Source organism: Amycolatopsis circi, from assembly GCF_003385235.1.
GTDB lineage: Bacteria > Actinomycetota > Actinomycetes > Mycobacteriales > Pseudonocardiaceae > Amycolatopsis > Amycolatopsis circi.
Window position 1 is genome coordinate 1 of the sequence record NZ_PQIA01000041.1, and the last position, 56,041, is coordinate 56,041.

The following is a 56,041-nucleotide window of genomic DNA, read 5'->3' on the forward strand; positions in this document are numbered from 1 at the left end:
TCCCGGATCGGGGTGGCCCTAGGGCCACCCCGATCCGGGAGCTGCGGCCAGGGACGGCGAGGACCGGGGCGGCGAGACTGGGGCGCGAAAGGGGGTGGACATGACGTCGGTGCGGCGCGCGTGGGCACTCGCCGGTCTCGCGGTGGTGAGCTGGGTCGACGTCCTGCTCGAACTGATCGCGTTCGCGCTGTTGTGCGTCGGTCTCGTCCTCTTCTTCTCCCCGGCGGTCGAACTCGCGCGCGTCCGGTCTCGGCGCACCCGGGAGCTGGTCGGCCGGTGGACCGGTCGGGAGATTCCGAGCCCGTACCGGCCTGCTCCGCCGGAGCCGGAACGCGAGCGCGACGGCTGGTATCGCGACGGCACCCAGCTCTACCGGCGCGCGTGGTGGATCCGCTGGAACCGACGTTTCACGTGGATCATGGAGGATCCGGCGACCGCCCGGGAGTTCGGCTGGCAGCTGCTGAACCCGCCGGTCGCGCTGGCTTTCGCGGTGTTTTCGCTGGTCGGTGGACCGGTCGCGCTGCGCGGGTACTCCCGGTGGACCGGGTACTGGCTTGGTCCACACGCACCGTGGGGGAAGAGCTGGCTTCGTCGCCGGTACGAGACGCTCGGTGGTCAGCTCGGGATGTGGGCGATCTCCGTGGCGCAGCTGGGCCTGACGGTCGCCCAGCTCATCGTGCTGACCGGCGCGGTGCCGGTGTTCCCGACTGTCACGCGGGCCAGCCGCGCGGTCGCCGACACTTTCCGTCGCGAGGCGGAGCGCTGGACCGGGGTGCGGATCGCCCAGCCGTACCTGCCGCCGCCCGCGCTGCCGGTGCCGCGCGGCGACGGCCTGTACCAATTCGGCAAGCAGCTCTACGAGGAACCGTGGTGGCCGATGCTGCGTGCCCGGATCCACTGGGTGCTCCACGACCGCGCGACCTGGCGGGATATGGCGGCGGCGGTGGTGCTGCCGGTGGTGACGCTGGTGCTGTGGGTGCCGTCGGCGGCGCTGGTCTTCTGGGGGACGTACGGCCTGGTCGCACTGTGGATCACCGGCCAGCACGGCTGGTTCGAGATGGTCGGGCTGCCCTCGGTGACCAGCACTGGCGGCGCGTTCGCGATGACGCCGGTGGCGCTGGCGGCGGTGTTCGTCGGACTGCTGCCGACGCCGTGGCTCGCCAGGTGGCAGGCGAAGCTCGGGCGCTGGCTGCTCGGTCCGACCGAGGCGTCCCGGCTCGCGCAGCGCGTGCACCGGCTGGACCAGACCCGCGTCGAAGTCAACGTCGCGCAAGCCGCTGAGCTGCGGCGGATCGAGCGCGACCTGCACGACGGCATCCAGTCGCGGCTGGTCGCGATGGGGATGAAGCTCGGCGCGGTGGAAGCGTTGATCGACCACGATCCGGACAAGGCGAAGCAACTGGCCGCGGAATTGCGGGAAGCGTCGTCGGAGGCGCTCACCGAGCTGCGGTCGCTCGTGCGCGGCATCCATCCGCCGGTGTTGTCGGAGCGTGGACTGGTCGACGCGGTGCGTGCGGCGGCGTTGGACAGTCCGTTGAAAGTCGAGGTCACGGCGACGGTGCCGGGGCGGCTCGAACAGCCGGCGGAGGCTTGCGCGTACTTCGCGGTGTGCGAATTGCTTGGCAACGCGGCAAAACACGGCGAGGCCCGGCGGGCGACGGTGGTGCTGGAGTACCTCGACGGGCTGCTGCGCGCGACCGTCACCGACGACGGCAAGGGCGGCGCCGACGCCGCGCGCGGCACGGGTTTGCGCGGGATCGAGCGGAGGCTGTCCGGATTCGCCGGTAGGTTGGCGCTGACCAGCCCGCCGGGCGGCCCGACGGAGGCGATCGTGGAGGTGCCGTGCCAGCTCGACCCCGGACCGTCGTCGCCGAAGACCAGTATCTCCTCCGAGACGGCCTGACCCATCTGCTCGCCGCGCACGGTTTCGACGTCGTCGTGGCTGTCGGCTCCGGGCCCGAACTCGCCGCCGCACTTCGCGAACACCGGCCCGACGTGTCCATTGTGGACGTAAGGATGCCGCCGACCAACACCGACGAGGGCCTGCAGGTCGCCCTCGCCGCTCGCCGGGAGACGCCCGGGCTGCCGATTCTCGTGCTGTCGCAACACGTCGAGCAGTTGTACGCGCGCGAACTCCTGGCGGACGGCACCGGCGCGGTCGGCTATCTGTTGAAGGACCGGGTATTCAACGCGGAACAATTCATCGACGCGGTCCGCCGGGTCGCCGCGGGCGGAACCGCGATGGATCCGGAAGTGATCGCGAAACTGGTGGCGGGCAACGCTTCCGACCCGCTGGCGGCCTTGACTCCGCGAGAGCGCGAGGTGCTCGGTTTGATGGCGGAAGGCTGTTCGAACGCCGCGATCGCTAGCCGGTTGTACTTCAGCGAAGGCGCGGTCGGCAAGCACACCGCGAATATCTTCGCCAAGCTCGGGATTTCCGCCTCGGACGACACGAATCGCCGCGTACTGGCCGTGCTGAAGTTCCTCGGTTCTAGCTGAGCGGCACTCGCACGGCAGGCGGAAGCGGCTCGGCCGCCGGGTGCGCCCGGAACGACTGGACCAGGTATGCCGTGAACCGCCGCACCGCTGCGACGCGCGCGGAAGCTGGTTCCAACTGGATGCCTTCGTTGGCGACCAACGCCAGCACGAGGTCTTCCAGCACGAAATCCGGCCGCAGGTCGCCGCTGTCCTTGGCCCGGCGGATGAGATCGAGCAGCAACCGCAGTGTTCGGGCGCGGTCGGCGGCGAAGTCGAGCCGTCGCGGGAGTTGCGCGACGAACGCGCGAAACCCCTGCTCACGCGCGTGCACCTCGGTGAGTTTCTCCACCACCAGGACAAAGCCCTGCCACGGATCAGCCGCAGCAAGCCCCTCTTCGACGATCGACGAGCACAACGCCAACTCCTCGGCGAACGCTTCGGCGATCAGCGCGTCTTTGGTCGGAAAATGCCGATAGACCGTCGCGACGCTCACCTCCGCCTGCCGCGCGATCTCCCGCATCGGCACGCGGTACCCGCGGACCGTGAAAGCCACCCGGGCAGTAGCGAGAATGCGCACGCGGTTGTGCGCGGCGTCGGTCCGTCTCACTTCGACCGCCACCTCTCTCACTTCCGCCTGAACCGCTGACCTGCCGGAATACCGTCGGACGGATGAAAGCTGTCCAGTTTTCCCAGTATGGCCCGCCCAGCGTCGTGCACGTCGCCGATGTCGCCGAACCGCACGCCGGGCCCGGGGAGATTCGCATCTCCGTTCGCGCTTCCGGCTTTTCCGCGGGCGAAACCACCATCCGGTCCGGTGCGCGCAAAGGCCAGGTGACGTTCCCCTTCCGGACTGGGTACGACGCCGCCGGAGTGGTGGACGAGGTCGGCGACGGCGTCGATGGGATCGAACTTGGTGCGCACGTCTTCGGCATGACGGCCGCGGATCGTCGCGGGGCCAACGCCGAGTACGCCGTTCTCGTTCACTGGGCCGCCAAACCGGCCGTATGGAGCTGGGCCGAGGCGGGCGGTGCCGCGGGCGCGATCGAAACCGCCACCCGAGTGTTGGATCAGCTGCCCGGCGAAACGATCCTGGTGCACGGCGCAGCGGGCGGGGTCGGCACGGTCGCGGTCCAATTGGCGGTCGCGCGCGGTGCCACTGTTATCGGCACCGCAAGCCCGCACAACCACGATTTCCTGCGCTCACTTGGGGCGGTGCCGACGACTTACGGACCCGGGCTGGTCGACCGAGTCCGCAGCGTCGATGCCGTCTTCGACTGCGCTGGGGGAGCATTGCCGGACCTGATCGAGATCGCCGGAGACCCCGCCCGGGTCGTGACGATCACCGACGCCAATGCACCCCAGCACGGCGTGCATTTCTCGCACAGTGCTGCGATCCCCGGTGCGGATCCGTTGGCGGTACACGGCCTTGCCGCCGCGGTAAGGCTCGCGGAGGAAGGGCGCTTAAAGATCCCCGTCGCGGCGACCTTCCCGCTGAGCGAGGCCGCAGCTGCGCATGAGCTGAGCGAGAGCAGGCACGCCCGCGGGAAGATCGTCTACGTCTCGTGAGTGTTAATCACGGTTAGAACCGGGACGAACACTCACGAGCGCGAAACCCGCACCATTTCGTCCCGTTCCACGACCTTCACCCGCTCGCGTCCTTCTGCCTCGCCGAGCGACTTCTCGTGCGTGTCGAGCTTGCCCCACCCTTCCCAGGTGGTGAACGAAATCCCGCGCGCGGCGAGGAATTCCAGGATCGCGTCCGGCGACGAATGCCGCGGCGCGGCGAGAGTGTCCGCGTCCGCCAGCAGGTTCGCGACGGTCTCGGCCGCGTCGCCCTTCGTGTGCCCGATCAGGCCGACCGGGCCGCGCTTGATCCAGCCGGTCACGTACACGCCCGGGACCTGGTTCTCGTCCAGGTCCAGCACGCGGCCGCCCTGGTTCGGGATCACGCCCGCGGTGTGGTCGAACGGGATTTCCGGCAGGTGCGACGACAGGTACCCGACCGCGCGGTACACCGCCTGGACGTCCCAATCGTGGAACTCGCCGGTGCCGACAACCTTGCCGTCGCGGTACTCGGTGCGTTCCGTGCGCAGGCCGACGACCTTGCCGTCCTCGCCGAGCACCTCGGTCGGCGCGTGGAAGAAGTGCAGGTGAAGGCGGCGCGGACGGTTGCCTTCGTCGCGAATCGCCCATTCCTGCAGCGTCTTCACGACCATGTCGGTCTGCTTGGAGGACCGCAGTTCGGCGACGCTCGCCTCGTCGAACTCCATGTCCTCGGGGTGCACGATCACCTCGACGTTCGGCGAATGGTCCAGTTCGCGCAGTTCCAGCGGCGAGAACTTCGCCTGCGCCGGACCGCGGCGGCCGAACACGTGCACGTCGGTGACCGGGCTGGCCTTCAAACCCTCGTAGACGTTCGCCGGGATGTCGGTCGGCAGCAGTTCGTCGGCGGTCTTGGCGAGCACGCGCGCCACGTCCAGCGCGACGTTGCCGACGCCGAGCACCGCGACCGACGACGCCGTGAGCGGCCAGGTGCGCGGCACGTCCGGGTGGCCGTCGTACCAGGACACGAAGTCGGCGGCGCCGTGGCTGCCGTCGAGGTCGATGCCGGGGAGGTCGAGCGCGCGGTCGGCCATCGCGCCGGTCGCGAAGATGACCGCGTCGTAGAACTCGCGCAGGTCGTCCAGCTTCAGGTCGGTGCCGTAGTCGACGTTGCCGAGCAGCCGGATGTTCGGCCGGTCGAGCACCTTGTGCAGGGCGTTGACGATGCCCTTGATGCGCGGGTGGTCGGGAGCGACGCCGTAGCGGATCAGCCCGAACGGCGCTGGCATGCGCTCGAACAGGTCGATCTCGACGCTCGCGTCGGACTTGTCCAGCAGGTCGGCGGCGTAGATGCCGGCGGGACCGGCGCCCACTACGGCGACACGAAGGATTCGGCTCACCGGTCCACGGTAAGTTAGGTGATCCTAACAATCACTGTGATCTGGCGTACGGTCCAGCAGGTGGGAGCCGCTAAGCTGGCGGCATGCGCGTTCTCGTCGTCGACAACTACGACAGCTTCGTCTACAACCTCGTCCAGTACCTGGCGCAGCTCGGTGCCGACTGCACGGTGTGGCGCAACGACGTCGTAGACCTCGACCGCGTGCCGGAATTCGACGCGGTGCTCGTCTCTCCAGGCCCGGGAACGCCGGAACGCGCAGGTCAGAGCATTGAAGTGATCGCGAAATGCGCCGAGACGCGCACGCCGATGCTGGGCGTCTGCCTCGGCCACCAGGCGCTGGGCGTGCACTTCGGCGCCACCGTCGACCGGGCGGACGAGCTGCTGCACGGCAAGACCAGCCAGGTGCACCACACCGGCGTAGGCATCCTCGCCGGGCTGCCGGAGGAGTTCACCGCCACCCGCTATCACTCGCTCACCGTGCTGCCGGAGACGATCGATTCGGCGATTTTCGAGGTCACCGGGACCACCGAGAGCGGCATCGTGATGGGCATGCGGCACCGCGAGCTGCCGCTGGAGGGCGTGCAATTCCACCCCGAATCCGTGCTCACCGAAGGCGGGCACCGGATGCTGGCGAACTGGATGGCCTCGGCGGGCCACCCGGTCGAGCCGTCCGTCGTCGACGACCTGGAGCGGGCCACCCGTACCCTGCAGAAGGCCGCGACTGCGTGACCGCGCCGTCCCCGCTGATCCGGCTCAGCGGAGTCGGAAAACGTTATGGCAGCGGCGAACCCGTCCTGACGCACGTCGATTTCGAGGTGCCCGCGGGACGGGTCGTCGGCATCCTCGGCACCAACGGCTCGGGCAAATCGACGCTGCTGCGGATCCTCGCCGGGGTGTCGCGAGCGTCCTATGGCGACATCACCGGGACCCCTGCGGTCGGTTACCTGCCAGACCGGTTCCCCGGCGGCCAGCGGCTGAGCGCGCGGGCGTACCTGCGGCATCTCGCGCGGATCCGCGGACTGGCTGACCTGTCCGGAATCGACCCGCTGCTGAAGCGGCTCGCGCTGGTCGGCAGCCCCGACGCGCAGTTGCGCACGCTGTCGAAAGGCAACGCGCAGAAGGTCGGTCTCGCCCAAGCCGTGCTGGTGCGGCCCGACCTGCTGATCCTCGACGAACCCTGGTCCGGTCTCGACGTCGGCACCCACACGGTGCTCGGCGAACTGGTCGCGGAAACCCGTGCCCGCGGCGCGAGCGTCGTGTTCACCGACCACCGGCCGGACGTCGTGCGCGAACACGCCGACGAGGTGTACCGGCTCGAATCCGGCCGGGTCGCGCCGCTGGAAACGCATCCGGAGCGCAAGCGGATCACGCTGGCGCCGGTGTCGTCCAGCGTCGACAACTGGTCCGCCGAACCAGGCGTGCACGCGGTCGCCGACAAGGTGGACGGCGTGGTCCTGACCGTCGACGCCGAACACGCCGACGCCGTGCTGCTGCGCGCGCTTTCCGGCGGCTGGTCGGTGCGAGAGGTGGCGCCATGCTCGCAGTGAGCCGTTATTACCTGGCGCTGCTGGGACATTCGCAGCGGTATTTGCCAGCTGGCCTCGCGTACCTCGCGTTGTGCTCAATCCTCTACGCAGACCCGAGTTCGCCGGTGATTCCGCTGTTTGGGGTGAGTGGCGCGGGGGTTCTCGTCCTCGCTTGCTGGCTCACGATCGCGTTGCTGGACATCGAAGATCCGGTGCAACGGCTGATCACCCTCAATCACGCTGGCGGAAACCGCAAAACTATCAGCGGTGCGGTGCTCACGGTTTTCGGCTGCACCTTGGTGTGCACGGTGGCGACCGTGGGATGGGCTGGGACGCACCGGAATCAGCTGCATTGGCAGATCCTCAGCACTGGATTGGCGACGCATTTGGCGTGTGCTCTGGTCGGTATCGCGATCGGCCTGCCGTGCTCGCGGTTGCTGGTGTCGCGTATCGGATGGACAGTGCTCGCGGCGGTTCTCGTGCTTGGCTTGGTGTTGCTGGGGAAGTGGGTCCCGTTGGTGCATCCGCTGCTGGAGGCGCTGATGAGCGGTGCCTCGTACGGCGGGCCGCTGGGGTTGGCGATTGGCACGTCGGTGGTTTTGCTGGCGGCGAGCATGACGGTGGTCGGCGCGGTCTCGGCTCGCCGGTCTTGAATCTTTATCGAAGCCTTGAGCGAGACGCATTCTGTGTCTCTCGGGTCCAAGCTAGGATATCCGACCTGAGCTGGGCCGAGTGCGGTTTCCGGCCCCATGAGCAAGGGGAGGGTCTCATGGCGGATGGCACCATTGCGATCACCATGCCAGGAGCGGCGGACGACGAACTCCGGAAGCTCGCGACGTGGTTTCGCGACGAGGACGACTTGCGCGGCCGGGTCCGAGCCCAAGACGCTCCGGCCGGTCCCGGGGAAATGGGCGGTGCGCTCGACGCGATTACCGTCATAGCCACCAGCGGTACCGCTACCGCGTTTTGCCGTTCGTTATTCGAGTGGCTGACTCGTCTCCGTGACGCGCGCAAGGTTTCGCTCAAGCTTACGAGGGGCGAGGAGACACTCGAACTGGAGTGCGGCTCGGGCGACGACTCCGCCCAAGTGCTCGCCGCGGTCCGGAACTTTCTCGAGCAGGAGTCCTGATCGGAGTGTGCGCGCTTCCCGACCCGGAGCGGTCTCGAGCGATTCTCATCGGCACGAGTGACTTCGAGTCCGAGCTGTTCGCAAACCTGCCAGCAGTCCACAACAACCTGTCGGACTTGCGCTCGGCGCTCAGCGACCCACAGACCGGGATTCTCGGCTGGGAGCACTGCTACGTCGTCGATAATCCCGACTCGCCGACGAGCCTGACGAAGCGCTTGCGCCGCTTCTCCCGGGAAGCCGAAGATTTCCTCTTCGTCTACTACGCAGGCCACGGGGTCCGGCACGAACTCCGCGACCGGCTCTATTTGACTACACGGGAGACAGACCCCGACGAACCTGATACGACGGCTGTCGCCTTCGATACCCTGCGCGACGCGGTGGAGACGAGCCCTGCTCAGGTCAAGTTGCTCATCCTGGACTGTTGCTATTCGGGAATGGCGATCGGACCGATGTCCGATTCACGGCTGGATTCCCGGGAGATCAAGGTCCGAGGAACGACGGTGATCGCCTCCTCGCCGAAGAACCGGGTGTCGCTCTCGCCGCCCGGAGACCGCAACACTGCGTTCACTGCCGAGTTGCTCACTTTGCTCACGAGCCGCTCCAACGGACGTCCGCTTGACGTAAACAATCTCTACGGCGCCCTTGATGCGGCTCTCGGGCGTCGTGGAATGCCCCGGCCGAAGATGCAGGCGATGGACACCAGCAGCAGTCTCTTGCTGCGCAGGGAACCATCGGCGGAGAAGCCTCCGGCGGAGGTCGAGCCGGAGAGCCCGGTCGCGCCTGCGGACGTCGCCGAGCCGGACGTCCCCAAGCCGGCTGACGACAAGCCGGCTGACGACAAGCCGGACGTCGGAGCCGATTCGGTGGTGATCGAGCCACCGGACTCCGTCGTACCGGTGGCTGTTCCGGAACCGGCCAGCAGCAGGACGGACAGTGACGAGGTTTCGCGCATCCCGACGGTGGCCCCGCTTCTCGCGGAGTCTTCTTCTCGCCAGGCAATGTGGTTGTGGCGGGCTGTGGTTGCTGTTCTGCAGTGGGTCGTCTTCTACCTTTGCTTTGGCTACGCAGTCGGTGGACTGGCCGGTGCATGGGCAGGCGAAGTGCCGCGCGGCAGCACGTCCGGAGACCTCACTCTCGGCTTGGTGACGTTGTTCATCGCCGGAGCGACTGGGATTTTCCTGTACCGCCGCCTCTTCCACCACCATGATCGACGGGTCGATTTCGCGGAGGTGTTCCCGTGGCTCGGCAAACATGGTGAAAGAGTGCGCTCAGTTCTCCTGTGGGTGCTGCTCGTGTTCTGCGCTGTGATGGTCGTGACTGGAATATTCGCACCCACGCGAACTTCGGCGGCGCCGTCAGGGCTAGTCATTTCCACGCTGGCAACGAATGTTGCGTTGCTGACTGCTTTCTCGCTCGGCGCGGTGATTTGCGCGTCTGCGCTGGTCAGGCAGTACCGTCAGAGGAAGCGCCCGCTGTAGTTCGCAAATTGCATTAAGCAAATGCCGATTTGGGGGTTCCCGGTTCGGCAGCGAGTCGGTTACCCTCGCGCCGTCTGTTCCGCCCGGGAGGGGAGCATCCGTGACGGCAGGGATCGCCGCGATCAGCGTGGACGGCTCCGCGGACGAGTTGCAGCAGCTGGTTTCCTGGCTCGGCGCCGAGGACGAACTCGCCGGCCGGGTGCGGCTCGCCGGGCCGGGCAGCGGCGTGGTCGTGATGGTGAGTAGCCGGTCGGCGGGCACCTTCTGCCGGTCCCTCTTCGGCTGGCTGCGCGGGCAGCGCGCCGGACGGCAGGTGTCGCTCACCGTGAAACGTTCCGGGGCCGTGGAAGAGCTGGACGTCGACTGCGGTGGCGGGCACGACGTAGACGAGGTGCTCGCCAGCGTGCGGAGTTTCCTCGACCAAGACTGATCGGCCAGCGCGAAAAAAGGGCCCGCACGGTGCGCACCGTGCGGGCCCTCCCTTACGAGCGGATCAGCCGTTGTTGTGGATTCCGCCGGGCGGGAAGATCCCGCCGCTGCTCGACGTCGTCGAGCCGCTGCTGCCGTCGTCGGCCTGGATGGTCAGCGCGATCGTCTGGTTCGGGCTGATCTGGCTGCCTGCCTGCGGACTCTGCTTCACCACGGTGTTCGGCGGGGCGCTGCCGCTGTGCGTCGTCTGCGGCTGGATCGTGCCGGACCAGCCCAGGCTCTGCAGCTTCTGCGTCGCCTGGTCCTGGGTCATCCCGGTCAGGTCCGGCATCTGGATCTGCTTCGGCCCGGACGACACGGTCAGCTGCACCGGGCTGTTCGGGGGCAGGTTGCCGCCGTTCGGCTGCTGGTCGATGACCTGGTCCTTCGGCTGGTCCGAGGGCTGGTCGGTGCGCTGGACCTGGAAGCCGGCGTTTTCCAGAAGCTGCTTCGCCGTCGCGTAGTCCTTGCCGACGGTGTTCGGCACCTTCTTCTGCGAGACCCCCGACCCGACGACGATGTCCACCGGAGTGCCCTGGGTGGCCGAGGAGTTCGCGGTCGGGTTCTGCGACACGACCTTGCCGACGTCGCTCTGGTTGTCGACGGGCTTCGTGGTCGTGTTGCCCAGCTTCAGCTTGGCCTGCTCAAGCGCCGCCTTCGCGTCGTCCGGCGACTTGCCCTGCAGGTCCGGCACGGTGGTGGTGCCCGGCTTCTGGCCGACGGTGAGGGTGATCGTGGACGTGGTCGGCACCGTCGCGCCGACCTGCGGGTCGATCGCGATGACCTTGTCGAGCTGGTCCTCGGTGCAGGTCTGGCCGCCGGGGTTGTTCGCCTCGGGGCCGCACACCACGTACTTGGTCGGCCCGAACGACGAGAAGCCCGCCTGCTGCAGCTGCGACTTCGCCTGCACCACCGGCTGGTTGACCACTGGCGGGACCTGCGCTGTCTCGTTCTTGTCGCGGAACGATCCGCTCAGCCAGAAGATCAGCAGCACCACGCCCGCCACGAGCAACGCGGCGATCACCCCGAAGATGATCCGGCGGCGTCGCTTGGCCCGCGGGTCCTCTTCCGGATCGTCGGCGTACTCGTCGTAGGCCAGCGGCTGGCGCCGGTCGGCGTTCATCACCTGGGTGCGCTCGTCGTCCGACATCACCATCGGGGCCGACGGGCGCTGCCCGGACAGCGTCCGGACCAGGTCCGAGCGCATCTCGGCGGCCGACTGGTACCGGTTCGCCGGGCCCTTGGCCAGCGCCTTCAGCACGACCGCGTCCAGCTCCGGCGACACCGCCGGGTTGACCGACGACGGCGGGTTCGGGTCCTCCCGCACGTGCTGGTACGCCACCGCGACCGGGGAATCGCCGGTGAACGGCGGCTCTCCGGTGATCAGTTCGTACAGCACGCAGCCCGCCGCGTAGACGTCCGACCGGGCATCCACCGACTCGCCGCGCGCCTGCTCCGGCGAAAGGTACTGGGCGGTGCCGATGACGGCCGCGGTCTGCGTCATCGCCGACTGGCCGTCGTGCATGGCGCGCGCGATGCCGAAGTCCATCACCTTGACGGCGCCGTTCTTCGTGATCATCACGTTCGCGGGCTTCACGTCGCGGTGCACGATGCCGTGCCGGTGCGAGAAGTCGAGCGCGGCGCAGACGTCGGCCATGACCTCCATCGCGCGCTTCTGCGACAGCGGGCCCTCGGTCTTGACGATGTCGCGCAGCGTCCGGCCTTCGACGTACTCCATCACGATGTACGGCAACGGCCCGACGTCGGTGTTCGCCTCGCCGGTGTCGTACACGGCGACGATCGCGGGGTGGTTCAGCGCGGCTGCGTTCTGCGCCTCGCGCCGGAACCGCTCCTGGAACTGCGGATCGCGGGCGAGGTCCGCGCGCAGGACCTTGATCGCGACTTCCCGGCCCAGCCGCACGTCGTGCCCGTGGTGGACCTCGGACATACCGCCGTACCCGAGCGTGTCGCCCAGCTCGTACCGATTGGAGAGCAGTCTGGGTGTCGTCATCGCTTCGTGCCGTTCCATTCCGTCCAAGGTGTGGTCATCATGCCTTGCAGGCCCTGGGCCTCGCTCGTGCCGGCAGGGGCGGCTGAGGTCGGCCCGCTCCCGCTGTCCACGCTTCGCGGCGGTCCGCCGTTGCCGGCCGACACCACTCTCGCGATCAAAAACGCCACGGCCACCAGAACCACGACGACGACCACCGCGAGCAGCACCCACCAGCCCCATTGATTCCGCTTCGGCGGCGGAACCGGCTGTACCGGGGGACCCGGCGGAGCCGACAACGGCCGGAACGCCGGATTGGAACTGGGCCCGATCGGCGCGCCGGCGCCAGCCTGCGGCACTGCGGGCGGAACCGGCGAACCTGGTGGCACTTGCGGCGCCTGACCCGCCGCGTACGCGGCGTTGACCAGGCCGAGCGGGGTGGGCAGCGGGCGTCCGGCCCGGACCGCGGCGACCGCGCCGGCGAACTCGCCGCCGCTGGCGTACCGCTGTCGCGGGTCCTTCACGAGCGTCGCCTCGATGACCGCCCGCGCACCCGGCGGGACGTCCGGCGGGAGCGGCGGCGGGACGTCGCGGATGTGCATCATCGCGACCGTCACCGCGTTCTCGGACAGGAACGGCCGGTGCCCGGCGAGGCATTCGTACCCGCACACGGCGAGCGAATACACGTCGCTGGCCGGTTCCGCGTCCTGGCCGAGCGCCTGCTCCGGCGCGATGTAGTGCGCCGTGCCCATGACCATGCCCGACCGGGTGACCGGAGCCGCGTCGGCGGCCTTGGCCACGCCGAAGTCGGTGATCTTCACCTTGCCCGCGGGGGTGACCAGGATGTTGCCCGGTTTCACGTCGCGGTGCACCAGACCTTGCTCGTGCGCGGCCTGCAGTGCGGTGCCCGCCTGCTCGAGCAGGTCGAGCGTGTAGTCCGCGGTGAGCCGCCCGTGCTTGGCGAGGATGCCCGCCAGCGGGTCGCCCTCCACGTACTCCATCACCAGGTACGCGATGGAGAGGTCCTCGTCGACCGTCTCGCCGTAGTCGTGCACCGCGGCGATCCCGGCGTGGTTGAGCGACGCGGTCATCCGCGCCTCGGTGCGGAACCGGTGCAGGAATTCGGCGTCGCCGGACAGTTCGGCCTTCAGCACTTTCACCGCGACGATCCGGTCGAGCCGGGTGTCGCTCGCCTGCCAGACCTCGCCCATCCCGCCGACGGCGATCCGGTTCGTCAGCTTGTAGCGCTCGGCCAGCAGCTGACCCGAGGACAGCATCGGCTATCCACCCCCGAGCCGGGCGGCGATGGCGGCACGGCCGATCTCGGCGGCCACCGAGCCGCCGGTCGCGGCGAGACCGCGGTTGCCGCCGTTCTCGACGATGACCGACACGGCGATCTGCGGGTTGTCCGACGGCGCGAACGCGGTGTACCACGCGTGCGGCGCGGTGTTTTTCGAGTCGGCGCCGTGCTCTGCGGTACCGGTCTTCGACGCGATCTTCAGCGCGTCGTTCTTGCCGCCGCCCTTGGTGAAGGACTCCGAAGAGATCATCATGTCGGTGAGGATCTTGTCGTTCTCCGGCGACAGCGCGGGCTTGCCGGTGAGCTGCTCCGGGTCGACGTTCTCGATCGTCGACAGGTCCGGAGCCAGGATCGACTGGATCAGCTGCGGCTTCATCGCGTAGCCGTTGTTCGCGACGGTCGCCGACAGCAGGCAGTCCTGCAGCGGGGTGAGCCGGACGTCGCGCTGGCCGATGCCGCTCTGATACAGCGCGCCCGGCGAGTCGAGCGGGCCGACGGTCGAGCCGACGACCCGCATCGGCACGGTCAGGTCGGTCTGCCCGATGCCGAAGTTGGTCGCGGCCGCCTTCATCTTGTCCGCGCCGAGCTGGCCCGCGAACGTCGCGAAGGGCACGTTGCACGAGTGCGCCAGCGCGTCCTTGAAGGTGTTGCCGGGGCAGGTTTCGCCGCCGTAGTTCTCGAGCGTCGTGTTCGTGCCCGGCAGCTGCACGTTCGGCGCGGTGCTGACCTGGGTGTCCGGGCCGATCCCGCTCTCCAGCGCCGCGGTGGCGGTGACGATCTTGAACGTCGACCCCGGCGGGTAGTTCTCCGAGATCGCCCGGTTCAGCATCGGGTTCTTCGGGTCCTTCGAGTTGGCGGCCCACGCCTTGTTCTGGTCGGTGCCGTGCGTCGCCAGCTGGTTCGGGTCGTACGACGGGGTCGACACCATCGCCAGGATGCGGCCGGTCTTCGGCTCCATCGCGACCACCGCGCCGGTGTACCCGTGCTGCGTCATCAGGTCGTAGGCGGCCTTCTGCACCTTCGGGTCGATGGTGAGCTTCACGTTGCCGCCGCGCGGATCGCGGCCGGTGACCATGTCCGACAGCCTGCGCACGAACAGCCGCGGATCCGAGCCGTTCAGCACGTCGTCCTCGGCGCGCTCGAGCCCGCCCGCGCCGTAGTTGATCGAGTAGTACCCGGTGACCGGGGCGTACATCGGGCCGTCGGCGTAGGTGCGGAAGAACTTGAACTTGTCGGTCGAGGGCTTCACGCCGGCGAGCACGGTGCCGTCCGGCGTGACGATCTGGCCGCGCTGGCGCGAGTACTCGTCGTAGAGCACCCGCTGGTTGCGCGGGTCGGTGCGGTACGTGTCGGCCTTGATGACCTGGACGTAGGTGTCGTTGGCCAGCAGCAGCACGATCATCACGAGCATCGCCATGCCGACCTTGCGCAGGGGGGCGTTCACGCGGTCCTCCCGTTCGGGTCGTCTTCGGCGGGCGGGCGCTGCACCAGCACGGTGTGCGCCTCGGCGATCGGAGCCTGCGGCTGCTGCGGCTTCGGCCGGGAGGCCGGCCTGCGCGCCGCGTCCGAAATGCGCAGCATCAGGGCGACCAGGATGTAGTTCGCCAGCAGCGAAGAGCCGCCGTAGGACAGGAACGGCGCGGTGACACCGGTTTCCGGGATGAGCGCGGTGACGCCGCCGACGACCACGAAGATCTGGATCACGATGGTGAAGGCGAGCCCGCCGCCGAGCAGTTTGCCGAACGTGTCGCGCACGGCCAGCGCGCTGCGCATGCCGCGCATCGCGAGCAGCACGTACAGCATCAGCACCGCGGCCAGCCCGATGAAGCCGAGTTCCTCGCCGATCGCGGCGGTGATGAAGTCGGTGCTCGCGGCGGGCGGGATGTCCGGGCGGCCCGCGCCGAGCCCGGTGCCGCCGACGCCGCCGGTGCCGAGCCCGAACAGGCCCTGCGCGAGCTGGTAGCTGCCGCCCAGCACGTCGTAGCGCGGGCCGAGCGGGTCGGTCCAGTTCTCCACGCGCTGCTGGACGTGGCCGAACAGGTTGTAGGCGATGACGCAGCCGCCGACGAAGAACGTGAGCCCGACGACGACCCAGATCGCGCGCTCGGTCGCGACGTAGAGCATCACCAGGATGATGCTGAAGTACAGCAGCGAGGTGCCGAGGTCCTTCTCGAACACCAGCACGCCGATGGCCGCGGCGGCGGCGATCAGGATCGGGCCCAGATCACGCGCGCGCGGCAGTTCCACGCCGAGGAACTTCTTGCCCGCCACCATGAACAAGTCGCGTTTGGACACCAGGAACGACGCGAAGAAGATCATCAGCAGCAGCTTCGCGAACTCGCCCGGCTGGATCGAGAAGAACGGCAGCTTCAGCCACACCTTCGCGCCGCCCGCCTCGGACAGGCTGGCGGGCAGCACCGCGGGCAGCGCGAGCGCGCCGAGCCCGACCAGTCCGCAGATGTAGCTGTAGCGGGTCAGCGTGCGATGGTCGTTGACCACCACCAGCACGATCACGAACAGCACCAGCGAAACCGCGGTGAACAGCAGCTGCTTGGTGATCTCCGGCGTGTAGTCGTAGCCCTGCTGCGCCCGTGTCTCGGCCTTCGCCAGATCGAGCCGGTGAATCATCACCAGCCCGATCCCGTTGAGCAGCGCGACGCACGGCAGCAACACCGGGTCGGCGTACGGGGCCCACCGGCGCACGGCGAGGTGCGTCGTGGCGAGCACGCCGAGGTAAGCGAGTCCCACCCACAGGATCGAGAGCGTCAGCTCCTGCTCCTGGTTGGCCTCGACGATGACGAGGGCCAGGGTGACGATGCCCGCCGCGAACGCCAGCAGCGCGAGTTCCGTGCCCCTGCGCTTCGGGAGGTCTCGCGGCGGATTGGTGGCGAACTGGGCGGACGCCGGGTCGGCCAGCGGCTGGCCCATCAGTTACCGCCCCCCGTCGGCGGCGTACCCGCCGTCGAGCAGTCCCTCCCCGCAGGCTGGTTCGCCGACGAAGGCGTGCCCCCGGGCGGCGCCACGCTGGACGAGGGGGCGCCCGACTGCGGGACGCCCGGAGGATTGGCCGGCTTGCAGTCCGACAGCTTCTTCTTGAGCCGCAGGAAATCGTCGATGTACTTGCGCGCGTCGTCGAGGCTTTCGCGCTTCACGCCGTTCTGCACGGCGATCCGCGCGTCCTCCTGCAACGCGGAAACGCGGAGTTTGTCGGTGCACAGCTGGCCCGGCGGGCACGAGCCCTGCTCGAGCGAGTGCAGGTCGATGCCGAGGATGCTGCCCGGGACGCCGCGATAGATCACGACCTCCTGATCGGGGCCTTCTCCGACGTAGTACTGGCTGAGCACGAAGTATCGAGTCGCGATCGCGGCGGCGCCCAGCACGATCAGCACCACGACCGCCCCCACGAGCCAGCGGAACCGTTTCCGCCGTTTCGCCTTCGGGTCTTCCGGCGGAGGCTGCTGCTCCGGTCGCGGCTGGGGCGGCGGCTGAGTCAGCGCGCGCGCCCGGGCGGCGGGGGAATCGCCCTGGTGCATCTCGTCGGTGCCGTCGCCCGCGGCTCCGCCCACGATCGGGGCGTCGTCGCCGAAATCGACGTCGACCACGTCGGCGATGATCACGGTGACGTTGTCGGTGCCGCCGCCCTTGAGCGCCAGCTCGATCATCCGGTCGGCGCAGTCCTGCGGATCCGGGATCTGCACGGCCTCGGCGAGCGTCTCGTCGCTGACCATTCCGGACAATCCGTCGGAGCAAATCAGGTACCGGTCACCGGGACGCGCCTCGCGCACGGTCAGGCTCGGCTCGACCTCGTGTCCGGTGAGCGCCTTGAGCAGCAACGACCGCTGCGGGTGCACCGCCGCCTCTTCCGGCGTGATGCGGCCCTGTTCGAGCAGTTCGTTGACGAAGCTGTCGTCACGGGTGATCTGGGCGAACTGGCCGCCGCGCATCAGGTAAGCGCGCGAGTCGCCGACGTGGACCAGACCAAGTCTGCTTCCCGCGAACAAGACAGCGGTGAGCGTGGTGCCCATGCCGTCGAGATCAGGGTCCTGGGACACCAGTTCGGCGATCGCCGCGTTGCCGTTCTGGACGGCTTCGCGGAGCTGGGCGAGCAGGTCGTCGCCCGGCTCGTCGTCGTCGAGCGGGGCGAGCGAGGCGATGACGACCTTGCTGGCCACCTCACCTGCGGCGTGCCCGCCCATGCCGTCGGCGAGCGCGAGGAGACGCGGGCCGGCGTACACGGAGTCCTGGTTGTTGGAACGCACCAGGCCCCGGTCGCTGCGGGCCGCGTAGCGGAGGACGAGAGTCATGGGCGAAGCTCGATCACCGTCTTGCCGATCCGGATGGGGACTCCGAGCGGGACCCGGAGGGGTGCAGTGACCTTAGCCCGGTCGAGGTAGGTCCCGTTCGTCGAGCCCAGATCTTCCACGTACCAGTCCTCCCCGCGCAGCGCGATCCGGGCGTGCCGGGTCGATGCGTAGTCGTCGTCGAGCACCAGCGTCGAGTCGTCGGCCCGGCCGATGAGGATCGGCCGCCCGTCGAGCGCGATGCGAGTGCCCGCGAGGGCCCCGTGTGTGACGAGCAGTTGCTGCGGGGCCTTGCTGCCCCGCGGCTTCTTCTCTTTGTTGCGGCGGAAAGACGGCACCTGGACCCGGAGGCCAGACGCGGCGTAAAGGTCCGAGCGCACGACTCGGAGCGCGGCGAACACGAAGAGCCAGAGCAGCACGAGAAAGCCCACTCTGGTGAGTTGAACGACCAGCTCTGGCACTTGTTGTGTCCGCTCCCGCCTGTGCCTGCAAGCCGCGGCGCCACGCGCGCCGCGGTTCCCCGCACGACAATTCTGCGGGAACCCTGTGGACGGTCTGCGATCAGCCCTGGGTTCGGAACACCAGGGACGAATGGCCCACCCGGATCACGTCGCCGTCGGCCAGCTGCCACGTCTGCACCGGAGTGCCGTTGACCGTGGACCCGTTGGTCGAACCGATGTCGGCGAGCGTCGCGCTCTGGCCGTCCCAGGTGATCTCCAGATGCCGCCGGGAGACGCCGGTGTCCGGGAGCCGGAAGTCGGCGTCCTGGCCGCGGCCGACCACGTTCGCGCCCTGCTTCAGCGAGTAGGTGCGGTTGGAGCCGTCGTCCAGCTGGAGGCTCGCCTGCAGTTGCCGTCCGGGAACCGGAGCGCCCTGCTGCGCGTACGGGTCCTGGCCGTAGGCCGCCTGCGGCTGGCCGCCGTACTGGTCGTACCCGCCCTGCTGGCCGTAACCCTGGTCGTAGCCCGGCGCGGGAGGCTGGCCGCCGTAACCCTGGTCGTAACCCTGCTGCGGCTGCCCGTAGCCCTGGTCGTACCCGCCGCCCTGCGGAGCCTGGCCGCCGTAACCCTGGTCGTAGCCCGGCGCGGGAGGCTGGCCGCCGTAGCCTTGGTCGTAGCCCGGCGCGGGCGGCTGCCCGCCGTAGCCCTGGTCGTAACCGGGCTGCTGGCCCTGGCCGCCGTACTGGTCGTAGCCCTGCGCGGGGGGCTGGCCGCCGTAGCCCTGGTCGTAGCCCTGCGCGGGAGGCTGGCCGCCATAACCCTGGTCGTACCCGGGCTGCTGGCCACCCTGCTGTCCGTAGCCGTACTGGCCCTGCTGGCCGTACGGGTCACCCTGGTCGTATTGGCCGTAGCCGGGGGGCTGGCTCATTGGTGGGTCTCCTGCGTTGCTGGGTCGTGCCGACCGCGACGGCCCTTCCCCCGCAGTGTCGCGGGCGTCGGGATCGACGGACGAACGGGTCTTGAACTGTCCAGTATGCAGCGCCTCGTTGCGCTCGAGTGATACGACGACGTCACCATAGGTGTCCCAGCCCTGTGCGGCGAGGTGTTCCGCCACCGCCCTCGCGAGAACCCCGGTGACCCGCTGCTCATCGCCGGCCATGCGATCGTGGTCAGCCGTCCCCAAAGACACGATGTAGTGATTCGGGGCGAGCTGCCGACCGCCTGCCAGCTCACGAACGTTCTCCTCGCCTTCCCTCTCGAGCGCAACCGCCACTTCCTGCGTGACGACGTTGCCGCCGAACATGCGCGCGAAAGTATTCCCCACCAGGTTCTCGAGCCGCCTGTCAAAGCGCTCAACGCGACCCACCGGGGACAACCTCCTCACACGTGTGCTTCCGCATCGATCCTATCCGGGGGAGGAAGGGTTGGGCATGCCCCCGGTGAAACCCGTCAGAAGGCCCTGCTAAGCTTTGCTGGCTGCCTCAAGGAAGCAACTCGGGCGAGTGGCGGAATGGCAGACGCGCACGGTTCAGGTCCGTGTGTCCGAAAGGACGTGAGGGTTCAACTCCCTCCTCGCCCACCATGGGATCTTCACAGAAGATCTGCAGGTAGGTTTACGGAACTCCCGTTCGGCTCCGGCCGGGCGGGAGTTTTGCGTTGCAGGGCTGTCTGGCTGAGGCCCGCCCGATCGACGGGAGTGGTCCAGGACACATTTTCCTGGGTGGGGTGTCCTGCGGGAGGCGTCGAACGGGGCCAGCGGCCGATCCGGACCGGATTCCGGGCAGGGGCTACCGCCTGATCGACCGGTGTGATTCGGGTTCGCGGGAGTGGGATAGAAGGTCAGCCTGGTGGATCGCCGAGGACGTTTGCACGGCGTCGGGCGCGGACCTGTGTCGCTTCTTGGGGGTGTGGGGGTGGTGTCTGGTTCGTCGAGGAATTGGGCCCACGGGTCGGGCAGGTAGCGCAGGGCGTGCCAGCGGCGGAGTTTGACGAGGTTGTAGCCGAGCATCGCGAACGCCAAGAGGAGATTGTTCTTGACGGTGCCGAAGACTCGGGTGAACCCGCGTTCGAGGCGCATGCGGTGGGTTTTGAGTTCGGCGTTGGTGGATTCGATGGCGTTGCGGCGGTGGTAGTCCTGTGCCCAGGCGGTGCTGTTCCAGACGGCGCGTTGGCGTTCGCGGGGATGGTCGGTGGGTGCGACTGTGACGGTCAGGCCGCAGCCGCCAGGCCGCAGCCGCAGGGTTTGTCCGGTGTGCATGCAGTGGTCGGCCGGGCGTGTGACAGCAGCATGGACCGTGGAACGTTCGGGCAGCGGACTTTGCCTGCGACGGCGGGACCTTTGAGCCGCTGGTAGCCGTCCTTGTCGCGGGCGCTGTGCGGCGTGAACGCGTACGGGACGCGCTTGTCGTATCTCGTGCGGAGTTTCGCTTCTTCGGCGGGCATGTTGCGTTTGAAGCCAGGGAGGTCGCGGAGTCCGGAGGGGAGGGCTGCGGAGTAGAGGCCGCCGTCGAGCCAGATCGTGCCGGGTTTCGGCCCGGGGGCGGTTCCGCGCTGATTGGGGTGCAGGTCGCCGATGACGTCGATGTCGCGTTGCCACAGCGGCCAGACGAAGCTCTCCGGTTTGCAGGGGTGTAGCCGCGGTCTGCAGCGATCTCCCGGATTTCGCGGCCACGGGCGAGGACGGAGTCGACGAGCTTGACGGCTGCTATTCCTCGGTGGCTGCTGGCCGGGACGAGGTGCATGCCGAGGACGATGTGGGCTTCGTAGCCGGTGTAGATGTTGCCGGGTTTGCCGTTTTTCCCGCTGCGGTGGCCTTCGCGGGCGTCGGGGTCTTTGGTGTGCAGGGGTTTGCCGTCGGGCGCGGTGCGTGGCCAGCCGGACTCGGAGACGGCACCGTTCGGGACGGTTTCGATGTCGTCCGGCAGTTGTCGGCCGGGGTCTAGCGCGGGTGTCTTGCCCCAGGGCCGTCGTCGTGCCCACGTCTCGAAAGCGGTGTCGTCGAGGGCAACGAAAGGGCGCACAGCGTAGGTGGGCGGGATGGACGCGTCGATCACCCTCGACACGAACTCGTGGACGTCCATCCGCCGGTCTTCGCCGGGCACGGACAGGCCGGTGGTTTCGAGCGTGGAGGCGAGGAGGGTGAACCGGTGCCAGAACATTCGGTACGTGCTTCGGTCGACGATTCCCAGATCGCGCTGTTTGGCTGGGTGGATCTCGGCGATTGTGTCCACGGCCTGGGTCAAGACCATGTCCCGGCCGTTGAGCGCGCACTCGATGCCATGCAACGCCAGGCTGGTGAGCAGTGCGCGTGCGGAGAATTGCCTGGACGAGGTCAGACAATGCACCGCAGAGTTCGTTCAGGTGGCGAATCGCTCCGCGGGTGCTCTCTTCCCCGTACCGCAGTCGGTCCAGCAGCCCGCCTCGACTCGCGACTACCACAACGGCGATCACCGCCGTGATCGCTCCTAGGACTGAGGGCAGAGGCCGGTTCGTCGTCCACACGTACATCTCGACGATCTGTCGCCATGCCTCGGAACGGAGACCCAGGGCGGGCGAAGCCACATCGCTGCGGCCATTGCGGTCGCGAGGGACACCATCGTGTTCCACCGGCCAGCCAGAAACAGAAGTCTCGCGCCCCATTCGAGTACTCGATTCACTGCGACCGCACGGAAAGCATGGCGCTCCAACCGCGCCAGGGGGATGTGCGGGGGCGCAAGCGCTTGCCCGGCCTTCCGACACGCCCGCATTGTGCGGGAACTGTCCGGGACAGCATCGATTTGGCCGGGCCGCGCTCCGCCCACTCGCAGCAACCGGCCGCCGAGCCGAACGGTCCACCACAGGGAGACCCAGTGGCTGCTTACCCGCCACTGCACCCGGAACAGCACCTTCCATGCCCTGCGCGCAAGGAACGACACCAGAGCCGCTGTGGCCACCACGTATGCCGTGTACCGAACCGGCCACCATGGAACGACGAGGTCGATACCATTGTAGAGCTGTGCCAGCAGCCAATGCGCGATCTCGTCCATTGCCAATCCTCTCCGCCGCGCTGCCGGACGGAACGCGGCTGTGGCACGGAGACGCTCCAGAGCCATGCCGTGCTCGGGGCGAGTCGTTCACGCGGGAACCAAGTCGGCTATGTGACTGGCTCTCTCGGCAATGACGCACTGGGCTTTCGCGGCAGGTGGTCGCGTTCGTCGGCCTTGCCCGCCACTAAGAGCTTCCTCGGCTCGCGAGTCAGAACACGTCGTTGACGTCGGGCCGAGGGACGTTGAGGTCGCAGTACGAGTACAGCTCCGTCCGTTTGTCGTCGGTGTTCTGCGGGATGTGCTGGAGCGGCACGATCCAGGTGCTGCGCTCACCAGGCGAGCATGACGGACTTGCTGGAGGCTGCTGAGGACTTCCCGCCGGATTGCCTTTGCCGTCGGGCGGGACCAGGTCCCCTCCCACGATCTTGCCGCTCGCGTCGCGGAACACGACGGCGGTGCGGCGGCTGGACAATGCTCGGCAGTTGGTCGATTTTTCCGTGTAGCGGACCGCGTCGGCCGGAGGGGATGCCGGTACTCGGCTGGTGGATTCGTAGGTGTCTGTCGGCGGGCTGAACGAGCCGAGTGCGCCGTTCGGCAGCCAGGTCGTGGTCTGGACGTCGACATCGGCCGAGTCGACCTTGTCGTTCCCGCCGACGTTGACGAGCGTTCTCCCGATGCCGACGTGTTCGCCGGGGAGCAGCACGGGGATCTCCATGGTCATCGGTGCGCCTTGGACGGGGCCGGGCGGCAGGCCGTTGACCGAGACGATCACTTTGAGCGTTATTTTGGTCCGATAGGCGATGTGGTCGCTGGTGTTGCGCAGCACTGCTCCCATGCTCGCCAACCCCGATGACGACACGCCTTTTTCCGTGACTTCGACCCCGCCCCCGGTCGGGCCGGTTTTCGCCGACACCGGTTGTTCCCGCACCGAATTCGGGATGTCGCAGGGCTGTGCCGCCGATCCATCGCCTCGGGTGGTCAGCACCACCGCGACAACGCCCGCAGCTACCACCAGCAGCGCGACGACCGTGACCAGGAGGAGTTTGCGTTTGGTCATTCGTAGTACCGCTTCTTCAGCTCGTCCACCTGGGACTGGAAGTCCTGGATCAGCTTCGCCGCTGCTTCGGAAGCACCCGCGGCGAACTGCTCCTCCGGCACCTCCCGTACGGTGCCGGGCTTGACGTGCACCGAGAAGTTCTCCATGCCTATTGCGGAGATCGTGATCCGCTCGTCGCTCGATCTGCCGACTGCCTCGACCTGGGCCCGGTCGGCGAAGAAGTTCGAATCACGAAGATCATCGGCATCGATGTTCAGCTCCGTCTCGTCGATCGCTGCCCGGTACTGTCGCTGCCATCCGGCCCACAGGAGTCGTGCGATGCTGGCCAGTGCGTTCTCCAGCGCGGATTCGTCGATGAATTCGTAGACGCTTTCCCCGAACGACACGGCGATGTCTGTGCGCCGGCGCAGCTCCGCTTCGATCTCGGTCCCAGGTGCCTGTACGCGGACTCGAATGCCGTCGAGCCTCTCGGCCAAATCCATCACGGCCCCTCTCCTGTCGTCAGTCCGACCGGCCGATGCCGGTGTCGCTGGCCAGGTCGTGTTCGTTCATTCCGGCCAGCTTCGGGCGGGCGGAGACGAGCTTGTCCTTGTTCGCGCGCACGGCATCGGTCAGCGCTCGCACCTTGTCGGCGATCTGCTGCGTCTCGACCTCCTGGATGTGCCGGGTGAGATCGTCTACCGCCTGCTTCATCGAGTTGACGATCGTGTCGACCGAGTCGCCGGATGCGGTGATGTTGGCTATGCCCGCACTGCCTATTGAGGCGGCTGCTCCGATGGCGGCGAGCGGCACGACACCCCCGGTTGCGATAGCGACGACGACGCCGCCGATCGCGCCGACCGCGGAGAGCACCGAGAACCCGAAAGTCCACTGGTTCTTGCCGCAACCGCCAGCGTTGTCCAGCGCGTTCTTCGTGTTCTCCGCGATCTTGTCGATATCGTCGCGAGCTTTGGCCCACATCGCCTGGTGCGCTTGGAGCACGCCTTTGAGGGTGGACAGCACGGTGAACTGGTTCCCCGCGACCGTTTTGAAGGTGTCGATGAAGTTTGCTTTGAACGCCATGGCGGCCTCGCCGGTCCAACCTTGCAGGTAGCCGCCGTCGGTGGTCATCTTGTCCAGATTCGGGTTGGCCAAGGTGACGTTGCTGGTGAGTTCGGTCGTGTGGACCGACCCGGTGTTCAGCTTGGCCATGGCCGCGTCCAGATCGGCGATCAGCGGATCGTAGCCTGCGGGATCGGGCATTCTGGAGAACGGCTCGAACATCGACTCGACGAATGCGTAGTGCTGTCTGAACGGCTCAGGGTCACGAATGACCCCGGATTGGGTCGCGTACCTCTGATCGTGCTCCTTGATGGCCAGCTCGACAGCCTTGTCCTTGATGTCTTTCGCGTGTTGCATCAGTTGATCGAAGGTCACAGCTTGCCGTCCAGGGCCGGGTCGAGTCGCGCGCGGCGGTGCAGTTCGTCGCTCGCGGATTGGTCGGTCCCGGCGTAGTGCTGAGCTGCTGTGCCCAGTGCCGCAGCGGTGTCGTCCAGGTTGGTTTTGGTTTCCTTGAGGAACCCGGTCATGGTCTCGTGGAGGTCGAGATATGCCTGGTACACCGGACCGAGTGCGCCGCCGCCGAACTGCTCCGGGCGACGCATCGCGCGATCCGCCCCGCCGAGGACTCGATCACAGCTGCCGATCGCGTCGCCGTAGTCGGCCGAGACCACCGGGAAATCGACCTTCGCCACTTTCTCCAGTTCATACAGGTCGACGCCGAATTCCTTGCCTTGATGAACCATTTCCCGTCCCCCTCAATCGTCTTGTGCCTTCAATTTGGCTAGTGCTGACTGTTCGGCTGCACCTGCGCACGGGCCCGCCCTCTCCACGAGCGTGTCAGCCGCGGAGCAAGCGGAGAGTGTTTTCGAGGGTTCCGGTGATGTACTCGGGGTTGCCGGGGCCGCAGGCGATGTCGACCTCGCCGTGGGCGTTGTCCCGGAGGTAGGTGAGGACCCGGCCGTGGTCGAGGCTGTCCACCGCGGTCAGCGGCATGCTGGCCGCCCGCCCGCTGCCGGTGCGAGCAGCGACGAACAGCTGGTGGCTGGCTTCCCGCCGCGACGTCATCAACGCGCGGAGCTGGTCGGCGGGGCTGGTGACGGTGTAGTCGCTGCTGGTGTCCAGTGTGTACGAGTCGCTGCTCTGGCCCCGGTCGTACTCGGCTTTCGGGACGGTGATCTCGTTGATGTTCGCGGCCGGGAAGTCCGGCAGCCCGTCGACGACGGCGCGGACCAGCTGTTTCGCGCCGATCGCCGCCAAGGTCAGCAGGTCGTCTTCGACGGTGGCGAGGACGGCGTTGCGTCCACGGCCCGTCAGGACCGCGAGGGTGGCCCGGTCACGGCCGCGCCGGTCGGCCGACCAGCCGTAGCATTCGGCGTCGGCGTTCGCGACCGCCAGCATCAGGTCGCGGAACTCCCCGCTGACCCGGCCGGTCCGCAGGTTGTAGAACCCGGGTTCGGCCAGCACCTGACGCGTCAGGTCGTCCAGGCGGCCGGCGGCGTCGTTTTCGACCCACACGTCCACGATGCCCAGCACCGGATGCGCCGGGCCGATCCGTTCCCACTCCCAGGCTTTCGCGACCGCCAGGCGCGGCAGGGTCACCGGTTTGTCGAGCAGCATCACGTTGTTTCCCCTCGATACAGCGGATGCTGCTTACTTGCCGATGACCGGCGGCGTGGCTTTGCCGTCGTAGCCGAACAACGCGTTCGGGTCGGCTTCCCGCAAATAGGACGCGGCCTTCTTTTCCTTGCCCTCCTCGCCTTTGCCGCCCTTGCCTGCCCCTCCGGCCATGGGCATCCCGTTGGCGCCCTTGGCGCCGGCTGCGCCGGCGCTCGCTCCGCCGCGGGCCCCGGGCTCCGGTTCGCCGAACCGGCCAGCCCCCGTCGACTTCCCCGCCTCGGCCGGACCGCCGCCGCGCACGGAGGCACCGGGACTGCCGTTGCCGGAGCCTGGTGTTCCGGTTCCGCCGCCGGGCCCGAAGGATCCGGGCACGCCGCCGACGTATCCGGGGTTGCTGTAGCTGCTGGAACCGCCCGGTCCGGAACCGGGGACGTAAGCGGAACCGGAGCCGGTCGGCCCGAACTGGGCCGGGGTGTTGTTCACGCCGGTCGAGCCGGGCGGGGCATATCCGGAGGTGTGCGTGCTGTCGCCGCCGTGCGCGGCGGCGGGCACATAGGCCGGAGGCTGCTGGCCGCCGGGCGCGGGATGCTGCCCGGTGCCGTAGTTCCCGGACGGGGGCGGCTGCGCTGCTGTCGAGCCGGAATGGCCGACCGGCCGGGAGGAGTCCGCTTGGTGTTCGCGGGCTGCGATCTGCTGCTGGCGGGAGTCCTGTGTGCCGCCGACTTTCCCCGGGTCCTGGGCGGGTGTCAGGGCGTAGGTGTCGTTGGAGGAATCGGGAACGTCCCCGTAGGCGACGGGCATCTTCTGGGCGTGACCGTCGCTGGTGCCGGTGAACCCTTGATAGACGGCGTTGTTCTGTTCGACGGCCGCGTTGCGGGCGTTGATGTTCTTCTCGGTGTCGGTGTCCCAGGGGGTGGCCACGTCCCACCCGGACCGGGACGGCGGGGTATCCGACACGTCGTGCAGCGAATCGCGGGTCGAGGTGAACGCGTGCGACTGGTCGGCGAGGGTGTTCTGGCTGTCGTGCAACGCCATCGACGCCGACGCTGCGACGTCGGCCAGCGGACGCAGCGATCCACGTGCAGCGTCCCCGCTCTGACCCGACCAGGCGCTCTCCAGTCGGCCCACTGTCGTCAGGGTGTCGGATTCGATGCCCTGCTGCTCGGCGGACTGGAGGGACGCCGCGTGCTGCGCTTGCCCGAGGCTGTCCGGCCCAGGGCCCGCTTTCACCCGTCGCACGAGTTCGCCGGGCAGGATGATTTTTCCTTCGGCCTGCATCTGCTTCAGGACCGCCATGTACGCGTCGGTCAGCGACATGCTCACGCACCGCCCTTCAGCGTGGTGACGGCCAGATCGGCGACGTGTTGTGCGTCCTGGCAGGGATCGACGTTCTTTCCCGTTTGAGAATCGGCCAGTTTCACGTCGACTTCGAACGCGGCGTTGTCGGCGATGCCGATCGCGACGCTGCATCGGCCGGTCGACCGGTCGTCGGTCGGGCCGTACGCCACTACGGGGTAGCCCTGAACCGGCGCCAGTTCTTTGAAGAACCCTTCGTTCTTCTTCGCGTAGACGTGGCCGAGACCGTCCGTCCAGGCATACACCAACTGGACGCTGACACCGGACCCCCGGTCGAGATTCGCCCAGTGACACTGTTTGGCGACCCCGGTGTCCCGCGACGGCTGCACATCGAGCGATGCACCGGAGAACAACGTTTTCAGCTGGGAATCGGTCAGAACCTTGCAGGGATCGCCCTGGATAAGAGACGCGGGCAGCGGGTCCGCGATCTTAGGAGCCCCCGTCGAGGGCTGCTGAGCGTTGCTGCTCGACGACCCGGAACCGGGCAGAGACTGAGCGGGAGGATCCGCCTTTCCCCCGCCGCCTCCGCAGGCGGTCAGTCCGGCAGCCAGCAGCAGCGCGAACAAGGGAATCCAACGGTTCGAACGCATCAGAAGTGTCCTTCGCCCTGCTTGTTGAGGTCCTGGCCCGCCTGCTGGTCATGCGCATCGTGGATGCCGAGGGCTTCTTCCATTTTCTGTGTGACAGTGCCGAGGTAAGCGCTCTGCCGCACCAAGTGGCTGCGGTAGGAATTCCCGGAGTTGTTGCTGGCATTGGTGTTCCGCAGCGAGGCCGGGTCCTGGCCAGGGGACACAATGCTCCACATCGGGACAGCGGCATTGAGTTGAGCGTCGATACGTGCCCGCAGCTTTTTCAGATTTCCGAGTTCGGCGGTCATGGCGTCTTTGCTCAGATAGAAGCCGGGTGCACCGCCTCCGCCGGACGCGCTGCCACCGCCTCCGGACGAGCCGTCGGCGACGAAAAAGCTCGCTCCGGTGAGCATTCCGATGGTGCCGCTGTCTCCTGGTGGTGTCGCCTGTCCAGCCATCTGCATCCTCCCCTTGCGGCTAGCCGCGCCCATAGCTTCACTAAGCCGAACCGATGGTAGCCAACCCGCAACCCTGTGTCCCGTGAACTGCGGAGATCGACGTGCGGCCGGAGTGGTGCCTGCGATTCGGGCGACTTCGGCTTCCGGCTTCTGGTGGCGGCAGAGGGCCGTTTTGCAGTCAGCGGTCATCGTCGCCGCCCGCAGCGTCTGGTTCCGCGCGCGGCGGCTCGTGGCCGTTGCACATCGGGGAGAACAACCGGTTGTAGGAGAGCCCGAAGGCATGGGCGAAGGCGTGCCAGGTCGCGTCTGCGTTGCCGAGCGCGCTCTCTGTGCTGTGGGCGCGGAGCCGGACGGCTGCCAGCAGGTCATTTCTATGTCGTCCGGTGTTGCTGCTGACAGTTCGGCCAGCGGTGTTACCCGTCTCACCGCGGTCCGAAGTCCTCAATCGAGTACTGGTGGCGGAGATGCCATCAACGGCGTTGCCAGCTGTTGAGGTGTGCTTCGGGTCCGTACGGACTCCACCCCTTGAGGTACGGCTTGAGGTCGTCGTGGGTCAGTTCCGGCGGATCCGGCATCGCTGGCGGGGTTTCGGCCGGATCGGTGCCGGCGATGTGCCGGTCGATCCAGGCGAGCCATTCGCGGGCACCGGCGAGGTTCCCGTCGTCCGGGCGCGGGTTGGCCAGTCGTTGTTTCAGGGCCTCGCGGTATGTCCGCAGTTCGTTGGCGCGCCGCCAGCGTCCGACTTGCCGATCGAGGATCTTCGCGTAGTGCGCTTCGACCGCCTGCTGCTGGGCCACGTGCATGGCTTGTTCCCATTTGACCTGGCGTTCGGCTTTGGCGCGGGCTTCGTCGATCTCGCGTTGCCGGTCTTCGACGGCGCGGACCTCGACCTCGTGCAGGAGCGCGGCAAGTCCGTCTTCGACGGTGCGAACTTTGCCGTCCGCCCAACGGCATTGCCGGCCTTCCGAGCGGTATGCGGGCAGTTCGACGACGAGACGTTCGGTCTTGTCGGGGTCGCTGGACTGGGGGCTCACCTGCTGGATGGTGACAGTGCAGCTGAACCCGTCGACCACGATGTTCAGTTCGCCTTCTCGGCGTGAATAGCGAGGTCCGTCAGATCGAGTTCCGTATTCGTAGTATTGGTATTGACGGTGTTGCGACACCGGTTGGTCGGTGATCTTGTGGCCTCGTCGGGCAGCTTCGCCCGCGAGTCCCTGGAGGATCAGCAGGCATCGTCGTCGCAGGTCAGTCGGCATGACCAGTCGTGCTTTGTCGTCGCGCAGCCGGGCTACCACTGGGTGTGGAGAGCGGAGCGTTTCGGGTACGGGAACGGACGGCAGGTCAGTCTTGTCGTGTCGCGTGTTTGCGTGGCTGCCCTTGATCAACCGGATGTGCAGGTCGCGATCCCGGTTCCACTGCCGGATCTTCTCGATCCGATGCCCTTCGGGTACGAGGTCGTGCCGTTTGGCGAAGTCGACGACCTTCCGCCAGCGCACTATCTCGTCGTCCGATGGTGCCTTGACGACGACCAGTTTGTCGGTGCCCAGCCGCTCGACCAGGTCGATGGCTTCGGCCCGGCGTTGTTCGGCTGCCTCGATGGTGGCTTGGGGCGCGGACCGCCGCGGTGTCTCCGATGACACCCGGTCGGGGTCCCGAACCGTTGGCGTTCGGGGCGCGGTCCCGCGCGGCGTTGGTGCAGCGTCAGAGGCAGTGGTCTGAGTCTGCGATCGCTTGTCGGCGTGGCGTGGGTCGTCAGGGTGATACCCGTGATCGAGGTAGAAACGACCCGCTTCGGTCATCTCCGCCTGCCAGCGGCCGCCGCGTTTGCTGATCGTGATCAGTCCGCGGTCGCGCACGGCGTTCGCCGAATGCCGCAGCCGGTTGTGAGCAGGTCCGCTGAGATCCTCTGCGGCATCGACCCGCTTCAGCAGATCTAGCTGGCGCTCGTTGAGCGGTTCCCAACGCTTCATGAGGAGACCCCACCTTCTCGCTGGCCAGCGTTGTCGGGAAGCACCGTGAGGCGCTATCCGGAGACTCTGACAGTTACGAGGCCGACGGTTCGTTGAAAGGGCATTCGTCGTGTAGCACAGGGCAAGCGGGCTCGCCGTTGATTCGCTCGCTCAGACGTCTGAAGTAGTCGTCAGTGCCCATCACTGTCAGCGACACCGGTTCTTCGGAGATGCCCAGCGCCCGCGCCCCGTTGCCGACTTTCTCCAATGCCCGCCACACAGCTTGCCTGTAAGAGACGGCCGCCACAGAGAAGCTTGCTACCAGGAGACCCCAGTCGGATTCGGCTAGGACACCCGACGCGATGTCCAGTGCACGCCCGAATACCCCCATCTGGTGAGGCGTCGGGCTCTCTAGCATCATCTCTACTTCGACCTCGAACACCGCCACTCCGCAGATATTATGACGGGGCTTGCGCAGCGGAGGGAACTTCTCGATTTGACGAGCGCTCGAATGCATCTCTTGCTTGCGAGACATCTGTGCCTGGCTGGGTGCTTAGGTTGTGCCAAGCCTTGAAAAAGGCTGCTATCGCAGCTGGTCAGCGGGTTCTGTGAATAACCCACCATGGTCAGAGCCCCAGCCGCTTGCGCGATTGGGGCTCTTTTCCGTTGTCGGTCGTTCCTTTGCCCGGGGGCCGAGCCTCCGGACCCCTGCGGTGCCTTCGGTGCGGTTGGTCGGTGGGTTGCCTGTTTGGGGCGGGCGTGGAGTGGTGTGGGCCACAGTTGGTTTTGGTGGCTTGGTGGGTGGGGTGCTTGGGTGGTTTGTGCCTTGAACGGACTCTCGGGGAGTGGTCTGTGTTGTAGCGTCGGAGTGCGCAGTCGAATACGTACAGCTACTGCCGACAAGACCTGGGGAGGGCTTGATGGGGTTCACGACCGCGCTGGCCGCGCTCTTCGAGCGCGACGAGGAGCGTGACCGCGTTGGATGATGGCAGGTGGGGCTTCGAAGAAGCGGAGGACTGGGAATACGAGCAGCCCGCGCGTGCTGAGGAGCCAGCCCTCGACGAGGATCGGCTCGTGGGGCAGGATCCTGATCGGATCATCTCGGTCACGGTCTCGCCAAGCGCGGAAGTATTGACGGTAGCGGTCGATCGCGACTGGACAAGAACGGTCGACCCAAGGGGCCTGCATTCGAGTGTGCTCGCGGCGGCGAACGCGGCCACTATGGCCGCTCTCGCTCGCCAGATGGAAAACGTCCAGCAGAATCCGCCCGTCCCGCCTGACTTCGTCGGGAGTCAGTCAGGAGCGGCTGACGAGTCGCCGCTCAGTCCAGACGACATGCTGCGGCTGGTGGACGCGGCGGCCATCGAGATGAACCGTTTCACCGAGCAGGCGGCGGCGGTGGTCGATCGCCGGATCACCGCCGAGAGCGCCGGCGGTCATCTGAGCGGCGCGGCGATCAACGGTCAAGTGGTCGACATATCGATTGATCCGGCGTGGGCGGGCAGCGTCCGCTCCACCGAGATCGCGAGCGAGATCAAGGACGTGTTGCAGCAGCTTCATGCTGCCAACACACCGCCGGAAATCATCAACGGGCCGCAAGGGCCCGCGATCGCCGAGATCATGGGAATGCTCTACGACCCGCAACGGCTGTCGCGCCGAGTCGGCCTCCTGCCACCACTCAACGGAGAAACGACGGAGGAGCGACGCAATGACTGATGTAGCCGTAGCCTTGGCAGCTCTACGGTCGGACGCAGCGACCTGGGACCAGACCGCGGACGGGCTGCAGCCGCCCAAAGGCGCGATCGACCCGCTCGGTCTCGGTCCTCGCGAGGTGATGTCGTATGCCGCCTCACACGGCTTTGACCGGCTTTACAACCAGACGCGTTCCACCATGCAAGACATGATCAACCAGGCGGAGGCCAACTTCCGCAACCTCGCCGGTGCGCTGCGAAAAGCCGCTGACGTGTATGAACGCGACGAGGAAGATCACCAGCATCGCATCACTCGGGCAGGCGGACGCTGAGAGCGCGGTAACGGGGAGGGAATTTTCACGATGACCGCCGCAACCGGAGACGACCCGATCATCGACCAGACGATCGGCAAGCTCAACGAGGTCGAACACCTGGTCCAGCAACTGTTCGACAAGGTCAACGACGTTATCAGCTGGGTGCCGGGATTCCTGTCGGACCTGATCGAACCTATTCGCAAAGCCATGGACGATCTCAACAGGAAAATGGCTGAATTCTGGGAATCTTGCAAGCATTTCATGACTGACCGAGGGAGCCCTAGCAAGCTCAAGGCTACTGCGGCCAGCTGGTCGGACGGGGTTGGAAACCCCCTCGGCGATCTCGTCGGCGCGATCTCTCTCGACAAGCTCACGACGGAGATCGAGTGGCAAGGACGAGGGGCTGAGGCATACAAGGCCACGGTGCCGGCTCAGGCAAGCGGGTTGAACGCGCTGAAAGACCTGGGCTTGCAGATCCGAAACTCGCTGATCAACCTGGCTAACGGAATCGACAGTTTCTGGACTCAGCTCATCGGTGTGGTCACGGGGCTGGTGATCGCATTGGGTGTCGCCATCGTGAGCGCGGCCACCGTAGTGGGCATCCCGGCCGCGATCGTGATTCTGCTCGGCGCCATCGGGGCGGGCATCGCCGGGATTGTCACGACCATCTCGGCTGTCGACTCTCTGACGGCCACGGTAACCAACGAGCAGCAGGGAATCTTGGACAAGGTCAAGGCTCTCGGTTCCACCTGGTCGGTTTCCGATACGGGAGCCATGTCGAATCCGTCGGACTGGCGCATCCAGCAGTGATGAATCCCTACCCGCCCGCAATGGCTCCTGATCGCTGGCTGCCTCCGGGGCTGATGAGGACGATTCGTGCCACCACGATGCGCTGGGGCTTGGCGAGTGCCGTCCTCGGCCTGCTCATGATCATCGCGATGCCCGTATTCGGGTACCTTCTCCCGACTTCGTACGACGTGACGACAGTGGTCACGGTCGGTCTAGGGTCGCTCGCGTCGGCATTTTTGCTGCTGTCCGGAATCGGGATGCTGATCGCCCGTTCGTATGTGGCGACCGGGTATCTCCGGTATCGGAAAGAGTACCTGGCGATCGGAATCCAACTGGGAACTGTTATTCCTGGCTGGTTGGTGACCATCGCTTTCGTGCTCTGGTACATTGTCGTCGTTACAACGTCGGGCAACTACATTGGCCAGGAGCAACTGCACTTCACCGTGCCCATCGTTCTTTACCTGCTGCTTCCGGTTGTTGCGATGCTCATTAATTCGATCAATCTGATAATTGTATTTTCTCTGTTCTTCCCGTCGCCTCGCAGGCTGAGCAGGTACAGTTCCAGAGCGGCGTAACCGAGTCGATGGGCACCTGATGGGTGAGCTGGAGCAGCACTTCGAGGGCGACTGGAACGAGCCGGTGCGCGTCATGGTGCTGGGCCGGGTCAAGGTGCGGCGCGATCGGCGGCGGCGGGCTGACCGGTCACTCGGGTGGGTGGCGGAGGCTCTTCTTGAGATTCTCGCCCATCTCGCCTGGCCATTCATGGTGCTGTGGGAGTTCGTGACGGTTCCCAAGAGAAAAAGGAAACCGGTGGCAGTGCCCAGCGGACCGGCTCGTGGGCAGGCCTACGAAGCGGCCTCGAGGTTGAAAGGGCGGAGCGGCGAGATAGCCGTGGTGCGCGGGGCGGCGCGGGTGGCGTTGGTCGAGGTGGGGGATGCCGGGCCGGTCGTGGTGTGGCACGGGAGTGCGCAGTGGAGTCCTTCGCCTGCTTGTTTGTACTGGGAAGACGGTTCGATGTTGATGCTCGCGCCGCGGTGAATCGGTAAGCTGGCGGTCACTCGGGGTGAGGGGTGGACTGGTGCGCAACGAAGTCGGGTCGGTCGGCGGCGGTAGTTCTCTTGTGCAGGCGCAGTACATCGGCACGGTCAACCAGCAGCTGCCCGGACCCGAGCGAGTGGTGCCGCACGAAACGCCGCGGGCGTTGCGTCGGTTGGTCGGGCGGGAGAAACACGTCAAGGCGTGTCTCGAAGATCGGCATGCGCCGCTCGTGGTGTTCGACGGATTGACCGGGGTCGGGCGGCGGGCGTTGGCGCGGTATGTCGCTGAGCAGGTAAAGGACCGATATCCGGGTGGGACCTATTACACGGACTACGCGACTCACACGGTCGACGGGGAGACGGTGATTTCGGCGGCGCTGCGCTCATTGCTGCGCCGTGACGGGGTCCGTGACGAGGTGATGCCCGCTGAACCGGGGCTGGCGAGTCTGTGGCGGAGCCGGTCTTCTGGGGCGGCCGCGGTGATGCTGCTGGAGAACGTCACGGAAGCCGAACAGTTTCTGCAGTTGATGCCTGGCGGGCAGGATTGGCTGGTGCTCGTCGCGGGGCGGGTGGAGTCGCCGATCGAGGTCAAAGAGGTCGGCGGCAAGACGGTCAAGGTTGCTCCGCTCGACGACGCGCGGTCCGCCCAGTTGTTTCGCGAGCTGAGCGGACTGGACGGCGACGATCTGCTGCTGGCGGAAATTCTCGGCTACTGCGGCGGATTGCCGCTGGCCCTCCGGAACGCCGCGACGCTCGTCGTGGTCGGGCGGTGTCCTTCATTGCCGGAGCTGGCGGCCCGGCTTCGGCGTTCGCGCGCCGAGCTGATGCGGTCCGATCGCGGGCCGAAGAAGGGGGAGCCGGTGTTCGAGGCGACGTATCAGGAAGCGACGGAGCCGGCCCAGCGGGCGTATCGGCTGCTCGGCGCGTATCCGGCGATCGACTTCACCGCGCCGGTCTTTCGCCTGCTGATCGGGCTCGACGAGGCGACGGCGGGAGACATCCTCGCTGAGCTGGTGCTGCTGAAGGTGCTTCAGGAAGACCGCGGCCGGTACTCGATGCATCCGCTCGTCCACGACCATGCGGCGTCCCTTTCGGGTCTGGGCGACGAGGAGACGCACGAGGCGCTCGCCCGGGTGGTGCGAGGGTTCCGCAACGTCGCGTACTACGCGGACGCGGCGATGATCGGCACCAATCGGTACCGGGTCGCCGGTACTCCGGAGATTCCGAATCCCTTCACTGGCGATCGGCGGGCCAACGGGCTGGCGTGGTTCGAGGAGAACCGGCGCGCGCTGCACGAACTGCTGCCGGTGGCCAGGGAAATCGGCCTGGTTGACGAGATTTGGCAGATCGCCGAGTCGCTCGCGGCCTACTACTTCGATCGCAAGCGGCACGCCGATTCGCTCAGCAGCCTCCGGCACGGCATCAAGGCCGCGGAAGAGGCCGGGAATCGCGCGGCGGAGGCGCGGTTGCGCAGTCTGGCGTCGCGTCCGTTGACGGATCTCGAACAGTTCGAGCAAGCCGGGGACTTCGTGGAACGCTCGATCGAGTTGGCGGATCAGGACGGCCACCTCGTGTTGCGGGCATCGGTGCGGGAGTTCGCTGGCCGGTACCACGATCTGGTGGGCCAGCCGGAACAGGCGCAGCGGAGGTATCGCGAGTCGATCGAGCTGAACGAGGCGGCCGGGGAAGCGCGTGGTGAGGCGCTGAGCCGGATGTTTCTCGGGCAGTCGCTCGGTGACGCGGAGGGGCTGCGCGAGCTGGAGGTGGCGCACCGGACGTTCGGCGAGCTTGGCGACGGGCGGTTGGCTGCGCGCGCCTTGCTGATTACCGGGCAGGTGCGGATTCGCACTGGGGTGCCGGGCGGGATCGACGCGTTGACCACGGCGGCGGAGTCGTTCGAGGCGAGCGGGGCGACGTTCTACGAAGCGCAGGCTCGGGAAGCGCTGCACGCGGCGCTGGTCGAGGAGAGTCCGGAGGAGGCGCGTAGCCACCTGGAGCGGGCGATTGAGCTGTATCGAGAACTTGGCAGTCCGCGGGCGGGCAAGCTGGCGTCAGAAAACGACGGTGGTCTCGACGGAGCCGAGTCGTAGCGACAGCGGACGGTCGCCCTTCCGGCCGGTCGCCAGGCATGCGTGCAGGGCTGATGCCAGCGCGGCGAGGTCAGCGGAGCCGGTCACGGTGAACGTTTTGCCGTCCCGGGTGCGGGCGACGCATCCGTCCGCGGTGGCGGCTGCGGCCAGGGTGCAGGAGGGGTGGAGTCGCAATGCGTTGGCGCACCAGGCTTCTGGTGCTGAACGCAGTGCGGCTCTGGTGAGCACGGTGGCGTTGCCGATTCGGCCGAGGTTGTCGTCGCTTTCGTCGGCTATCACGTGTCTCAGCTTGGTCGAGGCTCGTGCGGAGTCCGGTTTCCATTCTTCTACCGAGCGAGGGAACCGGTGCAAGGTAAGCGAATCCGGGTCGGTGAACTCCGGATAAGCGGTGAATGCGAGCGGAACGGACTGGGGCGGTTCTGGGTCCGGTGCGCGCAGCAAGGAGAGGGGGCGGGGTTCCAGGCCCGCTAGACGGAGTACGAGCGCGTGCAGTTCAGCGGTCGCGCCGTGCGGGTTGGCGAAGGTGCGCTCGGCGAGATCTTGTTGCCAGGGCTGGGTTTCCGCCGCCTCGATCTGGTCTCGCAGCGGCTGGTTCCAGTTGAGCCGGGACGCGTGCTGGCCGAGCAGTTCGGCACTGGTACCGGGCACGACCTCGGTGCCGAACGCGCCGAGCAGCAAGGGCCGTCCGGTCGCGGCGGCCAGCAGGGAGACCGAGCCGTGGTCGCCGATGACGACGTCCGCGGCGACGATCGCGGCCTGCCATCCGCGTTCCGGCGGGAGGAGCAGTAACCCGGCGTCTTCGGCGGCGGCGAACCAGGAGTGGATCTGGAAGGGCCGGTAGCGCGACCAGACGTTGGGGTGCAGCACGAGGCCGACGGCCGCGGCGTCGTAGTCCAGGGCCGCCAGCAGTTCGGCTGGAAGTCGTGGGCGGCGGCCGATCAGCGAGGTTTCTCCCCAGGTGGAGCTGATCAGCACGAACTTCCGGCCGGTCACGCCGAGGGCGGCGCGGTAGTGGTCGCGGTGCGGTTCGCTCCGGAGCAGTTGCTCGAACTGCGGATCGCCGACGAGGACGGTTTGTCCGTCGGTCAGCGGGTCGGCGTCGTGCAGTTGCTGCTGCTGGCTTGGGTGAGAGAGCGCCATCAGCACCCGTCCGGACCGCAGCGCTGCTGACGGGATCAGCCCGGAAAGCCGCGTGCCGGCGGAACCGGAGTCGGGAACGTACTTGTGGAATCCGACGCCGTGCGGAAGGACGAGCACCGGCCCGGAGACGTGGTCGAAATCAATGTTTTCGCTGGCTGTGATGGCGAGTGCGTAATTGAGTTGCGGAACATTTTCCCACGGGGTGTGATGCGCTTCCGCTCGGGCGAGCAACTCCTCGACGCCCGCGCTGAAGCGGGAGCCGCGGTCGACCGTGAAGGTGAAGCGAATCCGCTGGTCATCCTGGAAGAGACGGCAGACTTCGAGCAGCTTGATCGCCGAAGTCCAGGTGCGCACGACCCCCAGCACGACGACCGGGTCGAAAGTCCGCCACCTGCTTTGCTGCTTTGCTGCTTTGCTGCTCAATTCAATTCTACCAAATCCGTTCCTGGAATTCCTGGTCAGAACCTTACCCGGCCCTGATCGTGGTGAAGGGCTGGACACGGACGGTGATGTTTCCGGTAGCCTGGGCCGGGACCAGCTGGGCGGGGGAAACGGTGAGCGACGGCAACTACTTCGACGGCCAGGCGGACAAGGTCTTCCAGGCGCACAACGTCTACGGCGACGTGCATTTCCACGCGCCGGAGCAGCCCGCGGCCCCGGCGTTGCAGGTCCAGGCGCCGCCGAAGCATTACCGGAACAACAAGCCACAGCTGGCCGCGCTCACTCGAATTCACGACGAAGCTCTGGACAAGGTCGCGATCGCGATCGTGCGGGGTGCGCCGGGCAGCGGGCGGACGACGCTGTGCGAAACCTGGCTGCATCAGCATCAGGACCGGTTCGATCGGTTCTACGAGGTGCGCGTGGGCCACCGGCCGGGCGCGGACGTGCTGGCCGAGCTGCTGTCCAAGCTGGGATACGGCCCGGACGAGATGCAGGCGAGTCTCGAAGGGCGTGCGGCGATGTGGCAGTCGCAGACTGCCGGGTTCAAGGTCGCGCTGCTGGTCGACGACGCGGTGAGCGCGGCCGAGGTCAAGGCGCTGCTGCCGACGCACCCTGGCTCGTACGTGCTCGTGGTCGGGGCGGAGTTCGATGCGCTGAATACCCGGCATTCCGCTCGGGAAGTCGTCCTGGAGCCGTTGGACGACGACGCGGCTCTGGGCATCCTGACTGAACTGGTGGGCGAGGAAAAGCTCGCTGCGGAGCAGGAGCAGTTGAAAGAACTGCTCCGGATTTGCGATGGCTCTGCGGCGGAACTCAACGTCGCGGGCATGATGCTCGCGCGCCAGGGCGGGACGGTGCAGCGGCTGCTCGCGCGGATCCGGGCGAAAGGCGCACTGGCCAGTGCGGTGTTCGACGTCGCGTACGAGTTGCTGAGCGAGCAAGAACAAGCGGTGTACCGGTTCTTTGGCGCGCATCCGGGCAGCGGCGACGTCCAGTTGGAAACCGTCGCGGCGGTGCTCAGCCTGGACGAGTTCGACGCTGAGGACGCGTTGCAAAAACTGGTCTCCGCCAAGCTGATCGAGGTGATCAGGGGCCGGTACCGGATGTCCGAGCTGGCTCGGTTGCACGCCTCGACGCTGGCTGGCGAGCTTTCCGAGGCCGTGGTCGGGTACTACGCCGAGCAGGGGTTACGGATCGCGGAACGCGCGCTGCCGACTGGCTGGCCAGCGAAGATTTGGCCGGGCTTCGCTCCGGGGCCGTCCGAGGGGAATGCCTGGGAGTGGTTGTTCGCCGAGCAGACGAACCTGCTCGCCGCAGCGGAGGTCGCGTTGCTGGCCGGGGCGCACGAGGACGTTATCCGGCTGGCGAGGGCGTTGTGGCCAGTCTACAAGGACGGCGCGTACCCCGTAGAGCTGGCGGCGGTGAGCCAGGATGCGGTACAGGCCGCGCAGGCTGCTGCGATGCCGCTCGCCGAGGGGTTGGTCCGGACTCAGCTCGGGTTCGCTCGGATGCAACGGCGGGATTGGGCCGCGGCGCGGGAGCAGTACGCCGCAGCGGCGGAGTTGGCCACGACGCCAGAGGAGCATGCGTCTGCGCTCGAGGCGCGTGGACTCGCGTTTTTCGAGCCTGGGTTGATCTCTCGGCAGCAGGGGCGGCCGGAGGACGCGGCTTCGTTGTACAGCCAGGCAGAGGTCTGCTTTCGGGAAAGCCTTGCGCTTGCCGAGCAGATCGGTGCGTCTCGGCGGCTCGCGTTGATACGGATGCATCTGGCGAAGGTCGTGTCGCCGGAGGAAGCGGCCGTCCTGCTGGCGCAAGCGGAGCAGGGGCTGAAGAACGAGCCGGGCAACCTGGTGAAGGTCCGGCTGTGGCAGGGGCGGAAGCTGATCGAGGCCGGATCGTACGAGGAAGGCGCGGCTGTGCTGGCCGACCTCGACTCGGCGGCGGAGAAGGCCAATCTGCAGCGGGAACGTATCGCGGCGTTGCGGTCTCGGGCAGAGGCGGCGCTTGCCCGCGGCTACCGTGATCAGGCGTTGGCGCACGCGAAGGATGCGTTGAACATCGCCCGACTGCACGGCTTTACGGCAGAGGCGACAGATCTGCTGATCTGGATCGAACAGCTCTGACTATCCATAGTGGACGGTAAGCCGGACTTCGTGCTTGCGGCCGCCTGCGGTGAACGGCAGTTGCTCGGGGAAGTCCAGACCCAGCGCTTCTCGGGTGTACAGCAGCGACGGCACGGCCTGCGGCAGGTCGGTTCCAGTGAAGGACACGACCAGGCCGCTGCGGCTGCCCGCTAGCCAGCCTGACCCGGCTTGGCACGCGGCCCATTCGCAGCCGGGGAATTCGGCGAGGGTGATGGCGATCCAGCGGCCTGGGTCGGGGAATTGGCTGCCCAGCACGATGTCGGCGCGGCGCAGCAGGCGTGGGTCGGGGCTGTCGACGTGGACGACTAGGTGGGCATCCGTTGCGAAACCGGCGAATCTGGTGACCTCGTCGCCGCGGACCTGGATCCATTGAGCGCCGGGTTCTGGGCGTTGGACGCGCGGCAACGGGAACGCGGTGAATCCGGCTGGTTGAGCTGGTGGCGGTAGCCGGAGCGTGCGGTAGCCAAGGTCGGTCAGGAGGGCTGCGGACTCTCCGGGGACGCTCGTGGCCAGCGCGGTCGCGGTGACCAGGTCCGCGGGTTGGGTCGCGGTGCGCAGCTGGTCGGCGAGGTTTTCGTCGGTCAGCGCGGGGGCGGCGAGCAGCAGGGCGGCTACTGGGGAATCCGGATCGACGGCTTCGTGCGGTGCGGCGGCCAGCAAGATCGGGGTGCCCAGGCAAGCGGAGTAGTACGTGACGGAGCCGTGGTCGCCGATGGTGACGTCGGCGGCTACTGCGGCTGGTTGCCACAGGTCTTCTTCCGGCAGGACGATTACACCCGCTCGTTCGCATTCTCGCAGCCACATTTTCAACTGCCACGGGTAATGGCCCTCGCCGATATTCGGGTGCAGGGCGAGGACGACGGCGAATTCGTCCAGCGGCAGTTGCCGGGCGATGCGTTCGGGGAGGTCGGGGCCGGATCCGTAGGACGAGAGCCGGCCCCAGGTGGACGAGATCAGCACCAGGGTTTGCTCGCCGGTGACGCCTAGGGCTTGGCGGTACGATTCGCGCAGCTCCCGGGCGTCTCGCAGGCGGTCCAGGCAGGAATCTCCGGCGATGACGGCGTGGTCGGCGGCTTGCGGACAGTACTGCCGCAGCCGGGTGAGCTGCTCGGGGTGGGACAGGACGTGATGTTCGGCGATCACCTCGCCGTCATGCATCAGCCATTGCTCGGACAACCCGAAAACCGGTTTCCGGTTTCCGGTTTCCGGTTTCCGGTTTCCGGTTTCCGGTTTCCGGTTTCCGGTTTCCGGTTTCCGGTTTCCAAGAATTTATTATAACCCATTCCGTGCGGCAAAACCGTCAACGGCGCACGTAATTTGTGCAAATCTCCGCCGTAACTGGCCGCCAGTGCCCAGTCGAAGTCCTCCGTCACGACGTCCTCCCACGGCTCCAGCGGGATCCCGCGCGCGGCGAGGTACTCCTGCGTCCCCCGGGTGAACGCGCTCGAATCCGGGCACGTGAACACCACCTGCACCCGAGGATCCCCGGCGAACAGCGGCAGCACGTCCAGCAGCCGCGTCGCGGCGGTGACGTTGTGCACTACCGCCAGCAGCGTCCGTTCCGTCGGCACGGTGCGCCATCGGTGCGGCACGGGGTAGGACGACGAAGGCACGGAGAGCGATCTTACCGATCGCGCTCCGTGCCAGTCGTTCGAAAAGCCTCAGAGGCTGATATTGCCTTGTACGTCACGCAGCTGGACGACCTTGGCCCCTTCGGCCACGGTGCCCACGTGATTCGTCACCCCGCCGCTGCGTGCCTCCTGATGCACCTCGAACTCGGTGCGCAGCGCTGCCCCGAACTCGGGGTCCTGGCGGCTGACCTCGTCGAGGCGTTCGGCCAGCGCGGTCACCGTGGCCGGATGGTCGGGGGTGGCCGCCTCCAGTTCCGCGGTTGCCTTGCTGTTGCCGGAGAACTTGCGCTTGACCAGGTCATACAGCCCGGTCGCGGCCTTCGTGGCCAACGCGGTGGCGACAGCGGTCAGGATCGGCTCGGGCATGCGACTCTCCTCAGGACGACGGCCCTTCCACCGTACTCACTTCGCGTGCTCGTCGATCCAATCGGCGATCACATCGATGCGCGACGTCGTCTCCGCGCCGGTGTGCGGGCAGTCCGGGCCGTTGTTCTCGATCGAGATCAGCTTGCCGTCCGTGAAGTACGGCGCGCCCGTGTCGTAGGTGCACGCGCTGGTGGACGCTTCCGGTGCGACGCCGCGGATGCCGACTGTCGTGCCGCCGACCGACGAGATCTTCATCGTGCCCTGCTGCAACTGCTTGGACGGCACCGGATTCTGCGCCGTCCGGCTGCCCCAGCCGGCCAGCGTGACCTGCTGTCCGACGCCGGGCACCAGGTGGTTCGCCGTGAGTGGCGTAACGCCGGAGACCGGGCTGTCCAGTTGCGCCAGCGCGACGTCGTTCGGACCGGCCTGCAGAACCTGCGTGACCTTGCGCTGGACGCCTTTTTCCTTCGTCTCGTCGACCAGGCCCAGCGACACCGTCGTCGGGTACGGCACCGGGCCGGACACCCGGTTCTTGTTGGCGTCGTGGAAACAGTGGCCGGTGGTGACGATCCACTGCGGCGCGACGAGCGCTGCCGAACAGAAGCTCGAGTACGTGCTTCCGTTCGGCAGCGGGATGCCGGTCATGCTCAGCTTCGCGGCGAAGCCGAACTGGCCGGCGGGGACATCGGAGCCGTTCGCGACGGCCAAAGCCGGGCTCGCGGCGAGGATGGGCAGGAGAACTGCTGCGGAGATCGCGGCGCGGACGCGCATTCTGTCCCTTCGTCCGGGTCACCGGCGGACGCCGATGAACTCGGCCTTCCACGCTAACGACACCGTCCGCGATGCGGAATTCCCTTGATGGGCGACGAAAACCGACCGATCGCGCGACTTGCCCTCACTGGGTGTGCGAGGCGATCCAGTCCTTGAGGATGTCGACGCGCGCGGTCGTCTCCGGGGTGGAGTGGGGGCAGTCCGGGCCGGTCGACTCGACCGAGATGATGCGGCCGGTGTGGTCGCCGTCGTCGACGAAGTACGGCGCGCCCGAGTCGTAGCTGCACGCGCTGGTGTCCTTCTTCGGCGCGACGCCGATGATGGACGCGGTGGTGGCGTCCGAGCCGACGACCTGCATTTCGCCCTGCTGCAGCTTGTCCGACGGCTTCGGCGAGACCTCGGTGAGGCTGCCCCAGCCGGCGAGCAGCACCTTCTGACCGGTGGTCGGCGCGGCGGGCGAGACGGTCAGCGGCTTGATGTCGGTGACCGGCGAGTCGAGCTTGGCGATCGCGACGTCGTTGATGCCCGCCTGCTGCACCTCGGTGACGTTGCGCCGTTCGCCCTTGCCCGGCTCGTCGGTGGTCGCGCCGAGAAGCACCGAGGTCCCGTACGGAACCGGGCCGGAAACCGGCTTGCGGTTGACGTCGTGGAAACAGTGCCCGGCGGTGATGATCCATTGCGGCGCGATGAGCGAACCCGAGCATCCGCTCGAATAGGTGGTGCCGTCCGCCTTCGGGATGACAGGCATGGACAGCTTGGCCGCGAACGGATACTCGCCGGGCGCCACATCGTTGCCGTTCGCGACCGCGGACGCGGGAGCCGCGACGGCCAGCGCGGCGCCTGCGGCGAGGAAGGCAGCGGAAAGGGCAGCACGCAAACGCATGAAATATCCTCCGGAAGACGACTACTCAATGCGAACGTAGGCGTCTCCGGTTTCCCCCGAAAGGGGGATCAGCCGGGGCTGCCCGATCGGGCTTTCCCGGCTGCCCGCGTTTTCTCGCCGATCAGCTCACGCCGACGAGATCGACGACGAAAACCAGAGTTTCGTTCGGGGCGATCACGCCGCCCGCGCCGCGCTCGCCGTACGCGAGATGCGGCGGGATCACCAGCTGGCGGCGGCCGCCGACCTTCATGCCGGTCACGCCCTGGTCCCAGCCGGGAATGACCTGGCCGGCGCCGAGCTGGAAATCGAGCGGCGCGCCGCGGTCGTAAGAGGCGTCGAATTGCGCGCCGGTGGAGTGCGAGACCCCGACGTAATGCACGCTGACGGCATTGCCCGGCTTGGCTTCGGGGCCGTCGCCGACCGTGATGTCTTCGATCTGCAGCTCGGCGGGCGGCGGTCCGTCCGGGCGCTCGACTAGGGGCTTCTCCACGCTCATGGGGCTCACCGTACCTATCGGTCAAACGGTGCGCCGGATGGACCGCCACCAGGGAGGACTACTCCCAACGAGGGGATAAACGCGAAAACTCTTCACATGTGTCCTACCCGTCGGTAGCGTGCGCTGGGTCACCCTGGGGAATCCTTCGTGGACGGAGTGCGGAATGCGACGACGCATCCCAATCCTGGCCGCGGGCGCGGTAGCCGTGCTCACGGCCGGGTTAGTGCAGATCGGGACCGCGGTACCGGCTTCCGCCGCGTTGCCCGGCAACGACTATTGCGCGGGCCAGTGCAACGACATCCTCCCGCCGGGGGAGAACGGCAGCGCGACGCTCGCCGAAATCCTCGCCAACAAGGCGTTCGGCACACAGCCCGGCCACGCGGACGACCAACTCGGCAAATACGCCGACCTGGCAGGCGGCTACAAGACGCTGACGACCGACGCGATCGGCAAATTCTTCAACGACTCGTCCTTCGGCGTGCCCGCCGACCAGGTCGCGAGCACGCTGAAACCGCGCGACGACGTGACGATCACGCGCGACAAGGCCACCGGCGTCCCGCACATCCAGGGCACGACGCGGTCCGGCACCGAGTACGGCGCGGGATACGCCGCGGCGCAGGATCGCTTGTGGCTCATGGACGTCATGCGCCACGTCGGGCGAGGCCAGCTGACTCCGTTCGCCGGCGGCGCGGAAGCGAACCGCGAGCTGGAACAGTCTTTCTTTGCCTCCTCGCCCTACACCGAGGACGAGCTGCAGCAGCAGATCGACGACGTGGCGGCGAGCGGTCCGCGCGGCAAGCAGGGGCTCGCCGACGCGCAGGCGTACATCGACGGCATCAACAAATACATCACCGATTCGCACAACGGCCGGTATTTCCCGGGCGAGTACGTGCTCACCGGGCACGTCGACGCGATCACCAACGCGGGCACCATCGAACCGTTCAAGCTCACTGACCTCGTCGTGCTCGCCTCGGTGGTCGGCGCGCAGTTCGGCGCCGGCGGTGGCGGCGAGGTGCAGAACGCGGTCGCGAAGCTGGCGCTGCAGGAGAAGTACGGCGTCGAGCAGGGCGAAAAGGTGTGGCAGAGCCTGCGCGCCGCGGACGATCCCGAGGCCGTGAAAACCCTGCACGACGGGCAGAATTTCCCGTACGGCAACACTCCGGCGAACCCGCAGGGCGCGGCGTTGCCGGACAAGGGTTCGGTAACGAACCAGCAACTCGTGTTCGATCAGACCGGTTCGGCGGCCGCTGCCAAGGCGAAGGTCAACGTTTCTGCGCCGAAGGACCAGGAATCCGCGCGCGGCATGTTCGACAACGGCGTGCTGCCGGGCAACATGCTCAAGGAAAAGCACGGCATGTCCAACGCGCTGCTGGTGTCCGGCGCGAAGACCGCCAGCGGGCATCCGGTCGCCGTGTTCGGTCCGCAGACCGGGTACTTCGCGCCGCAGCTGTTGCTGCTGCAGGAAATTCAGGGTCCGGGCATCAGCGCGCGGGGCGCGTCGTTCGCCGGGCTCAGCATGTACGTGCTGCTCGGGCGCGGCCAGGACTACTCGTGGAGCGCGACGACCGCGGCGCAGGACATCATCGACACCTACGCGCTGCCGCTGTGCGACCCGAGCGGCAAACCGGCCACAAAGGACTCGAACTACTACCTCTACCAGGGCAAATGCCTCCCGATGGACACCGTGGAGCGCAAGAACGCCTGGTCGCCGACCGTCGCGGACGGCACTGCGGCCGGGTCCTACACGCTGCGCAGCTACCGCACGAAGTACGGCCCGGTGACCTCGCGGGCGATGGTGGACGGGAAGCCGGTGGCGTACTCGTCGCTGCGGTCCTCGTACTTCCACGAGGTGGATTCGCTGATCGGGTTCCAGGAGTTCAACGACCCGGGCTACGTGAAGTCGGCCGCGGACTTCCAGCGCGCCGCGAACGACGTCAACTTCACCTTCAACTGGTTCTACGCCGATTCGAAGGACATCGCGTACTTCAACTCCGGCGCGAACCCGGTGCGCAATTCCACTGTGGACCCGATGATGCCCGCGTGGGGCGATCGCGGTTTCGACTGGAAGGGCTGGAACCCGGCGGGCAACAAGGCCGACTACACACCCTCGGCGCAGCATCCGCAGTCGGTGAACCAGGACTACTACATCAGCTGGAACAACGCGCAGGCAGCCGGCTACGCGTCCGGCGGCGCGGACAAGTCCGCCGTGCACCGCGCCGACCTGCTCGACGCACGGGTCAAGAGCCTGCTTTCCAGCGGTACCAAGGTGACGCGGGTCAACCTGACCCAGGCGATGGAGGACGCGGCGCTGGCCGACCTGCGGGCGGAGAAGGTGCTGCCGTTGCTGCTGCAGGTGCTCGACAAGGCCCCGCTCACCGGTGCCGCGGCCGACGCCGAGGCGAAGCTGAAGACGTGGATGCAGCACGGCCACCAGCGCGTCGAATCCAGCCCTGGCAGCAAGACCTACAACGACGCCGACGCGATCCGGATCATGGACGCGTGGTGGCCGCTGCTGGTCACCGGCGAGTTCAAGCCGGCGATGGGCGACGACGCGTTCGGCGCGATGACGAACGTGCTGCAGATCAACGAAAGCCCGTCCGGTTTTCAGAACGAGACGCCGGGCAAGCACGTCGGGCAGCCGCACCAGGGTTCGGCTTACCAGCACGGCTGGTGGGGCTACGTCAGCAAGGACCTTCGCACCGCGCTCGGACAGCCGGTGGCGGGCCCGCTCGGCGCGAAGTTCTGCGGCGGCGGCGACCTGACCGCGTGCCGGCAGACGCTGGTCGACTCGCTGACCGCAGCTGCTGGTCAGCCCGCGAACACCGTGTACCCCGGCGACGGCGACTGCTCGGCGGGCGACCAGTGGTGCGCAGACTCGATCATCCAGCGTCCGCTCGGCGGGATCACGCACGGCAAGATCAGCACGCAGAACCGGCCGACGTTCCAGCAGGTCGTCGAGTACCCGGCGCATCGAGGCGACAACGTCTCGAACCTCGCGGCGGGCAAACCGGTGAACGCTTCCAGCGTGGAAACCGGCTTCTACAACTCGCCCGCTTCGAACGCGGTCGACGGCAACCCGGGTACGCGCTGGGCGAGCGATTGGAGCGACAACCAGTCGATCACCGTGGATCTCGGCTCGGTGCAGCAGGTTTCGCGCGCGGTGCTGTCGTGGGAGAAGGCGTACGGGAAGGGGTACAAGATCCAGCTGTCCACGGATGGGACCGACTGGCACGACGCTGCCGTGGTGACGGACGGGAACGGCGGGGTGGACAACGTCTCCTTCAAACCTTCGGACGCGCGGTTCGTTCGGATGCAGGGCGTCACGCGCGGGACTAAGTACGGGTACTCGTTGTACGAGTTCGAGGTTTACGCGCACTGACTTCGGTCGCTACTGAAGTGACGACGAGAACCGCTCCGGCCAGCATGATCGGCCGGGGCGGTTCTTTCATGAACAGGACGCTGATCAGGCAGGCGAGGTGCGCTTCGTGCCAGCGGGAGCGCAGCGACTGCAACGGGATTGGCCGCAGAGCCAGGTACTCACCTTGCAGGGCGAAGACGACGAACTCCTCGCCTGGCTAGCAGACGGAACCATCGATCTCGCCGTGACCACCCAGCGCGGCCCGGATTCCCAGCGGGTGCTCGACGACGAATTCCTTGCCGTAGTGCCGAAGGAGCATCCGGCCAGTCGCCGAGTTGATCCGGCTCGGGGTCGCCGATCTGGGTGGCACGTGCGGGCCTGCCTTGGCCGAGGGATTCGCGGCGCAAGGGGTCGAATGGCGGCCGGATCCGCTGCCGCCCGCCGTCTCGGTCCGGCCGCTGGAGCCGCGGCTGTCCCGGGCCGTTTACCTGCATTACCGGCCCGCCGACCCGGAGGTTGTCCACTTTGTGGAACACCTGACCACCTGGTGATATTCGTCGCCTGCCGTTCAGCCGGTCGCGAAGTTACCGTGTCCGCATGGACGACTGGACTCCGCGGACCCGCGCGATCGCGGCGGGCCGACCGCACGGCCCTGGCGAACCGCTGACCACGCCGATCGTTGCCACGAGCACCTTCGAGGCCGGGGGCGACGCGGTGTACGCGCGCTCCGACGGCACGGCTACCTGGGCTGCCTTCGAGGAGGTCGTCGGCTCGCTTGAGGGCGGCACTGCGGTCGCCTTCGCGTCGGGCGTCGCCACGTTGTCCGCGGTGCTGGATTCGTTGCCGGTCGGGTCGACGGTCGCGGTTCCGTCATTCAGTTACGCCGTCACGCGCGGAGCGTTGAAGCACGCGCAGGAGATCGGTCGGCTCACGGTCACCGAATTGGAGCCGACGGACACCCAGGCGTGGCTCGACTGCGACGCCGATCTGTTGTGGCTCGAATCGCCGACTAACCCGACGCTCGACGTGATGGAGATCGAGACCATCGCGCGCGGTACGCGGGGACGCGTAGTCGTCGACAACACCTTCGCGACTTCGCTGCATCAGCAACCACTGTCGCTCGGCGCGGACATTGTCGTGCACAGCGCGACGAAGCTCATTGGCGGACACAGCGACCTTCTGCTCGGCGTCGCGGTCGCAGCCGAGCAGAGCATTGTGGACGAGCTTCGCGCGGCGCGGACTCGGGTCGGTGCGACGCCGGGCGCGCTCGAAACGTGGCTTGCGTTACGCGGTCTGCGGACGCTTCCGGTGCGGCTCGCCGAGCAAACTCGCACCGCCGAGTTGCTGGTGTCCCGGTTGGCGGAACACCCGGCGGTAACAAAGGTTCGCTACCCCGGTTTCGGGATGATGGCGGCGTTCGAGGTCGCCGATGCCGACACTGCCGACAAGGTGTGCGCGACCGTCCGGCTGATCCGGCCGGCGACGAGCCTCGGCGGGGTGGAAAGCCTGATGGAGCGGCGTGCGTGGCTGCCCGGCGAGGAGCGCGTGCCGCCGGGGCTCATCCGGTTTTCCGTCGGGCTGGAAGACCCGGAGGACCTGTGGCGGGATTTGCTGACCGCGCTCGGCTGATTTCCGCCATTCATTAACGAGGGCTGTGCGGGTTGCCTGGCAACTGTTACGGTATGGGCACGACGAGCCGGATTCCCGGCAATCAGGCGAAATCATCGCCGCCGCGAAGGCGTTCGTTACGCCTTTCCCTCGTGTCATTAATCACCAGCTAAAGAGTTACCCCTTTGGGCTGAATGTCCGCCAGGATCAGCGGGCGCGGTGGGGGTCATCGCGCTTTTCCTCAGAGGGGTAATCATCTTGAAGAAGACCCTGGGCAGACTCGCGGGCGCTGTGCTCGCGGGCGCCCTGATCAGCCTGACCGTCGTGCCTGCCGCGAACGCGGAGACCGCGCCGGAAACCTCCGCCTCGGCTCCGGCCACCTCGGGCGAGACGGCTCCCACCTCGGAAGCTCCGGCCAGCGAGACCGGCAAGCCGACCGAGACCGGTACGCCGACCGAGACGGGCAAGCCGACCGAGACGGGCAAGCCGACCGAGACCGGCAAGCCGACCGAGACCGGCAAGCCGACCGAGACCGGCAAGCCGACCGACTCCAGCAAGCCGACCACGCCGACCTCGGAGACCTCCACTCCGGAGGAGCCGCCGTACGTCGACGACACCGGCTACGGCGTCGACCTCGACGAGAACCTCGGCGTTGTCGTGATCGCGTGCGCCGCGGGCGAGCCGACCGGCCTGCGTTCCAACGACTTCGACCTCCTCGAGGGCCCGCACCAGGACGAGACCGACGGTCGCTACTGGGAGTGGCTGGTCAAGCGCCACGACGGCGTCTCCTTCGAGAGCGACAGCGTCCGCGCGGTCTGGACCTGCGGCGGCAAGCCGACCGACGGCGGCAAGCTGCCCCCGGCGGGCGGCGCGGGCGCCGGTTCGGCCGGCACCACCGGCGGCCAGGGCGGCTCGCAGGTGAAGTACGCGCCGAAGCACGGCATCGAGACCGGCTTCGGGGGCATGGCCGCCTGATGACCAGGAAGTACGGGCAGGGCGTCGCTCTCGCGGGCGCTCTGCTCCTCTCCCTCTCGCTGAGCGCGTGCGGTTCGGACGCCCCGGCGGCGCCCGCCGCGCAGGCCCCGGCCAGTGCGGCGGTCCCGGTGACCAAGCCGTTCACCGGGCTGCGGCCGACGTCGGTCGAGATCCCGAAGATCGGCGCGAAGTCGTCGCTGATCACGGTGCTGCCCAACAAGGACGGCCAGATCTCGGTTCCGTCGGTGAAGAACCCGATGCAGGCCGCGTGGTACCGGCTTTCGCCGGTACCGGGCGACGTAGGCCCGGCGATCGTGCTCGGGCACGTCGACGGCGACCACAAGCCGGGCATTTTCTACAAGCTCAAGGACGTGAACCCGGGCGACGAGGTCGACGTCGAACGCAGCGACGGCAAGAAGCTGAAGTTCGTCGTGGACCGCAAGGAACAGGTCCCCAAGGACACGTTCCCGACGCAGGCCGTCTTCGGCAACACGGACAAGCCGCAGCTGCGCATCATCACCTGCGGCGGCGTGTTCGACCACGCCGAGCACAGCTACAAGGACAACATCGTGGTGTACGCGAACCTGGTCTCCTGACTCAGGTCAGCAACGGGGTGAGCAGCGTGCGCTGCTCCTTCGGCACGTACTCCGAGTAGTTGTCATACAGCGCATGACGCGCCAGCCGCGCCGCCGACTCCCCGTCGGCGGCGCGGATCGCGTTCAGCACCTCTTCGTGGTGCCGCAGCCAGGACCGCATCAGCGTGCCGCGGTCGTTGGCGTGGCTGAGTTTGTCCTCGATCAATTCCAGGACCACGCCGCGGACCACCTCGCCGCTCACCACCAGCAGCGGATTTCGTGACACTCGGGCAATGACGTCGTGGAACGCGACGTCCGCACGGCTGAATTCGGCGTATCCGGCTGCCTCCGCCATTCCTTCCAGCGCGGTGTCGAGCGCGGTCAAATCCTCGGCGGTACGCAGTTCCGCGGCCAGCAGGTGCGACGAGCCGTCCAGCACCATCCGGAATTGCAGCAGTTCCGCCAGCCCGACGTGTTCCGCCCGGGCCAGCCGGTGCATCGACCGGTGCAGCGCGCCCGGCGACGCGGCCAGCACCTCGGGCCCGCGCGGATCGCCCGGCCGCGAACGGATCAGCTCGGCGGCCTGCAGTACCCGCAGCGCCTCGCGCACGGTCGACCGGCCGACGCCGAACTGCGTCATCAGCTCCCGTTCCCCGGGCAGCCGTTCGCCGGGTTTGAGGCGACCGCTCACCACGGCCTCCTCGATCTGCTCGACGATCCGCTCGTAGGCGCGGACCGGAGCCACCGGTTCGAACTTCATCTTGACCTCGGTGTCTGCCGGATGCGAGTCTGCTGTCAGGGGGTACTGGTCTGACCAGTGTACTGAGTCGGAGGCGACGTGGGCTTATCATCGCGACAGCTAGCTCGCGACGCCGACTGGGTGCGGGTATCCCGCAGGGCACAGGAGGCGGAATGAAAGCCCGGAGCACCGCGGTGGCACTGGCGCTGCTGCTCGTGACGTCCGGCTGCTCGGCAGGCTCCAGCGCGAGCGTTTCCCCAGGTCCGGACACGCTTTCCGTCGGGTACACGGCGGAGCCGGCGAACTTCGACTTCACCCGTTCCGACGGCGTGGCCATCCCGCAGGCGCTGCTCTACAACGTCTACGAGGGCCTGGTGAAGCTCGATCCGCAGGGCCGGATCGTGCCGCTGCTCGCGAAGTCCTGGACGATCAGCCCGGACCGCAAGACCTACGACTTCCAGCTGCAACAGGGCGTCAAGTTCAGCGACGGGGCTCCGTTCACCGCCTCCGACGTCCAGTTTTCGCTGATGCGGGTGAAGACCGACTGGACGATCTCGCTCAAATCGGCGATGGACGTCGTGGACCACGTCGAGGTCGTCGCGCCGGATCACGCTCGCGTCGTGCTATCGAAACCCAGCAATGGCTGGCTGTTCAGCCTCACCAGCCGGCTCGGCGCGATGTTCAGCCCGACCGGAGTCGCGGATCTGGCGAACCATCCGGTCGGCACCGGACCGTACGAGGTGGCGTCGCGCCGACGTGGCGATTCCATTGTGCTGCGCGAGAATCCGCGGTACTGGGGACGGAAACCGGCGTATCGCACGGTGGTGCTCAAGTACTTCGCCGATCCGACCGCGCTCAACAACGCCTTGCTGTCCAACGGAATCGACGTGATCTCCAACCTCACGTCGGCCGATTCGATCCCGCAGTTCCAGGGCGACGACCGGTTCACCGTGCAGCAGGGCACCACGAACAGCGAGGTCACGCTGGCGTTCAACGGCCGGCGCGCGCCGCTGAACGACGTGCGCGTCCGTCGTGCGCTCACCTACGCGATCGACCGGAAAGCCGTGCTGGACTTGGTTTTCAACGGCCGCGGCACGCTCATCGGCAGCATGGTTCCGCCCACCGACCCGTGGTACGAGGACCTGTCGAAGGTCTATCCGTACGACCCGGCGAAGGCGAAGCAGTTGCTCGCCGAGGCGGGCGTGCACGATCTCAAGCTGCGGCTGCGGATTCCGAACCTTCCTTATGCGGTGTCGGCGGCGCAGGTGGTGCAATCGCAGCTGGCGGACGTCGGCGTCACCGCGACGATCGAGCCGCTCGATTTCCCGGCGGTGTGGCTCAAGCAGGTCTTCACCGATCACGACTACGACCTGTCGATCATCCAGCACGTCGAGGCCCGCGACATCTCGACGTTCGGAAAACCCAAGTACTACTGGGGTTACGACAACAAACACGTGCAGCAGCTGCTCGCCGCGGCGGACAGCGGCACGCCGCAGGAGCAGGTGAGCGACATGAAGGAGGTCGCGCGGCAGCTGAACACCGACGCGGCCGCGGACTGGCTGTTCCTGTTCCCGAACGTCGTGGTCGCCAAGAAGAAGGTGACCGGACTCGCGCGCAACCAGGTCAGCGAATCCTTCGACCTGACCGCGGTGAGGCCGGCATGACCGCGCGCGTGCTGCGGCGGGTGGCCGTGTTCGCGGTGAGCCTGTTCGTGGCGTCCATTGTGGTGTTCCTGTTCATGGCCGTGCTGCCGGGCGATCCCGCGCAGGTCGCGCTCGGCGTGAACGCGACGCCGGAGCTGCTCGCGAAGACCCGCGCCGAATTCGGCATCGACCGGCCGCTCGTCGAGCAGTACCTGAGCTGGATGGGCGGGTTGCTGCACGGCGACTTCGGCCGGTCCTACGTCACGCGCGAGGCGATCAGCCCGCAGCTGGTGGACCGGCTCGGGGTCACGTTGTGGCTGGTCGGCGCGGGGATGATCGTCGCGCTGGTAATCGCTTTGCCCGCTGGCGCGTTCGCCGCGGTGCGGCACCGGAAAGCCAGCGGCGTCGCGGTTTCCGGGCTGTCGCAGGTAGGTGTGGCGATTCCGGCGTTCCTGGCGGGCATCATCCTGGTGCAGATTTTCGCCGTACAGCTGCGCTGGCTGCCGAGCGGCGGATGGACGCCACCCGACCAGAATGCGGTCGAGTTCCTGCGCGGACTGATCCTTCCGGCATTGTCACTCGGCCTGGTGCAGGGCGCGGTGCTCACGCGCTACGTCCGTTCGGCCGTGCTCGACACGCTCGGTCAAGACTACCTGCGCACTGCCCGATCCAAGGGTCTATTGCCTGGTCAGGCACTGTTCCGGCACGGGCTGCGCAACGCGTCCGTCCCGGTGGTCACCGTGCTTGGCCTGCAGTTGACGACGTTGCTGATCGGCGCGGTCGTGGTGGAGCGGGTGTTCGTGCTGCCCGGGCTCGGCAGCATGCTGCTGGACGCGGTCGCGCAGCGCGATCTGCTGACGGTGCAAGGGATCGTGCTGGTGCTGGTGGCCGGGGTGCTGCTGGTGAACTTCGTGGTCGACGTGCTGTATTCGGTGCTCGACCCGAGACTGCGGGGGTCCTGATGCGCCGCAACGGAAATCTCCTCCTCGGCGGGACGCTGGTCGCCCTCGTCGTGCTGGCCGCGCTGGTGTCGTTCGTCTGGACGCCGTACGACCCGGTGCAGGTCAACGCGGCGGACCGGCTGCTCGGCTTTTCGGCAGAGCATCTCTTCGGCACGGACAAATTCGGCCGCGACGTCTTCAGCCAGATCCTCGTCGGCGCGCGGACCACGCTGTACGTCGGCGTCGTCGCGGTCGGCATCGCAGCGGTCATCGGTACGCCGCTGGGCGTGCTGGCGGCGATGGCTCCGCGGTGGCTCGGCGAGTTCGTGATGCGGGTGAACGACCTGGTCCTCGCGTTTCCCGCGCTGCTGCTGGCGATCATGTTCGGCGCGGTGTTCGGCGCGGACACGCTCACCGCGATGGTCGCCATCGGCATCGCGACCATCCCGTCGTTCGCCCGGATCGCGCGGTCCGGGTCGCTGCAGGTGATGAGCAGCGAATACGTGCTGGCCGCTCGGGCCGGCGGCCGGTCGCGGACGCGGATCGCCTGGTCGCACGTGCTGCCGAACATCGGCGGGCTGCTGATCGTGCAGGCCTCGGTGTCGTTCGCGATCGCGGTGCTGGCCGAGGCGGCGCTGTCGTTCCTCGGCTTCGGAACGCGGCCGCCGACGCCGTCGTGGGGCCGGATGCTGCAGGAATCGCAGGAATTGCTCACCGCGCATCCGCGGCTCGCGCTCGTGCCCGGCGTCGCGATCGCGGTGGCAGTGCTCGGATTCAACCTTCTCGGCGACGGTCTGCGCGACCGTCTCGACCCCCGATTGGCGGCGCGGGTATGACGCTGACGGTGGAAAACCTGCAGGTCGCGGACCTTGTGCGCGGGGTTTCATTTGAGCTGGGCGCGGGCGAGCGGGTCGGGTTGATCGGCGAATCCGGGTCCGGGAAATCGCTCACCGCGTTGTCCGTGCTGGGCCTGCTTCCGGAAGAACTGTCGGCCACCGGCTCGGTGCGGCTGGATGGCCGGGAGTTGCTCGGAGCGTCGGAAAAGGAGCTGTCCCGGTTGCGCGGCAACGGGATGGCGATGGTGTTCCAGGAGCCGATGACCGCGCTGAACCCGGCGATGCGGGTCGGACGGCAGGTCACCGAGCCGTTCCGGGTGCACGGCCGTCGGGGGCGTCCGGCCGAGGAACTGCTGGCCGCCGTCGGTTTGCCGGGGGTCGCGCGGGCGTATCCGCATCAGCTGTCCGGCGGGCAGCGGCAGCGGGTGGTGCTGGCGATCGCGCTGGCCAACGACCCGGCGCTGCTGATCTGCGACGAGCCGACCACCGCGCTGGACGTCACCGTGCAGGCGCAGATTCTCGGCCTGATTCGCGAGCGATTGTCGGCGGAGAGTTCCCTGCTGTTCATCACGCACGACCTGGCGGTGGTGGCGCAGACGTGCGACCGGGTGCTGGTGATGCTCGACGGGTCCATTGTGGAGCATGGCTCGACGCGGGAGGTTTTGACCGCGCCGCAGCATTCCTACACGCAGCGGTTGCTGGCGGCTTCCGATCTGGAGGGGGCGAGATGATCTCCGTACGGGACTTGGAACGGCGATATGCGCGGCGGAACGTACATGCGTTGCGCGGCTTGAGTTTCGATGTTTCCGCTGGTGAGCGGTTCGGGATCGTCGGCGAATCCGGCTCCGGGAAGTCCACGCTGGTGCGCTTGCTCGCCGCTTTGGACCGGCCGACTGCGGGCACGGTGTCGTTCCAAGGCCAGCGGATCGACTCGCTGCCCGAACGGAAACTGCGGTTCCTGCGGCGGGAAATGCAGATCGTGTTCCAGGATCCGATGGGCTCGCTCGACCCGCGGATGCGCGTGCGCGACATCGTGTCCGAACCGCTCGGCCGCCGGTCACCGGAGCGCGTCGCCGAGTTGCTGACCGCTGTCGGTCTGCCCGAGGACGCGGCGATGCGGTACCCGCACCAGTTCTCCGGCGGGCAACGGCAGCGGATTTCGATCGCCCGCGCGCTCGCGCCGAACCCGAGCGTGCTGATCGCGGACGAACCGGTGAGCGCGCTGGACGTTTCGGTGCGCGCGCAGATCCTGGATCTGCTGGCCCAACTGGTCGACGAGTTCTCGCTGACGTTGATTTTCGTCTCGCACGACCTCGGCGTGGTCCGGCACGTGTGCGATCGCGTCGCGGTGATGCGGCGCGGGGAGATCGTGGAAATCGGTGCGGTCGACCAGGTTTACGCCGAGCCGGAGCACGAGTACACCCGGGAACTGCTCGCCGCCGCGCCGAATCTG

The 56,041-nt window shown here is 67.4% G+C and carries 54 protein-coding genes, 1 tRNA gene and 2 pseudogenes (1 of these 57 cut by a window edge); 28 read left to right on the forward strand and 29 right to left on the reverse strand.

The window, feature by feature from the left end:
• Positions 1–100 precede the first annotated feature (100 nt).
• Positions 101–1,903, forward strand: coding sequence for a sensor histidine kinase (locus tag D0D37_RS19305; protein WP_116201955.1), 1,803 nt, complete (start codon positions 101–103; stop codon positions 1,901–1,903).
• A complete protein-coding gene (locus D0D37_RS19310) occupies positions 1,843–2,499 on the forward strand; it encodes a response regulator (protein ID WP_116201956.1) in 657 nt (218 codons plus the stop codon). The genes D0D37_RS19305 and D0D37_RS19310 overlap by 61 nt, the downstream gene beginning before the upstream one ends.
• Here D0D37_RS19310 and D0D37_RS19315 read toward each other — a convergent pair.
• A complete protein-coding gene (locus D0D37_RS19315) occupies positions 2,492–3,085 on the reverse strand; it encodes a TetR/AcrR family transcriptional regulator (protein ID WP_208720042.1) in 594 nt (197 codons plus the stop codon). The genes D0D37_RS19310 and D0D37_RS19315 overlap by 8 nt on opposite strands.
• A gap of 62 nt (positions 3,086–3,147) precedes the next feature.
• Between D0D37_RS19315 and D0D37_RS19320 the strand changes: the two genes are divergently transcribed.
• Positions 3,148–4,044, forward strand: coding sequence for an NADP-dependent oxidoreductase (locus tag D0D37_RS19320; protein ID WP_116201958.1), 897 nt, complete (start codon positions 3,148–3,150; stop codon positions 4,042–4,044).
• A gap of 32 nt (positions 4,045–4,076) precedes the next feature.
• Here the strand turns inward: D0D37_RS19320 and D0D37_RS19325 are convergent, their stop codons facing one another.
• Positions 4,077–5,393: an FAD-dependent oxidoreductase gene (locus tag D0D37_RS19325; RefSeq protein ID WP_116201959.1), complete on the reverse strand. Its 1,317-nt coding sequence runs from the start codon at positions 5,391–5,393 to the stop codon at positions 4,077–4,079.
• 110 nt (positions 5,394–5,503) lie between these two features.
• Here D0D37_RS19325 and D0D37_RS19330 point away from each other — a divergent pair, with 110 nt between their 5' ends.
• From D0D37_RS19330 to D0D37_RS19355, 6 genes are all read left to right on the forward strand, one after another.
• Positions 5,504–6,148: an aminodeoxychorismate/anthranilate synthase component II gene (locus D0D37_RS19330; protein ID WP_116201960.1), complete on the forward strand. Its 645-nt coding sequence runs from the start codon at positions 5,504–5,506 to the stop codon at positions 6,146–6,148.
• A gap of 14 nt (positions 6,149–6,162) precedes the next feature.
• Entirely contained in the window at positions 6,163–6,966 is an 804-nt protein-coding gene (locus tag D0D37_RS19335) for an ATP-binding cassette domain-containing protein (RefSeq protein ID WP_162834333.1), read from the forward strand.
• Entirely contained in the window at positions 6,954–7,598 is a 645-nt protein-coding gene (locus D0D37_RS19340; RefSeq protein ID WP_116201962.1) for a hypothetical protein, read from the forward strand. The genes D0D37_RS19335 and D0D37_RS19340 overlap by 13 nt, the downstream gene beginning before the upstream one ends.
• Before the next feature lie 116 nt (positions 7,599–7,714).
• The gene (locus tag D0D37_RS19345) at positions 7,715–8,074 is read left to right on the forward strand and encodes an effector-associated constant component EACC1 (protein WP_116201963.1); all 360 of its coding nucleotides are present in this window, start codon (positions 7,715–7,717) and stop codon (positions 8,072–8,074) included.
• 5 nt (positions 8,075–8,079) lie between these two features.
• Positions 8,080–9,552, forward strand: coding sequence for a caspase, EACC1-associated type (locus D0D37_RS19350; protein WP_162834321.1), 1,473 nt, complete (start codon positions 8,080–8,082; stop codon positions 9,550–9,552).
• A gap of 100 nt (positions 9,553–9,652) precedes the next feature.
• Complete coding sequence (locus D0D37_RS19355) at positions 9,653–9,982, forward strand: effector-associated constant component EACC1 (RefSeq protein ID WP_116201965.1); 330 nt, start codon at positions 9,653–9,655, stop codon at positions 9,980–9,982.
• A 63-nt stretch (positions 9,983–10,045) separates the two neighbouring features.
• On the opposite strand, the gene pknB is transcribed toward D0D37_RS19355, so the two are convergent.
• The 7 genes from pknB to D0D37_RS19390 form a co-directional block, all read right to left on the reverse strand.
• Positions 10,046–12,031, reverse strand: coding sequence for a Stk1 family PASTA domain-containing Ser/Thr kinase (gene pknB / locus D0D37_RS19360; RefSeq protein ID WP_116201966.1), 1,986 nt, complete (start codon positions 12,029–12,031; stop codon positions 10,046–10,048).
• Positions 12,028–13,284 (reverse strand): serine/threonine-protein kinase, encoded by a 1,257-nt coding sequence (locus D0D37_RS19365; RefSeq protein ID WP_116201967.1) that lies wholly within the window; start codon positions 13,282–13,284, stop codon positions 12,028–12,030. Before D0D37_RS19365 ends, pknB begins: the two co-directional genes overlap by 4 nt.
• Positions 13,285–13,287: 3 nt before the next feature.
• Positions 13,288–14,751 carry a peptidoglycan D,D-transpeptidase FtsI family protein gene (locus D0D37_RS19370; RefSeq protein WP_116201968.1) on the reverse strand — a complete coding sequence of 488 codons (1,464 nt, stop codon included), beginning with the start codon at positions 14,749–14,751 and terminating at the stop codon, positions 13,288–13,290.
• Positions 14,748–16,235, reverse strand: coding sequence for an FtsW/RodA/SpoVE family cell cycle protein (locus tag D0D37_RS19375; RefSeq protein WP_116201969.1), 1,488 nt, complete (start codon positions 16,233–16,235; stop codon positions 14,748–14,750). The genes D0D37_RS19370 and D0D37_RS19375 overlap by 4 nt, the downstream gene beginning before the upstream one ends.
• Entirely contained in the window at positions 16,235–17,611 is a 1,377-nt protein-coding gene (locus D0D37_RS19380; protein ID WP_116201970.1) for a PP2C family protein-serine/threonine phosphatase, read from the reverse strand. The genes D0D37_RS19375 and D0D37_RS19380 overlap by 1 nt, the downstream gene beginning before the upstream one ends.
• Positions 17,608–18,069 carry an FHA domain-containing protein FhaB/FipA gene (locus D0D37_RS19385; RefSeq protein WP_037718919.1) on the reverse strand — a complete coding sequence of 154 codons (462 nt, stop codon included), beginning with the start codon at positions 18,067–18,069 and terminating at the stop codon, positions 17,608–17,610. Before D0D37_RS19385 ends, D0D37_RS19380 begins: the two co-directional genes overlap by 4 nt.
• Before the next feature lie 100 nt (positions 18,070–18,169).
• Positions 18,170–19,414: an FhaA domain-containing protein gene (locus D0D37_RS19390; protein ID WP_116201971.1), complete on the reverse strand. Its 1,245-nt coding sequence runs from the start codon at positions 19,412–19,414 to the stop codon at positions 18,170–18,172.
• Positions 19,415–19,544: 130 nt separating this feature from the next.
• Between D0D37_RS19390 and D0D37_RS19395 the strand changes: the two genes are divergently transcribed.
• Positions 19,545–19,630, forward strand: a tRNA-Leu gene (locus D0D37_RS19395).
• A 459-nt stretch (positions 19,631–20,089) separates the two neighbouring features.
• Here the strand turns inward: D0D37_RS19395 and D0D37_RS48850 are convergent.
• The 12 genes and pseudogenes from D0D37_RS48850 to D0D37_RS19470 all read right to left on the reverse strand — a co-directional run.
• Positions 20,090–20,305: pseudogene (locus D0D37_RS48850) on the reverse strand (hypothetical protein); the annotation flags it as partial.
• On the reverse strand, positions 20,257–20,490 hold the full coding sequence (locus D0D37_RS19405) for a hypothetical protein (protein WP_116201972.1): 234 nt from the start codon (positions 20,488–20,490) through the stop codon (positions 20,257–20,259). The gene D0D37_RS19405 and the pseudogene D0D37_RS48850, both read right to left, overlap by 49 nt.
• A 1,791-nt stretch (positions 20,491–22,281) precedes the next feature.
• Positions 22,282–23,130 carry a hypothetical protein gene (locus D0D37_RS19420; protein ID WP_116201975.1) on the reverse strand — a complete coding sequence of 283 codons (849 nt, stop codon included), beginning with the start codon at positions 23,128–23,130 and terminating at the stop codon, positions 22,282–22,284.
• The gene (locus D0D37_RS19425) at positions 23,127–23,612 is read right to left on the reverse strand and encodes a hypothetical protein (protein WP_244223578.1); all 486 of its coding nucleotides are present in this window, start codon (positions 23,610–23,612) and stop codon (positions 23,127–23,129) included. Before D0D37_RS19425 ends, D0D37_RS19420 begins: the two co-directional genes overlap by 4 nt.
• Before the next feature lie 19 nt (positions 23,613–23,631).
• Positions 23,632–24,546 (reverse strand): hypothetical protein, encoded by a 915-nt coding sequence (locus D0D37_RS19430; RefSeq protein WP_116201977.1) that lies wholly within the window; start codon positions 24,544–24,546, stop codon positions 23,632–23,634.
• The gene (locus D0D37_RS19435) at positions 24,543–24,914 is read right to left on the reverse strand and encodes a hypothetical protein (RefSeq protein ID WP_116201978.1); all 372 of its coding nucleotides are present in this window, start codon (positions 24,912–24,914) and stop codon (positions 24,543–24,545) included. The genes D0D37_RS19430 and D0D37_RS19435 overlap by 4 nt, the downstream gene beginning before the upstream one ends.
• A 94-nt stretch (positions 24,915–25,008) precedes the next feature.
• The gene (locus D0D37_RS19440) at positions 25,009–25,788 is read right to left on the reverse strand and encodes an ESX secretion-associated protein EspG (RefSeq protein WP_116201979.1); all 780 of its coding nucleotides are present in this window, start codon (positions 25,786–25,788) and stop codon (positions 25,009–25,011) included.
• 33 nt (positions 25,789–25,821) lie between these two features.
• A complete protein-coding gene (locus tag D0D37_RS46695; protein ID WP_162834322.1) occupies positions 25,822–27,111 on the reverse strand; it encodes a hypothetical protein in 1,290 nt (429 codons plus the stop codon).
• Positions 27,108–27,734 carry a DUF3558 domain-containing protein gene (locus tag D0D37_RS19455; RefSeq protein ID WP_116201982.1) on the reverse strand — a complete coding sequence of 209 codons (627 nt, stop codon included), beginning with the start codon at positions 27,732–27,734 and terminating at the stop codon, positions 27,108–27,110. Before D0D37_RS19455 ends, D0D37_RS46695 begins: the two co-directional genes overlap by 4 nt.
• The gene (locus tag D0D37_RS19460) at positions 27,734–28,171 is read right to left on the reverse strand and encodes a PE domain-containing protein (RefSeq protein ID WP_162834323.1); all 438 of its coding nucleotides are present in this window, start codon (positions 28,169–28,171) and stop codon (positions 27,734–27,736) included. Before D0D37_RS19460 ends, D0D37_RS19455 begins: the two co-directional genes overlap by 1 nt.
• 470 nt (positions 28,172–28,641) lie before the next feature.
• Positions 28,642–30,141 (reverse strand): hypothetical protein, encoded by a 1,500-nt coding sequence (locus D0D37_RS19465; RefSeq protein WP_116201984.1) that lies wholly within the window; start codon positions 30,139–30,141, stop codon positions 28,642–28,644.
• Between the two features lie 73 nt (positions 30,142–30,214).
• On the reverse strand, positions 30,215–30,568 hold the full coding sequence (locus tag D0D37_RS19470) for a hypothetical protein (protein ID WP_162834324.1): 354 nt from the start codon (positions 30,566–30,568) through the stop codon (positions 30,215–30,217).
• Positions 30,569–31,089: 521 nt separating this feature from the next.
• Here D0D37_RS19470 and D0D37_RS19475 point away from each other — a divergent pair.
• Genes D0D37_RS19475 through D0D37_RS19500 form a run of 6 tightly spaced genes read left to right on the forward strand, consistent with a single transcriptional unit; the run spans position 31,090 to position 36,041 of the window.
• Positions 31,090–31,836, forward strand: a complete 747-nt coding sequence (locus D0D37_RS19475) for a hypothetical protein (RefSeq protein ID WP_244223579.1) — start codon at positions 31,090–31,092, stop codon at positions 31,834–31,836.
• Positions 31,829–32,143, forward strand: coding sequence for a hypothetical protein (locus tag D0D37_RS19480; protein ID WP_116201986.1), 315 nt, complete (start codon positions 31,829–31,831; stop codon positions 32,141–32,143). The genes D0D37_RS19475 and D0D37_RS19480 overlap by 8 nt, the downstream gene beginning before the upstream one ends.
• Positions 32,144–32,173: 30 nt before the next feature.
• Complete coding sequence (locus D0D37_RS19485; RefSeq protein WP_116201987.1) at positions 32,174–32,935, forward strand: hypothetical protein; 762 nt, start codon at positions 32,174–32,176, stop codon at positions 32,933–32,935.
• Entirely contained in the window at positions 32,935–33,489 is a 555-nt protein-coding gene (locus tag D0D37_RS19490) for a hypothetical protein (protein WP_208720043.1), read from the forward strand. Before D0D37_RS19485 ends, D0D37_RS19490 begins: the two co-directional genes overlap by 1 nt.
• 19 nt (positions 33,490–33,508) lie before the next feature.
• Positions 33,509–33,952 (forward strand): hypothetical protein, encoded by a 444-nt coding sequence (locus D0D37_RS19495; RefSeq protein WP_116201989.1) that lies wholly within the window; start codon positions 33,509–33,511, stop codon positions 33,950–33,952.
• Between the two features lie 40 nt (positions 33,953–33,992).
• Positions 33,993–36,041: a hypothetical protein gene (locus D0D37_RS19500; protein WP_162834326.1), complete on the forward strand. Its 2,049-nt coding sequence runs from the start codon at positions 33,993–33,995 to the stop codon at positions 36,039–36,041.
• Here the strand turns inward: D0D37_RS19500 and D0D37_RS19505 are convergent.
• The gene (locus D0D37_RS19505; protein WP_116201991.1) at positions 36,003–37,604 is read right to left on the reverse strand and encodes a hypothetical protein; all 1,602 of its coding nucleotides are present in this window, start codon (positions 37,602–37,604) and stop codon (positions 36,003–36,005) included. The two genes, D0D37_RS19500 and D0D37_RS19505, sit on opposite strands and share 39 nt — an antisense overlap.
• Before the next feature lie 86 nt (positions 37,605–37,690).
• Between D0D37_RS19505 and D0D37_RS19510 the strand changes: the two genes are divergently transcribed.
• Positions 37,691–39,745, forward strand: coding sequence for an ATP-binding protein (locus D0D37_RS19510; RefSeq protein ID WP_162834327.1), 2,055 nt, complete (start codon positions 37,691–37,693; stop codon positions 39,743–39,745).
• On the opposite strand, the gene D0D37_RS19515 is transcribed toward D0D37_RS19510, so the two are convergent.
• From D0D37_RS19515 to D0D37_RS19540, 6 genes are all read right to left on the reverse strand, one after another.
• On the reverse strand, positions 39,746–40,924 hold the full coding sequence (locus D0D37_RS19515) for a hypothetical protein (protein ID WP_116201993.1): 1,179 nt from the start codon (positions 40,922–40,924) through the stop codon (positions 39,746–39,748). It lies immediately after the preceding gene.
• Positions 40,924–41,379 carry a hypothetical protein gene (locus D0D37_RS47450; RefSeq protein WP_208720044.1) on the reverse strand — a complete coding sequence of 152 codons (456 nt, stop codon included), beginning with the start codon at positions 41,377–41,379 and terminating at the stop codon, positions 40,924–40,926. Before D0D37_RS47450 ends, D0D37_RS19515 begins: the two co-directional genes overlap by 1 nt.
• 48 nt (positions 41,380–41,427) lie before the next feature.
• Positions 41,428–41,763 carry a hypothetical protein gene (locus tag D0D37_RS19525; protein WP_116201994.1) on the reverse strand — a complete coding sequence of 112 codons (336 nt, stop codon included), beginning with the start codon at positions 41,761–41,763 and terminating at the stop codon, positions 41,428–41,430.
• 36 nt (positions 41,764–41,799) lie between these two features.
• Positions 41,800–42,534, reverse strand: a complete 735-nt coding sequence (locus D0D37_RS19530; RefSeq protein ID WP_116201995.1) for a S1 family peptidase — start codon at positions 42,532–42,534, stop codon at positions 41,800–41,802.
• 124 nt (positions 42,535–42,658) lie between these two features.
• On the reverse strand, positions 42,659–43,417 hold the full coding sequence (locus D0D37_RS19535; RefSeq protein ID WP_116201996.1) for a S1 family peptidase: 759 nt from the start codon (positions 43,415–43,417) through the stop codon (positions 42,659–42,661).
• 121 nt (positions 43,418–43,538) lie between these two features.
• Entirely contained in the window at positions 43,539–43,913 is a 375-nt protein-coding gene (locus D0D37_RS19540; RefSeq protein WP_116201997.1) for an FKBP-type peptidyl-prolyl cis-trans isomerase, read from the reverse strand.
• 163 nt (positions 43,914–44,076) lie between these two features.
• Here D0D37_RS19540 and D0D37_RS19545 point away from each other — a divergent pair, with 163 nt between their 5' ends.
• From D0D37_RS19545 to D0D37_RS19570, 6 genes and pseudogenes are all read left to right on the forward strand, one after another.
• Entirely contained in the window at positions 44,077–47,292 is a 3,216-nt protein-coding gene (locus tag D0D37_RS19545) for a penicillin acylase family protein (RefSeq protein WP_116201998.1), read from the forward strand.
• Between the two features lie 106 nt (positions 47,293–47,398).
• Positions 47,399–47,560, forward strand: a pseudogene (locus tag D0D37_RS48855) (LysR family transcriptional regulator); the annotation flags it as partial.
• A gap of 46 nt (positions 47,561–47,606) precedes the next feature.
• The gene (locus D0D37_RS48005) at positions 47,607–47,822 is read left to right on the forward strand and encodes a hypothetical protein (RefSeq protein WP_244223580.1); all 216 of its coding nucleotides are present in this window, start codon (positions 47,607–47,609) and stop codon (positions 47,820–47,822) included.
• 46 nt (positions 47,823–47,868) lie between these two features.
• A complete protein-coding gene (locus D0D37_RS19555) occupies positions 47,869–48,900 on the forward strand; it encodes a trans-sulfuration enzyme family protein (RefSeq protein ID WP_116202000.1) in 1,032 nt (343 codons plus the stop codon).
• Positions 48,901–49,137: 237 nt separating this feature from the next.
• Positions 49,138–49,854, forward strand: coding sequence for a hypothetical protein (locus D0D37_RS46700; protein ID WP_162834329.1), 717 nt, complete (start codon positions 49,138–49,140; stop codon positions 49,852–49,854).
• Positions 49,854–50,450, forward strand: a complete 597-nt coding sequence (locus tag D0D37_RS19570; RefSeq protein WP_116202003.1) for a class F sortase — start codon at positions 49,854–49,856, stop codon at positions 50,448–50,450. The genes D0D37_RS46700 and D0D37_RS19570 overlap by 1 nt, the downstream gene beginning before the upstream one ends.
• Before the next feature lies 1 nt (position 50,451).
• Here D0D37_RS19570 and D0D37_RS19575 read toward each other — a convergent pair whose 3' ends face one another.
• Positions 50,452–51,189 (reverse strand): FadR/GntR family transcriptional regulator, encoded by a 738-nt coding sequence (locus tag D0D37_RS19575; RefSeq protein ID WP_116202004.1) that lies wholly within the window; start codon positions 51,187–51,189, stop codon positions 50,452–50,454.
• Positions 51,190–51,341: 152 nt separating this feature from the next.
• Here D0D37_RS19575 and D0D37_RS19580 point away from each other — a divergent pair, with 152 nt between their 5' ends.
• The 5 genes in view from D0D37_RS19580 to D0D37_RS19600 are tightly spaced (each overlapping or abutting the next) and all read left to right on the forward strand, a layout consistent with a single transcriptional unit that may run on beyond the window.
• Positions 51,342–52,832: an ABC transporter substrate-binding protein gene (locus D0D37_RS19580; RefSeq protein ID WP_208720045.1), complete on the forward strand. Its 1,491-nt coding sequence runs from the start codon at positions 51,342–51,344 to the stop codon at positions 52,830–52,832.
• Positions 52,829–53,773, forward strand: coding sequence for an ABC transporter permease (locus tag D0D37_RS19585; RefSeq protein ID WP_116202005.1), 945 nt, complete (start codon positions 52,829–52,831; stop codon positions 53,771–53,773). The genes D0D37_RS19580 and D0D37_RS19585 overlap by 4 nt, the downstream gene beginning before the upstream one ends.
• The gene (locus tag D0D37_RS19590; protein ID WP_162834330.1) at positions 53,773–54,588 is read left to right on the forward strand and encodes an ABC transporter permease; all 816 of its coding nucleotides are present in this window, start codon (positions 53,773–53,775) and stop codon (positions 54,586–54,588) included. Before D0D37_RS19585 ends, D0D37_RS19590 begins: the two co-directional genes overlap by 1 nt.
• On the forward strand, positions 54,585–55,319 hold the full coding sequence (locus D0D37_RS19595; protein ID WP_116202006.1) for an ABC transporter ATP-binding protein: 735 nt from the start codon (positions 54,585–54,587) through the stop codon (positions 55,317–55,319). The genes D0D37_RS19590 and D0D37_RS19595 overlap by 4 nt, the downstream gene beginning before the upstream one ends.
• Positions 55,316–56,041, forward strand: partial view of an ATP-binding cassette domain-containing protein gene (locus tag D0D37_RS19600; protein ID WP_116202007.1) — the 5' portion only. 42 nt of this gene lie beyond the right edge of the window; only the first 726 of its 768 coding nucleotides appear in the window; it begins with the start codon at positions 55,316–55,318; its stop codon lies off the right edge, out of view. Before D0D37_RS19595 ends, D0D37_RS19600 begins: the two co-directional genes overlap by 4 nt.

What these genes read in the sequence shown, in the direction of transcription:
- D0D37_RS19305 (WP_116201955.1), top strand. Translation starts at nt 101, where the DNA reads ATGACGTCGGTGCGGCGCGCGTGGGCACTCGCCGGTCTCGCGGTGGTG.
- D0D37_RS19320 (WP_116201958.1), top strand. Translation starts at nt 3,148, where the DNA reads ATGAAAGCTGTCCAGTTTTCCCAGTATGGCCCGCCCAGCGTCGTGCAC.
- D0D37_RS19330 (WP_116201960.1), top strand. Translation starts at nt 5,504, where the DNA reads ATGCGCGTTCTCGTCGTCGACAACTACGACAGCTTCGTCTACAACCTC.
- D0D37_RS19340 (WP_116201962.1), top strand. Translation starts at nt 6,954, where the DNA reads ATGCTCGCAGTGAGCCGTTATTACCTGGCGCTGCTGGGACATTCGCAG.
- D0D37_RS19345 (WP_116201963.1), top strand. Translation starts at nt 7,715, where the DNA reads ATGGCGGATGGCACCATTGCGATCACCATGCCAGGAGCGGCGGACGAC.
- pknB (WP_116201966.1), bottom strand. Translation starts at nt 12,031, where the DNA reads ATGACGACACCCAGACTGCTCTCCAATCGGTACGAGCTGGGCGACACG.
- D0D37_RS19365 (WP_116201967.1), bottom strand. Translation starts at nt 13,284, where the DNA reads ATGCTGTCCTCGGGTCAGCTGCTGGCCGAGCGCTACAAGCTGACGAAC.
- D0D37_RS19375 (WP_116201969.1), bottom strand. Translation starts at nt 16,235, where the DNA reads ATGGGCCAGCCGCTGGCCGACCCGGCGTCCGCCCAGTTCGCCACCAAT.
- D0D37_RS19380 (WP_116201970.1), bottom strand. Translation starts at nt 17,611, where the DNA reads ATGACTCTCGTCCTCCGCTACGCGGCCCGCAGCGACCGGGGCCTGGTG.
- D0D37_RS19405 (WP_116201972.1), bottom strand. Translation starts at nt 20,490, where the DNA reads ATGCCCGCCGAAGAAGCGAAACTCCGCACGAGATACGACAAGCGCGTC.
- D0D37_RS19420 (WP_116201975.1), bottom strand. Translation starts at nt 23,130, where the DNA reads ATGACCAAACGCAAACTCCTCCTGGTCACGGTCGTCGCGCTGCTGGTG.
- D0D37_RS19425 (WP_244223578.1), bottom strand. Translation starts at nt 23,612, where the DNA reads ATGGATTTGGCCGAGAGGCTCGACGGCATTCGAGTCCGCGTACAGGCA.
- D0D37_RS19435 (WP_116201978.1), bottom strand. Translation starts at nt 24,914, where the DNA reads ATGGTTCATCAAGGCAAGGAATTCGGCGTCGACCTGTATGAACTGGAG.
- D0D37_RS19440 (WP_116201979.1), bottom strand. Translation starts at nt 25,788, where the DNA reads ATGCTGCTCGACAAACCGGTGACCCTGCCGCGCCTGGCGGTCGCGAAA.
- D0D37_RS19455 (WP_116201982.1), bottom strand. Translation starts at nt 27,734, where the DNA reads ATGCGTTCGAACCGTTGGATTCCCTTGTTCGCGCTGCTGCTGGCTGCC.
- D0D37_RS19460 (WP_162834323.1), bottom strand. Translation starts at nt 28,171, where the DNA reads ATGGCTGGACAGGCGACACCACCAGGAGACAGCGGCACCATCGGAATG.
- D0D37_RS19465 (WP_116201984.1), bottom strand. Translation starts at nt 30,141, where the DNA reads ATGAAGCGTTGGGAACCGCTCAACGAGCGCCAGCTAGATCTGCTGAAG.
- D0D37_RS19480 (WP_116201986.1), top strand. Translation starts at nt 31,829, where the DNA reads ATGACTGATGTAGCCGTAGCCTTGGCAGCTCTACGGTCGGACGCAGCG.
- D0D37_RS19485 (WP_116201987.1), top strand. Translation starts at nt 32,174, where the DNA reads ATGACCGCCGCAACCGGAGACGACCCGATCATCGACCAGACGATCGGC.
- D0D37_RS19490 (WP_208720043.1), top strand. Translation starts at nt 32,935, where the DNA reads ATGAATCCCTACCCGCCCGCAATGGCTCCTGATCGCTGGCTGCCTCCG.
- D0D37_RS19495 (WP_116201989.1), top strand. Translation starts at nt 33,509, where the DNA reads ATGGGTGAGCTGGAGCAGCACTTCGAGGGCGACTGGAACGAGCCGGTG.
- D0D37_RS19510 (WP_162834327.1), top strand. Translation starts at nt 37,691, where the DNA reads ATGTTTCCGGTAGCCTGGGCCGGGACCAGCTGGGCGGGGGAAACGGTG.
- D0D37_RS19515 (WP_116201993.1), bottom strand. Translation starts at nt 40,924, where the DNA reads ATGCATGACGGCGAGGTGATCGCCGAACATCACGTCCTGTCCCACCCC.
- D0D37_RS19525 (WP_116201994.1), bottom strand. Translation starts at nt 41,763, where the DNA reads ATGCCCGAGCCGATCCTGACCGCTGTCGCCACCGCGTTGGCCACGAAG.
- D0D37_RS19530 (WP_116201995.1), bottom strand. Translation starts at nt 42,534, where the DNA reads ATGCGCGTCCGCGCCGCGATCTCCGCAGCAGTTCTCCTGCCCATCCTC.
- D0D37_RS19535 (WP_116201996.1), bottom strand. Translation starts at nt 43,417, where the DNA reads ATGCGTTTGCGTGCTGCCCTTTCCGCTGCCTTCCTCGCCGCAGGCGCC.
- D0D37_RS19540 (WP_116201997.1), bottom strand. Translation starts at nt 43,913, where the DNA reads ATGAGCGTGGAGAAGCCCCTAGTCGAGCGCCCGGACGGACCGCCGCCC.
- D0D37_RS19545 (WP_116201998.1), top strand. Translation starts at nt 44,077, where the DNA reads ATGCGACGACGCATCCCAATCCTGGCCGCGGGCGCGGTAGCCGTGCTC.
- D0D37_RS19555 (WP_116202000.1), top strand. Translation starts at nt 47,869, where the DNA reads ATGGACGACTGGACTCCGCGGACCCGCGCGATCGCGGCGGGCCGACCG.
- D0D37_RS19570 (WP_116202003.1), top strand. Translation starts at nt 49,854, where the DNA reads ATGACCAGGAAGTACGGGCAGGGCGTCGCTCTCGCGGGCGCTCTGCTC.
- D0D37_RS19575 (WP_116202004.1), bottom strand. Translation starts at nt 51,189, where the DNA reads ATGAAGTTCGAACCGGTGGCTCCGGTCCGCGCCTACGAGCGGATCGTC.
- D0D37_RS19580 (WP_208720045.1), top strand. Translation starts at nt 51,342, where the DNA reads ATGAAAGCCCGGAGCACCGCGGTGGCACTGGCGCTGCTGCTCGTGACG.
- D0D37_RS19585 (WP_116202005.1), top strand. Translation starts at nt 52,829, where the DNA reads ATGACCGCGCGCGTGCTGCGGCGGGTGGCCGTGTTCGCGGTGAGCCTG.
- D0D37_RS19590 (WP_162834330.1), top strand. Translation starts at nt 53,773, where the DNA reads ATGCGCCGCAACGGAAATCTCCTCCTCGGCGGGACGCTGGTCGCCCTC.
- D0D37_RS19595 (WP_116202006.1), top strand. Translation starts at nt 54,585, where the DNA reads ATGACGCTGACGGTGGAAAACCTGCAGGTCGCGGACCTTGTGCGCGGG.